Here is a 57,671-nt window from a genome sequence, read left to right on the forward strand (position 1 = left end):
TTGAATTTGAAGGTATGGAAACTTCTGAAGATGCTGAAGACAATCCATTTTTAAATTACAAACTGGATGTTACATTTAAACATACTGCTTCGGGAAAAACCTATACCATTCCCGGATATTATGCAACCGATGGAAATGCAGGCAATACAAGTGCCACTTCGGGTAATATTTGGAAAGTACATTTTGCCCCAGATGAAATTGGACAATGGGAATACAATGTGCGCTTTGTAAAAGGAAAGTGGGCTGCTATTAGGGTGTCCAACAAATTAAAATCAGCAGGTTTTATGGATGGCACACGTAATTTTATTAATGTTGGAAAGTCTGATAAAACTGGACGAGATTTCAGAGGAAAAGGGCGTTTGCAATATGTTGGAGAGCGCTATTTGAAGTTTGCAGATAATGGCGAATATTTCTTAAAATGCGGATCTGATGCACCTGAAAATTTTCTAGCCTATAATGAATTTGATGGCACGTTCCATAATGACGGTAAAGGCGATAAATTGGTTAAAACTTGGGAGGCACATGAAAAAGACTGGAATATTGGCGACCCAACTTGGAAAGATGATAAAGGTAAAGACATTATAGGAGCAGTAAATTATTTAGCTTCCAAAGGAATGAATGCGTTTTCTTTTATCACAATGAATATTGGTGGAGATGATAAAAATGCGTTTCCATATTTAGACTATGCGACTTTCGACAGATTTGACACTTCTAAATTAGACCAATGGGAAATAGTTTTTGAACATGCCGATAAATTAGGGATGTTTCTCCATTTTAAAACTCTAGAAGCCGAAAACCAAGGTATTTTGGATAATGGTGGTACAGGACTTTACACAAAACTATACTATCGAGAATTGGTTGCACGTTTTGGACACCATTTAGCATTAAACTGGAATTTATGTGAAGAAACTGGAGATTGGCAAAACCCACCACGTTCTTTTCCTGTGGATGTACAAGGACGATTAACTTTAGCTAATTATGTGTCTTCTATTGACCCGTATAAACATCATATTGTAATTCATAATGGCAATTGGTATACTGGCATTTATGGCAAGGATAGTAAATTTACAGGAGCGTCTCTTCAAACTAACAAAGCAGATTTTAGAAATGTACACAAAAGTGTTTTACGCATTTTAAAAGAAGCTGATGCTCAAGGTAAAACATGGGCAGTAGCCTGTGATGAACCTGGAGATGCGCAACACTCATTATTACCTGATGCCGAAAACCCTGAACATAACAATGCTAGAAAAAATGGTTTATGGGGTGCTTTTATGGCTGGTGCTTGGGGTACAGAATGGTATTTTGGATATGCTCACCCACATTCAGATTTGACATGTCAAGACTACCGCTCACGGGATTTATTCTGGAATCAAGGAAAAATATGTTTGGATTTCTTTAATGATAATAATATCCCTGTTGCTAAAATGAATTCTAATGATGCTTTAATTTCTAGTAAAGGGGATTTTGTTTTGGCTAATCCTGGAAACACGTATGTTATTTTTCTGAAAGAAGGAGGGGTATCAAAACTTGATTTGGGAGAAGGTAACAAAACCTACCAAGTATCTTGGTACAATCCTCGAAAAGGAGGAAAACTGATGAAAGGAAAAGTGAAAACAATTTCTGGAAATGGGTTTCAATCTTTAGGTTTACCACCTAAGGAAAAGGGTAAGGATTGGGTGGTTTTGGTTAAATAATAAAACTTAACTTTAGCAGTAATGATAATCAATTTATGATATCAAGGCATCTATACCTTAACATAATTTTATTATTTTTTTCTTGTGCTTCAAATCCAAAGCAAGTACCAAAAAAGATAGATAAAGAAAATACAAATAAGCTTATATCTAACCTCTCATGGAATTCAATAGAGATTGCTAACACTTACGGGACATCATTAAAGATTAAAGGAAAAAGTGCTTTAGAATTGTAGAGATTAGGAAAAAAAGTTTCTTTAGATTTATTAGAAGCAATGAAAGATGAAGATATGTCAGAGTAGAGCATTTAATTCTTACTAATATTTGGGAGCCTGAAGTATCTTTTTTAAAAGCAACATTTAATAGTTTAAACAATTCAGATGAAGTTATCATAGAATACAGAGTAAATAATTTTTCATGGTACGAATATCCTAATACCAATATTAGATACTCTATAGATACCGTCGAAAGAGATAAAATTGTTAAATATTGGTATAGGAGAATTACTGAAGGACTAAGCAGAATGAAATAATTAGTATTACTGCCAACTCACTCAAAATCAAAAGTATTTAACCAAAACCAACTAAGAGTTAAATCAACACCCTCTCACCATTAAGGGCAATAGATTTATAAATAGCTTTGAGAACTTTTAAATCCGCTAGCCCTTCATGTCCAGAAACAATTGATGCCGTATTGTCTTTTATGTTTAAAGCAAAGGCATCCATTTGCGCAGCTTGCTGATTGAATTTAGGGAAATCTAAAATCTCTTCCCCAATATTTCCTTTAATACCACTATAACTATAAGAAGGGTTTAAAACAGCCTTAGTTTTTTCTGTACTCACCATTAAATGATTTGTACTAAAAGCATATGTAGTTGTTGAGTTTGAGATTCGTCCATCAGGAAATTCCATTTGCCATGTTACTGTTTCATCCACTTCTTTAAACTTTTCTGAGCCAGATTTAAACTCTTGGGCTCTTAAAGCTACGGGTTCTTGTCCGAAAGTATAACGTGCTGCTTGAATACAATACACACCAACATCCATTAGTGCACCACCTCCTGCTAAACTTTTCTTTAAACGCCATTGTGTTGGGGCTCCAATTTTGAAACCAAATTGAGAGCTCACATAAGTTACTTTCCCATAAGGTTCATTTTGAGACAAATCAATTATTCGTTTATGATAAGGATCAAATTGTAAGCGATATCCAATAGTCAGTTTTACATTATTTTCAGAACATGCTTTAATCATGGCTTCACATTCTGCAACCGAAACAGCCATTGGTTTTTCGCAAATAACATGTTTACCTGCTTTTGCAGCTCTAACGGTAAATTCCGCATGCATCGAATTTGGTAAGACGATGTAAACTATATCTATAGTTTTGTTTGAAATTATAGTATCAAAATTGTTATAATTATAAATATTCTCCTGAGGTATATTGTATTTATCTGCCCACTTTTGTTCTTTCTCCTTAGTACCAGTAACAATTCCTGCTAAATAACAGTATTCTGTTTCTAGAAGTGCTGGCGCCAATTGACCATTAGAATAATTACCCAAACCAACCAGAGCTACTCCTAATTTTTTTGTTCCAGAAGCACAACTTGAAGCTATAAAAGAATTAAGAGGCAGACCAATTCCTAATGCGCCTATTCCTAGAGTAGATTTTTTTATAAAACCTCTGCGCGAAGCATTACCTGTTTTTTTGATTCCATAAAGCCTTTATTTAGAATAATTTATAAAAATAATTTCTTTGGAAGATATCACTTTTAATGCTTTTGAACGGACTTGTGACCTACTATAATATCATTCACATTAATGACAATTCGTCTGTAATCAAATAAAGATGCAATAGGGTTATCATCTTTAACTTCTAAAACAACATGGATTTGGCTATCACCAGCACCAGTAGGTATAACTAATTTAGTCTTTGATGAATTAGAATTGACGATGTGTATTTTGCCTGCATATGTTCCTGCTTCTTGATAAATCCACCAGCGGTATTGCAGATTATCTCCATCAGGATCACTAGAAGCTGAAGCATCTAAAACTATAAGTTCTCCTGGGCTAGCACTTTTTCTAACTATGGTGTTTGTAATATCATCACTAAACGCTGCTATTGGATGATGATTTGCTTCATTATAAGGTTTCTCACACCAATCCATTCTACATATTTGATCGTTGTACATCGCTTCTCGCCATCTCCAGATTGGGACATAATTGTCATTATATACTTTTCCATCTTGAGAATCTACCCAATAATCGCTAACCTCCACATACGTGTAAAATGGTGCATTATTTATTTCATCTACCTTAATATCTGAATGTCTAGACCAAAAATCTGGAGATTTAGTTTTACTAAAACGGCCACCCCAACCTCCCCAAGATGGTTGATTAATATCAAACAAGCCTTTATTTACTAAACCCATCCAAGGTATAGTACCACCACCTTCCATGAAACCAAGTCCGCCATCTTTAAACCCGTGATACCTTCTTTCTGGATATATACTTCCTAAAGCACCATGATTATTCATAATATGCTTTTGCTGCCATTTTAATTGACCTTCAAGATTATACGCATAAGGGTTCCAATAGTTTGGACCCAAGTTAACCGTTAAATCACCATCTTTTCCTCCAGGACCTCCGTAAGCATACGTTTGATAATTACTTCTTATCCAATGTATTTTTGGAAACTGATTACATATCCATGCTCCCGCATTATCTTGTGCGCCATTTTCAAACACTCTTAATTTTGCAACAAATTTTCTTACTTCTTCTTTAGAGTGGTTTTCTTGATAATCCACCAAAGCCTGTGCTAAAGTATTAGACCCAGCGTTTACTACAACCCATATTGGTCTTGGGTCATCTTTTTCTACTGCTTTAATAATCAACTCAGAACCCTTAGTTGCATTACCAGAATAAACATCTTCAATCCCATAGCCGCTTTGACCAGCTGTTATTACTTTTCTTAATTCATTAGGTACAGGGAAACCTTTTGCATGTTGTTTTAAAACCTCAAAATCCTTCTCATAGGCATCAATAATTTGATAAAATAGCTCTGGATGTGTTGTTCTACGATATTCATCGTGAGACTCTGGTCTCAAATATTTTCCAGTAACTGCAATTAAGCCTTCAACATCAAACTCATTTGCACAAGTCATCATATGAATCATTTGCTGCATTTCATCTGGCTCATTCCCCATGTCTGCTAGAATTATTAACCGATATTTTTCATCTTGTGTCGTATTTTGTCCATATCCCTGTATGACTAATATTGAGTTTAATATTAAGATGATTAATTTTGACTTCATAATACCTGTTTTGAAATTATCTAGTTCTTTTTAACAGAAATTTTAAAAGCTCTAACTTTTAGATATCCACTCACCCAACTCAAAAGCATTCAACCAAATACCTTTATTACCTTTTCCATCAAAGTTAATAATTACAGGCGTTTTCCCATCAGAAGTAAATACAAATTCTCCCATTCCTGGCAAATCCCATTGCATTTGTTTGCCTGCTGTTACTTTTACCGTTTCACCTTGTTCCATAGCTTTTGAAGACACTTGTAAAGTAGATTCATATGGCAATTTATGAATGGTTACAGATTTTAATTTTTCCTTATTAGGATCCATAGAGTCAGAATTACTGCTAGGTGCATGATGCCATGTTTTTAATTTATAAGTACCTTTTGGCAAATTACTAAATGTTAAGTTTAGTCCGTTATTATCTATAGCAATTACTCCATCGCCATAGGCAAAACCATATTTTCCAATCACGTTCATTTCTCCTAGCCATCTGTAAATGCCATCACTAGAAGCCGTTGTAAGTTTAGCTTTTGCTCCTTTAAATTTTTTAAAGCTATAAACGTTTTTAGTATCGTCCTTACCATTCCAAAAGTTCCAACCAAATTGTGTCAATTGGTCTGATGCTCCGATGTCTACTCTTTCTTTAGTAAAATCATAAATAGGCTTTGCATTTTTAGTAACATAATTAGTAGTGTTTGCTACAGAAGTTACTTGAGCCCTTCCTGATTTCAACCCTTTAGATTTTGCATATACTGTAATAGTTTCTGTTGAGCTTCCTGCTTTAATTAAAGCTGGCGCAACACCATACTCTGTAAACATTGGGTTTGCATTTATATTTGCATTATCACCTATGACGCTTGCATCTCCTTTAATTGAAAACGTTACTAAATTTTTAGCGTCGGTTACCGTTGTTCCGTTTTTATCTACAATTGTAGCATATGCCATTAAAATATCGTTATTATCAGCTGTAAATTGTCTGCCTTTTGTATCTAATTTTAGTTTAATTGCAAAAGGTTTTCCCGGTGTTCTCTTAACTCTTTCAATTACTTTTCCATATTGAAAAATAGCTTTAGCAACCAATTTCCCTTTTTGATATTTTATATTCTTAAAATGAAATGGTGGATGCTCCAAACCATCATAAATAGTATCTGTACTTGGTTTACTTTTAGCAATTTCTTTTCCGTTAAGTATCAATGACACCTCATCAGCATTACTAAAAACAGTTACTTTATCTGTACCAGACACCCAATCTTCTTCAATATTTATAAAAGGAGCTTCTAACAATTCAGATTTATACCACTCAAACTGAGGTCTTGAATATCTAAAAATGGTCATCATACCACTTCTAGTTCTATCGATATTACTTTTCGCCTTATCGTGAGAAGGATGAAAGGTGTAATATGCATGGGCTGTCCATGATATTAACCCCGTCATCATCGGGTCTTTTTTATAAGGAGCAACAGCCGCAGGGCCTCTACCTCCTTCCATAGCAAAAATTGTTTCGGTTCTGTCCCATAAAAAAGGCCCGTACAACATATTCGCATTAATATCAGTTAAACCTGAAGCTTGCCAGCCCGTCCAACGTGCACCTTGAGAAGCGGTTAAGCGAATAGGGTCTTCTTGTTTAATAGTATTATGAACTCTTGGCACATAACCGCGATGGTTTACGCCAGCGCCCCACATGACTATGGATGCATGGTTTCTATGGTTACGAACCATGGTTCGGGCAGATTTTTCTAAATTATCCCACCACGAATCTTTTTGTGATATTGAAATCCATGTTGGTGCTTCTTCATACACCAAAACACCTAGCTCGTCACAGGCTTCAATTAATGCATCATCTTGTGGATAATGTGCAGTTCGCATAATATTAAAACCGAACTCCTTGAACTGCAACATATCTTTATAATGCAACGCATTTGGTACCGCATCGCCAATGTATGGATATTGTTGATGGCGGTTAAACCCAATCAATTCGATAGGTTTGTTATTCAACATGAAACCTTTTTCTGGATTTAATTCAAACTTTCGAAGTCCGATTTTATTTTCAACAAAATCAATTTCCTTTCCATTAATTAAAACCACACTATTCACTCTGTACAAATAGGGGTTTTCGGTATCCCAAAAATGTACATTATCTTCCAAACTTCCTATTTGATTGAATTGAAATTCTTCCCCTACTTGTATCGTTTTGTTGTCTGTAAGTCTTAAAACAACTATACCTTCGGCATTAATAATTCGGGTTACAAGTTTTATTTCTTCAGGCTTTTCGGCTTCATTCTTAACTGAAGTTTTTATATTAATTGTTGCATTTTTATTTATAGGGTCTATGGTAGGTGTAGTAATATTTACGCCAGAATTTATTGTTTCCCAATTGAATGTTATATGCGTTGGATTCGTTTCAACTAAATACACATCACGATATAAGCCGCTAAATTTTACATAATCAAAAGGTCCCGGATCTGGAGGTACTATTTCATTTCTTCTATTGTCACAAAGCACAGTTACTTGGTTGCTTTTCCCGCGTTCTACAAAATCTGTAATATCAAAATGAAACGGTGTATAACCGCCAGTATCATGTTGTCCTATGTGTTCTCCATTTACCCAAACATCAGTTACTTGATGTGCACCTTCAAACTCTACAAACACTTTTTTATTAGAATCACTCACATCTATATCTCTTCTATACCAACCTACAGTTCTATGAAAAACCAATTGTGTTTTCTCATCATTTAAACCATCGAGTGTTAAAGATGTTAATTTTAAAGTATGCGGAATGGTAACTGTTTCCCAATTTGAATCATCCAAACTTCTTTCAAAATTTTCGGCATCTGGCTCCCCTAATTTAAATTTCCAACCCTGATTGAGAATTTCCTTGGTTCTATCTGTATCTGGGAAACCATATGGTAAATCTTGAGCTAAACTTAAACCGAAAGCGATAAAAATGGTAAAAAATGATGCTATAATTTTCATTTGATTATTATTTTTATTAAAATTATCAACGTCTAGGGTTAAAATATCATCGCGTTCATCTGGTCTAGTTGTAGTGAACTTGTGTTTTCCTAAACTGAGGCTTTCAATATGTCTTGCCATCAATCCATAAGATGGTAGGACTCCAAAAAAACTAAATTCAGGATATCGTGTTTCATCTTCAGCTACAACATTTTCTTTATGCTTGCCTACCCCCACCAGGTAACGTCAAATAGATATTCTTCAAATTAATTGTTCCCACTTTATGATTTGGTGTTCCCGTGATAAAAACAGCTGCAGGTGGCGTTACTCTGGAATTATCCAAATCTGCTGTTGATCCAGTAACATTAGAAATATTAACATTATTTATAGAACCCACATCCTGTTTTGGCGCATCTCTGTACGTACGTAAACGTTCTCCTAACCTTATAAAGATAGGCATATCAACATTTTTCATATCAATACTGTCTATAGTTACATCAGTAATATTAGCACCGTCTACGCTCAATAGTTTTATGCCTCCTCCTTTTGTGTCTTTTACTTTACATCGCCTAATATCAACATTATACATATCTCCCATAGACTCCGTTCCAAACTTTATGGCGCCCCAATCACTCTTAAGGGTACAGTCACTTACTTTAACATTATAAGTTGGTAATGGACTTGTAGTTTTCAAACAAATAGCATCATCGCCAGTATTAATATAACAGTTTGTTATTTCTACATCATGGCTAGAATCTATATCTATACCATCATTGTTTTTATTGGCATGACTGTATATTTCTAATTGATTAATAGTGACATCACTACATTGAAAAAGGTGACAGGTCCAAGCTGCTGGTTGTCTCAAAAGCAAACCTTCAATATTAATATTTTTCGTTCTTACAAAACGGACTAAAAATGGTCTATTTGACACTAGTTTATTGATGGTGTTTTTTTCATAACCTTTCTTTTGTAAACTTTCACGAAGTGTTTTATGTTCAAAAATCTTACCTCTACCGTCTATAATTCCTGAACCAATTAAACCTATGTTTTTAGCATCAACGGCACCTATCAAACATTTGCCTCTTACTTGTCCAGTAGCATCAACAAACGAATCTATATTTCTATAATCTTGAGGGTTTTCGCTTCCTATTAAAGATGCGTTTTCTTCAACCTTTAAAGTCACATTATCTTTTAATAAAATTGTTCCTGTAATATAATCACCACCCTCAACTATTACTTCTCCTCCTCCAGATTCATGGCATGCATCAATGGCGGATTGAATGGCAAGTGTATTATTCGTTTTATAATCGCCTATGGCACCAAATTCGTTTACATTATAAAATGATTGGTTTTTTTTACAAGCAGAAAAGATTAAGCAGAAAGCTACTAGTGCAAAATTAAATATTCTCACAAATTATTGGTTTTAGTTTAGTGTGTTCTCAAAAAGTAAATATTGTAATTTTTGTGGGTTTTATTAATGACATATGAATACAATACTGAAACATATGTTCTCATTTGATTTTTAAAAAAATTATAGATTATAACCATTCGTTGTCTTTTTGTGAACTTACTAACTCATCCTTAGCGGCTTCTTTTTTGTATTTTGCTCATACATTTAAGACTATTATTTTTAATATGAAAAAGTTATTGTTTGTAATATTCACATCAGTTTTATTATATGAAACTATAGCTGCTCAATCTGAAATTGATTTGGACTTTGCTAAAACAAAAATCACAAATGCAATTGATGCTTCTAAAGCTAAAAACTATTCTATTAAATTCAAAAAAGACAAACGACTATCTTCCGAAGCCTATAAAATAAAGGTGTCAGGTGCTACAATTTTTATTTCTGGAAGTGACGAATTAGGATTACTATATGGTGGTTTTGACGTTGCGGAACAAATTGAATTGAACAATAATGTGATTAATAAAGAAGGTAAGCCTTTTTTAAAAAAACGTGGTTTAAAATTGAATATTCCTTTAGATGCACGTACACCAAGTTATGACGATTCTGGAGATGCAGCTCAAAAAAACATTATCGAAATGTGGAATTTCGATTTTTGGACTGAATTTTTGGATGCTATGGCGCTACATAGATACAATACTCTAACACTTTGGAATCCACATCCATTTCCTTCCATGATTAAATTAGAAGATTATCCAGCTATTGCACTAGATGATGTTTACCAGACGACTTTAAAACCATTAGGCAGAGAAAACGAGTGGGGGGATCCTCAATTAGTATCTAGTAATGTTATTAATAATTTGAAAAAAATTAAGTCAATCACAATTGATAAAAAAATTAATTTCTGGAAACGAGTGATGAAATACGCAAAAAAACGAGGTATTGATACCTATTTTATAACTTGGAACATTTGCCCAAATAGCGTAGCACAACCTGTTGAACCTTATCATAAAACTTTTGGCATTAAACTATGGGACGAAAAACCAGCAAAATATGGTATTTCTCATCAAATGAACAACCCAAAAACCATCGCTTACTACAGGGAAGCTGTTAAAACTTTTTTGCTCACGTATCCTGATGTAAAAGGCATTGGTGTTACAGCTGGAGAATATATGCCTCATACCTGGGATGGTTATAATAGAGAACAATGGTTATGGGAAACTTATGGTTTAGGAATTCTTGATGCTAAAAAAATACAACCCGAAAGAACTGTACCTTTTATACACAGAGTTTGGTATTCTGACATGAATCAAATCATGAAATATTGGGGCGATTACCCAGATACTTTTGAAGTTAGTTTTAAATATGCCAAAGCAAGGGTCTATTCATCTCCTACTCCGCCATTTGCTAAAAGTCATTTAAAAGAAATGAAACCTTTCAAATTAAAATCTTGGTGGAATTTAAGAAATGATGACATTTTTGTATACCGTTGGGGAGACCCTGATTATGTGAAAGACTTTTTACGTTTTTTCCAAAAGAAGAAACTGCTGGCTACTATTTTGGATCTGATGGCTATTTTTGGGGAAGGGAATTTATAAGCAAAACTCCAGAGTTGAAAAATCAATTAGAGATAAAAAAGCATTGGTTCAATTTTATGCTCTGGGGAAGATTAGGGTATAATGACAATTTAAATGATGATTTTTTTGAAAAAAATTGAGTTATCATTACAAAGTTACTGACGCAAAAAAACTCCATAACACTTGGAAAACGGCTTCAAAAATCATCCCTAAAATCAATATGTTTCATTGGCGTGATTGGGATCATATGTGGTCTGTAGAATCTTGTATGGCAAGACCTGTTTTGGGAGGTTTTAGAACTGTTATAGATTTTATAGACAACCCAACCATGGCCGAGAGTAATATTATGAATCCTAAAAAATTTGCTGAAGTTTCAACAGGAAATAAATCATTAAATGATGAAATTTCGCCATATGAAATTTCAAAAACACTAAGAAATTATGCTTCTGAAGTGATACAAAACTCAAATCTTTTAAAAAGAGTTAACTACAACTCCATTGAAACCAAAGTACTTCTTGATGATATTCAAGCCATGGCACATTTAGGTAATTATTATGCTGATAAAATTGATGCCGCTATAACCCTAGCTATTTATGATGAAACAAAAATAAAAACTCATAAAGAAGAAGCTGTAAAGCTTTTAGAAAACGCTTTAGAAAATTGGCTGTTTTATACTAAAATTTCTTCAAAAAATTATAAACCACAAATGCTAGCAAGAACAAATATTTTAGATTGGAACGCTATAATAAATCATGTGAAAGAGGATATTACCCTAGCGAAAAGACGCTAGTTTTAATCCACAAACTCCATTAACCCAAACTCTTTAGGCTGATGCACATCTTTAGAAAAATCATCTATCGGAAAAATGGTTGAAGTAATTCTGCGTTCTCCCTCAGCTTCATTTCGCTCTTGACGAATTGCAAGAAAAGTCCATTTCGCACCTGCTTTTACAGGTTCAAAATTGGCTAAAAACCCAAAAGTAGCAATTGGGATTTTTAGTTCCATGGTCCAACCTTTATCAACATCAGAATTATCGTTTATAGTACCTTCATAAATCACTTCTACTTCATAATTTGGATTGAATGTTTTAAAGCCAATATGGTTTCCTTTGTAATAGTCGTTGAAGTAAATTAAATCGTTTGCTGCTTTATAAATATTTATTTCAAAGCAAAAATGGGTGTCTAAAGGTTCAGGAACTGGAATAATAAAAATTTCGGCACAGTCATCAAAAAAAGGTTTACCGTCTCTTTTGGTTTCTCTTGCGTTCAAATATTTATCTTCGAATTCATAGAAAACATATAAATTTTTAGCATCCCATAACATTCTAAACGTTGATTTTTGTTTATCATTGGGTTTTGTAACTTTATAAAAATAGTCGAAGGTCCTACTTTCTGTTTTACCCCAAACCTCTTCATCCATTTTACCGTCAATATTAATTGGTTCGTCGGTTTTTAAAACTTTAAAAACTGGAAGTTCTTTAGCCTCTATTTTTTGCTGAGAATCTGGTTTATTATTACACGATACAAATAGAAAAACCGAGAAAATACAACTACATATTATTTTCATTAGTGTGAAATATTTAATTACCAATATACCCAATTTGAACTATTTTTACTCATTAGCACACTAAAATGTTAGTTATGTTGTATTATTAGAAACATATGTGTTAAAAAAATCGACATATAATTTCAATCTTTGTAAAACACAAACCAACAAACTACTTATCATGAATAAAATATTGAAACCACTTATTGTTTTAACGCTTTTCACCGTTATTTTTTCATGCGAAAAACAGGCAGCTAATGTTGCAGACGCATCCTTTAATAGCAACTGGCTTTTCAACAAAGGAGAAGCAAATAGTGCAGAAAAAAACGAATTTGATGATTCTTCTTGGAGGCAACTTAATTTACCTCATGATTGGGCGATTGAAGGTCCTTTTGACAACAAGTACAATGCTAGAACAGGAGGTCTTCCCGTACACGGCATTGGCTGGTATCGTAAACATTTTACGGTTTCAAATGATATGGAAGGCAAGCAAATTTCTGTAGAATTTGATGGTGCCATGAATAATGCGCAAGTATTTATTAATGGCGAATTGGCAGGAAACAGACCTTATGGCTACATTGGTTTTGAAATAGATTTAACCAAACACATCAAGTTTGGTGCAGATAATGTAATTGCCGTAAAATTAGCTCCCGAAGATTTAGCACAACGTTGGTATTCTGGTGCTGGAATCTACAGAAATGTAAGGATTAAGTATAAAAACCCAATTCATGTTCCGCAATATGGTACATACATTACAACCCCTAAAGTAAGTAGCGAGTTGGCTCAAATAAATATTGAAACTAAAATTGTCAACAAAGGAGCTATCCCTTCAAACTTAAAATTAAATACTTCAATTTATGATGGTGCTGGGGAATTGGTAACCTCAAATGATACTGATATTTCAATTAAGCCAAATGAAGAACTAAAAAAAGACATTAGCTTAGAAATTTCAAATCCTGACATTTGGGATTTAGACACACCTCATTTATACAAAGCAGTAACAGCAATTTCGAAAAACGGAACTATAATAGATACATATAATTCTGAATTTGGAGTAAGAACCATTAAATTCACTCCAAATGATGGCTTTCTTTTGAATGGAAAACGTGTGCAACTTAATGGCGTATGTATGCATCACGATTTAGGTGCTTTAGGTACAGCTGTAAATTACAGGGCTACAGAACGTCAAATGGAAATCATGAAATCTATGGGTGTTAATGCGCTGCGTACTAGCCATAACCCACCTTCTCCCGAAATGTTACAGGTTTGTGATAGGTTGGGGATTCTCGTGCAAGTTGAAGCATTTGATGAATGGAAAATAGGAAAAGTACCCAATGGCTACAACAAATATTTTGATGAATGGCATGAAACCGATTTAAGAGATATGATAAAACGGGATCGAAATCATCCTTCTGTAATTATGTGGAGTATTGGTAATGAAATTTTGGAACAAGCAAAAGCAGATGGTTGGAAATTGGCAAAAATACTTAATGACATTTGCCATGATGAAGACCCAACAAGACCAACAACCGCAGGCTTTAATTATTATCCTGCACCGTTTAAAAATAAATTGGCTTATCAAATTGATGTGGTTGGCATGAACTATTGGCCATTGGAGTATGATGACATTAAAAAGGCGAATCCAGATATGATTATTTATGGTTCTGAAACCTCATCAATGACAAGTAGCCGAGGTGTTTATAATTTACCTATAAGTGGCGATTTTTATAGAGAAACAGGTCATGTATCCAGTTACGATGTTATTGTAGGGCCACCTTGGGCATATGCACCAGATGCCGAATTTGAAGCGCAAGAAGCAAATCCTTTTTCTTTGGGCGAATTTATCTGGACAGGCTTTGATTATTTAGGAGAACCAACACCTTACGCAGGTAGAGATAATCATACGCATGGGTATTGGAATGATGATTGGCCATCACGCTCTGCATATTTTGCTCCTGTAGATTTATGTGGTTTTCCTAAAGATCGTTATTATTTATATCAAAGTCAATGGACAGAAAAACCAATGGTACATGTATTGCCACATTGGAATTGGGAAGGAAAAGAAGGCAAAAAGATACCTGTTTTTGCATATACAAATGCAGAAGAAGTTGAACTATTTGTAAACGGCAAATCTTATGGCAAAAAAGTAAAAGGTAAAGATTTAACACCTGTGCCTGCTGAGTACCATAGTTTTGATAAAGGCACATTTATGTCACCATATAGATTATCTTGGGAGGTCCCTTACCAACCGGGGTCATTAAAAGTAGTTGCATATACAAAAGGAAAAGAAGTTGCTACTGAAGAAATAAAAACTGCAGGTAAACCTGCAAACATATCATTAGTAGCTGATAGACAAACTATTTCTGCCGATGGTAAAGATTTAAGTTATATAACCATTAGAGTTGAAGATAAAGATGGTAACCTTTGTCCGAAAGCAGATAATTTAATCAACTTTAAAATTGAAGGTACTGGTGTATTAGCAGCTGTTGATAATGGTAACCAACGCTCGATGGAATCTTTCCAGAAACCTTTTAGAAAAGCATTTAGCGGTATGTGTTTATTGGTCGTAAAATCTACTGAAAATACTGGAGAAATTAAAATTACCGCAACTTCTGAAGGATTAGAAAACACTACTATTAATTTAAAAACCGAGTAGTTTTGATAAATTCATAGCATAAAAAAGCACTCTAATTAGAGTGCTTTTTTATATATTTTGGTGGAATTGATTTAACTAGCTTTTTGCTGTGCTTCAATTCGTTGTTTCATTTTTTCAACTTTCTTTTGGTCTTTAGTTGCGTTTTTAAGATTAACTTTCTCTAAACGGTTTAACTCAACTCTTATTTCCTCACTACGCTTTTGAAGTTTCGCTAATTTCTCATCTCTAGCTTTTTGTCTTTGTAAACGTTCTTCTTGCTTAATTGCAGCAATACGCGTCAATTCTTGTTCTTTCTTTTTTAGACGCATTTTTTGCAACGCTACTGTTCCATAAGCATAACCATACATGCTTAAAAAGAGTAACGCTATTAATCCTAATATAATTAAGCCATTTTCCATAATCGTGAGTTTTTGAGGTAAAATCTTTTAAATTTATAAAAATCTTTTCAGAAATTCTAAATTTTTTAATAAAAGTAGTATAAAGAGATACTTACATTAAAATAAAAAAGGTGAAGTACTTAAAAAAAGTTGAAAGTTAAATATCATTATGAGAATTAAGATTATCGGTTCTATTATCCCGATATTATTATTCCGAAGTTATTTTTAAACCGCTCTCCTTCCAGTTTAAAATTCCACCTTCCAATTCATAAATAGTATCAAAACCAGCTTCTTTAAAGACAGATATACTCTTAGCACTTCGCTTTCCAGAACGACAGTAAATAAAAACGGGATTATTTATATTTAATAGCTTAACACTATCAGCGAAACTTTCAGAAAAATAATTTAGATTTTTTGCGCCTTTTAGATGACTAGTAGTAAACTCATTCGGTTTTCTTACGTCAATAAGCTGAGCATTATTTTTATTAATTTCAACTTTAAATTCCATAGGTTTCAATTTAATCGAACTAGAATTTGTAAACCATTGACAACTTACTATGATGAAACTCAAAAATAAAAAAAGCACTTTTTTCATTTTATGTAATTAAGATTCTAAATCGACAACATCTCCTGTCCAATCTAGCATACCGCCTTCAAGGTTATAAGCATTTTCAAAACCTAACTGTTCCATAATTTGACATGCTTGTCCGCTTCTATTTCCAGAACGACAATACACATAATAGTTTTTACTTTTATCAAGATCTTCAATGTCATTAATAAATTCTTGACCCTTATATATATCTATATGAATGGCATTAGGTATAATACCGTCTGCAACTTCCGCATCAGTTCTTACATCCAAAACAATCGCATTGTCATCATTAGCCAATTGTTCTGTCCATTCTTCTTGTGTTAAATCTTCCATGTGTGTTTTTAATAAATATTATGTCATACAAAATTAATACATCTAATATGATAGACGAAAAAAATCCGAAGTATTACACCTCGGATTTCATCTTGCAAATTTCTTGCCCTTTTTTAAGAGACTGTTTAAACCTTAATTGAACAACCTATAGCTTTTGTTTTTTTCACCTTAACTTCTTTTCCATCCAATATGGCATCAACTGCATCTTCAAGAAAGGTTTCTTGTACAGCATCAGGATTTCTTGAACTATCATCAATAGCACCGATGTATTGCACAACCATTCCTTTTTTTGTTTTTTCTAGCACATAATTATGTGGCGTTTTAGTGGCTCCAAATTTTGGATATACTTTTTGTCCTTCGTCTACCAAATAAGGAAACGTAAAGCCTTTTTCTTTTGCTCTTTCTTTCATTGCTTTAAAACTATCTCCAGGTTTAGCATAAGGGTTATTTGGGTTTATAGCTATTACTGGATACCCTTTGGCTGAATACTTTTTATCTAATGCTATAATCCTGTCCTCATAAGCTATTGAAAACGGACATGTGTTACAAGTAAATATTAAAATAAAGCCTTTAGCATCTTTATAATCTGCCAATGACACCATTTTCCCATCAATGTTTTTTAATGAAAAATCTTCTACTACATCACCAATATCATAACTATGATCGTGTTCTACTTCGTAATTTGTATAAGCACTAGCTACAACTACTAATGCTACCATTGCACATATTTTTACTAATTTTTTCATATTAAATAGTTTTAAAAGTGTTTAACTTCTTCTAGCAATTCTTCATAAGTGAAAGATTTTTCAAAAAACTTCCGCTCGTTTTTATTATAAATTATAGTTGCTGGTATAGAACCTGACCATGATTTATCAATTTCACTAATCCACTTATTTTCATTAGAATCATTTAAAACAATTACCTTACTTTTTAAATTTTTCTTTTTAATAAATGGTTTTAACTTAGACTCATAAACATGTGGGAAGTCTAAACTAACCAATATAACTTCAACATTCTTGTCCTTATATAATTGGTTTAATTTCTCAAAATATGGTAATTCTTTCACACATGGCCCGCACCAAGTTGCCCAAAAGTTAATAACATATGTTTTATCATCCTTCTTATTCAAAAACTGCTTAAAACCTTCAAAATTGTATATTTCTAAATCAATTTTTGATTCGTTACCATCTGTTACTTCAACCTTAGCATCTGCAACTTTTAATACAACTTTTGATTTTTTGTCTTTTACACAAGAACATACTAAAATCAACAAAAATAAGTAACTAATTATTTTCATAAATTATTAATTCAAATATAAATTTACGTAATACAACGCTATCAAAATACTGTTTAACAAATATTTAATCAAAACTAAGTCTAGATAATATTTTTTCTTACATTTGTATATACAACAGTTATACATGAGGATAGAAGATATTTTAAAAATTGGTGGAAATATCACTCAATCAAAAAGTATAATCGTTAACATTTTATACACTTATGGACTTATAAATGGTGAGTTAAATAAAGTATTAAAACCCTTTGATATTTCGATACAACAATTTAATGTATTGCGTATTTTAAAAGGTCAAAAGGGCAAACCAGCATCGTTAAGTACAGTTCAAGATAGAATGATCAATAAAATGAGTAATACTACCCGATTGGTGGATAAACTCATAAAAAAAATTAGTTAAAAAAACAATAAACAAAGCCAACAAAAGAAAGATTGATATAAACATTACAAGTGAGGGATTAAATTTTTTGAGAGAAATCGACACATTGATTGATAGCACAGAAATAAATTTGGTAAACACTTTAACTGATAAAGAGGCCAAAGAATTGATCAGATTATTAAGTAAAATTAGGTTAATAGCAAACTAACTCTCTCTCATTACTTAGTAATCACTTAAAACTACCATAACCTTATGGTAGTTTTTTTATGCAAAAATATTCGGAAAGAATTGTATAATTATATTTTCATCTTTATATTTGGTGCTTATTAAAAAAACACATGAAATCAATTTTAAATAATACTTGGTGGTGGTGCTTTCGAAACTAATCTTCGTGAAGTAAAACCCTAGTATATTTAAACCTAAAATATTCAAAAGGCTTGTCATTCACGACAAGCCTTTTTTTATATCAAACAAATGGAAAAATTTAGTCTTTATACACATCATAAAAGAATTCTAACAGATACTATTACACCTGTTTCTGTGTATTATAAAATTCGCGACAAATACCCAAACAGTATCTTGTTAGAAAGTGGTGACTACCATAAAAGTCAAAAAAACTTTTCATATATCTGTTTCAATCCTATTGCTACAATAAAGGTTGAAAATGAAGTGATTTCAGAAACATTTCCTGATGGAAGTTCTACATCTATTGAAATAACAGAAGATGTAAATGTAGTAGATGAGATTTATAATTTCACCAAAAAGTTCGACACCAAATCTGAAGAAAATTTCAAGTTTATCAACAACGGTATTTTTGGTTATACCGCTTACGATGCGGTGCGTTATTTTGAAGATGTTGAAATTAGCAAAAAAGATGATTCTGTGGTTATCCCAGATATTTATTATGCGGTTTATCAAAACATCATTGCCATAAACCATTTTAAAAACGAGGCCTATATTTTTGCACATTGTTATGAAGGTGTTGAAAATAATATTGATGACATTGACAAGCTAATTAATGTACAAAATTTCGCATCCTATAAGTTTAATTCTAAAGGCGATATTAAATCCAATTTAACCGATGATGAATTTAGAGAACATGTTGAAATAGCCCGAAAACATTGTCAACGTGGAGATGTATTTCAATTGGTACTATCCAGACGTTTTTCTCAAGAATATACTGGTGATGATTTTAATATTTACCGCGCCCTAAGAAGTATAAACCCATCGCCTTACCTATTCTATTTTGATTATGGCGATTTTAAAATCTTCGGAAGCTCGCCCGAAGCACAATTGATAGTAGAAGATGGTTTAGCTGAAATTCATCCCATTGCCGGAACATATAAAAGAACTGGAGATTACGAAAAAGATGAAATTTTAGCCGAAAATTTAAAAAATGACGATAAAGAAAATGCCGAACATGTGATGCTTGTGGATTTGGCAAGAAACGATTTAAGCCGTCACGGAAGTCAAGTAAAAGTAGAAACCTATCGAGAAGTTCAGTTTTTCTCCCACGTCATTCACTTGGTAAGCAAAGTAACGGGGCAAAAACATGAATCAACCTCAACTATGCAAGTGGTAGCAGATACATTTCCTGCAGGAACCTTAAGCGGTGCACCAAAACACAGAGCCATGCAACTTATTGAAGATTACGAAAAAACAAGTCGTGGTTTTTACGGTGGCGCCATTGGCTTTATGGATTTTGATGGTAACTTTAACCACGCCATAATGATTCGTACGTTTTTAAGTAAAGATTATAAATTAAATTGGCAAGCAGGCGCAGGATTGGTATCAAAATCAAACCAAGAAAACGAGTTGCAGGAGGTTTACAATAAATTAGGCGCATTAACTAAAGCTATTCAATTAGCAGAAGATATTTAAGATGAAAAAAGTATTAGTTATAGATAATTACGACAGTTTCACATACAATCTTGTGCATTATTTAGAAGATTTAAACTGTGACGTTACCGTAGTAAGAAACGATAAATTAACTTTGGAAGATGTAAAACCTTTTGATAAAATAGTCTTATCACCAGGTCCTGGAATTCCTGATGAAGCAGGTTTATTAAAAGCTATTATTAAAAGATATGCACCAACAAAAAGCATCTTAGGTGTTTGTTTAGGACAACAAGCTATAGGCGAAGTTTTTGGAGGCTCTCTAGATAATCTTGATGATGTTTATCATGGTGTTGCAACAAATGTTACCATTAGTGTTGAAGACGAATATATATTTAACGGTTTAAATAAAAACATTGAAGTAGGTCGTTACCATTCATGGGTGGTTAGTCCAGAATTACCAGAACCTTTAGAAGCGACTTCTTTTGATGCAAACGGACAAGTGATGTCATTAAGACATAAAGAATACGATGTTAGAGGTGTACAATACCATCCTGAATCTGTGTTAACACCAGATGGAAAAAAGATTTTAGAAAACTGGGTTAATAATTAGTCAAAAGTAAAAATGAAAGACATTCTTAACAGATTAATAAACCACGAAACCATCTCAACTGAGGAGGCTAAACAGGTTATCGTTAATATATCTAACGATATGTATAACCCTAGCCAAATTGCATGTTTTCTATCGGTTTATATGATGCGAAGTATTACCATTGAGGAATTACAGGGCTTTAGAAACGCACTTTTAGAACTTTGTGTTTCAGTAGATTTAAAAGATTTTAATGCTATAGATATAGTTGGAACAGGAGGCGATGGTAAAAACACCTTCAACATTTCTACATTATCCTCTTTTATAACTGCGGGAGCTGGAGTTCATGTTTCAAAACATGGTAATTATGGCGTATCATCAACATCTGGTTCATCAAATGTTATGGAAAATTTAGGCGTTAAATTTTCCAATGATGAAGATTTTTTAAGACGCTGTTTAGACCAAGCAGGAATCTGTATTTTACACGCACCCCTATTTCATCCAGCCATGAAAAATGTGGCTCCAATAAGAAGAGAACTAGGTGTAAAAACGTTTTTCAATATGTTAGGTCCATTAGTAAACCCTTCATTCCCGAAAAATCATGTGCTAGGTGTTTTTAATTTAGAAGTTTTAAGACTGTATAGTTTTTTACATCAAAACTCAGGGCATAATTATAATATTGTCTACGCCTTAGATGGCTATGATGAAATTTCATTAACCGGAAAAGCTAAAATTGTTTCTAATCATTCTGAAAAATTGTTTGCTCCTGAAGATTTAGGACTAAAAACAATACCTCAAGAAGCTATTTTTGGAGGAAATACCGTTGAAGATGCCGCAAAAATATTTGTAGATATTATAAATGGTAAAGGCACAGAAGCACAAAATAACGTGGTTTGCGCCAATGCAGGATTAGCCATTGCAACTAGCAAGCAAATTTCGCATCAAGAAGGTTTTGAATTAGCAAAAGAATCATTGTTATCAGGTAAAGCAAAAACGAGTTTAAATAAATTGATTGAGTTGAGTAAATAATGAACATTCTAGATAAAATAACATTAGATAAACGCAAAGAAGTAGCTTTAAGAAAAGGCTTAATTCCAGTTTCTCAATTGGAACAATCTATTCTATTTGAAAGACCAACGGTTTCACTAGCCAACAACTTACGCCAAAGTAAATCAGGAATTATTGCTGAACACAAAAGACGATCTCCGTCAAAGTCTGTTATCAATAATGGGTTAAACGTCCAAGATGTAGCAAAAGGCTATGAAGACGCTGGTGTTTGTGGTATGTCTGTTTTAACAGATGGGAAATATTTTGGTGGCTCGTTAGACGATTTACTAACTGCAAGGGCAAGTTGTAATCTGCCTTTATTACGTAAAGAGTTCATCATAGACGAATATCAATTATTAGAAGCCAAAGCTTATGGAGCTGATGTCATTCTTTTAATCGCAGCAATACTATCTAGAGATGAAATCAAACAATTTTCAGAGTTTGCTAAAAGTTTGAATTTGGATGTCCTTTTAGAAGTTCATAACGAAGAAGAATTACACAAATCGGTCATGCCTAGTTTAGATATGCTAGGAGTAAATAATAGAAACTTAAAAACCTTTGAGGTTAGTTTAGACACCAGTAAAAGTTTGAGCAACCTCATTCCAGATGATTTTGTAAAAGTATCAGAAAGTGGTATTAGTAATATTGAAGCTATCAAAGCATTACAGCCTTACGGTTATCAAGGGTTTTTAATTGGTGAAAACTTTATGAAAACTGATAGTCCTGGTGCAAGTGCAACGCAATTCATTAAAACTTTAGAAGGATGAAGTTAAAGGTTTGCGGCATGAAATATCAAGATAATATTGAACAAGTTGCTGCATTGCAACCTGATTATCTTGGGTTTATATTTTATGAAAAATCCGCAAGAAACTTTGATACTGAATATATTCCAGAGTTACCAAACTCAATTAAAAAAACAGGTGTTTTTGTAGATACAGATATAGATGTTGTTATTAAAATAGTTAGCAAACACAATTTACAAGCAGTTCAATTACACGGAAAGGAATCTCCTGAATATTGTGACGATTTAAAAAATCGTCATACTGAACTTGTTTCAGCATCTCATAATTTAGAGATCATCAAAGTTCTTTCTATAAAAGATGAATTCGACTTTAGTATTCTAAAACCCTATGAAAACACATGTGATTACTTCCTTTTCGATACTAAAGGCAAACACCCTGGTGGCAACGGTTATACTTTCAATTGGAATGTATTAAATAATTATCCTTCAACTAAACCTTTCTTTTTGAGTGGTGGATTAGGATTAAATGAAGTTGAAAAAATTAATCAATTTGTAAACAGTAAAGCATCAAAATATTGCTATGCTTTAGATGTAAATAGCAAATTTGAAATTGAACCTGGATTAAAAAATATTGAAGATTTAAAAACATTTAAAAAGAACCTAAATACAGTTCTAGACAATATTAAAGAAATAGTTATGAATTATAACGTAAATGAAAAAGGCTACTACGGAGAATTTGGCGGTGCATTCATCCCAGAAATGCTTTACCCAAATGTAGAAGAGTTACGCCAAAACTATTTAAAAGTAATGGCAGAACCTGAGTTTAAAAAAGAATTCGACCAACTTTTAAAGGATTATGTAGGTCGTCCTTCTCCTCTCTATTTTGCAAAACGCCTTTCGGAAAAATATAATACAAAAATTTACTTAAAACGGGAAGATTTAAATCATACAGGTGCTCATAAAATCAACAATACTATCGGACAGATTTTAATGGCGAAGCGTTTAGGTAAAACTAGAATTATAGCCGAAACTGGTGCGGGACAACATGGTGTGGCTACTGCTACCGTTTGTGCTTTAATGGGATTAGAGTGTATTGTGTATATGGGAGAAATTGATATTGCACGACAAGCACCAAACGTAGCTAGAATGAAAATGTTGGGCGCTACAGTAGTACCTGCATTGTCTGGAAGTCGTACGCTTAAAGACGCAACTAACGAAGCGATTCGTGATTGGATTAACAACCCTGTGAACACACATTATATTATTGGTTCTGCAATTGGCCCACACCCGTATCCAGATATGGTAACGCGTTTTCAAGCTGTGGTGTCAGAAGAAATTAAATGGCAATTAAAAGAGCAAACAGGTAACGAAAATCCTGATTATTTAGTGGCTTGTATTGGAGGCGGTAGTAACGCCGCTGGAACTTATTACCATTATTTACACGAACCAGAAGTTGGCATTATTGCCGTGGAAGCCGCTGGTTTAGGCGTAGATTCTGGCGAGAGTGCAGCCACTTCTGTTTTAGGGAAGGAAGGTATTATTCATGGTTGTAAAACTTTGTTGATGCAAACTAAAGACGGACAAATTACTGAACCCTACTCGATTTCGGCTGGTTTAGATTATCCTGGTGTTGGCCCTATGCATGCGCATTTATGTAAAACGGGGCGTGCAGAATTTATGTCGATTACAGATGACCAAGCTATGAATGCTGGTTTAGAACTTTGCAAACTAGAAGGCATTATTCCGGCTATTGAAAGCTCTCATGCGCTTGCCATTTTTGAACAGAGAACCTTTAAACCTGATGATGTGGTGGTGGTTAGTTTATCTGGTAGAGGCGACAAAGATTTAGAAAATTATATAGATTATTTTAAAATTTAGAATTTGGGCGTTACCACAAGGGTCGGGCTTTCACGAGTCGCTCTCTGCGAGGAGCTCCAACAATCGCTCAATCCCTAACGCGGGTTTAGAACATTGATTAAAATTCATAGAAAAGAAAATGAACAGAATAAATCAAAAATTACAAGAAGACAAAAAATTACTGTCTATATATTTTACAGCAGGTTATCCAGATATTAACGATACCGTTTCTATAATCGAAGATTTAGAGAAAAATGGCGTTGATATGATTGAAATAGGCTTACCTTTTAGCGACCCATTAGCTGATGGTCCAACTATTCAAGATAGCTCGACAAAGGCGCTTAAAAACGGCATGACTACCGAGGTGCTTTTTGACCAATTAAAGGACATCAGAAAAACGGTTAATATTCCTTTGATTATTATGGGTTATTTCAACCCAATGTTTCAATATGGTGTTGAAGCATTTTGTAAAAAATGCCAAGAATTAGGGATTGATGGTTTGATAATTCCGGATTTACCTGTGGATGTTTACCACGAGGAATACCAAGCTATATTTGAGAAGTATGGATTAATAAATGTGTTCTTAATAACACCACAAACAAGTGATGAACGTATAAGATATATCGATTCTATTTCGAATGGGTTTATTTATATGGTTAGCAGCGCAAGTACTACGGGTGCACAATCTGGGTTTGGAAAGGAACAAACGGCATACTTTGAGCGTATTGCAAAAATGAACCTAAAAAACCAACAAATAATAGGATTTGGAATAAGCAATAATGAAACGTTTACACAAGCTACGCAATATGCTAAAGGCGCTATTATTGGAAGTGCTTTTGTGAAACATGTTACTAATGAAGGCATCGGTTCTATTGGTACTTTCGTAAATGAGATACTGCATGATTAATGAAAGACAAGGCATATTCAAATGGTTTTTAACCGTTTTAATAGATAATTATGCGAACTTTTCTGGTAGAGCAAGACGTCAAGAATATTGGATGTATGTCTTATTCTGGATACTTACTGTATTTGCAATTAATTTAGTTTCTATAGCACTCGAAGATTTTATTGATTTTGAATGGAATGCTGCTGTCATTGGTGTTTTTGCTTTAGCAACACTTATTCCTTGGCTTGCAGTTAACGTAAGACGGCTACATGATTCAGGTAAAAGCGGAGGCTACTTTTTTGTAAACTTCATTCCTATTGTTGGACGTATTTGGTACTTAGTATTAATGTGTACTGACGGAGAATATGGTTCAAATCGTTATGGCCCAGACCCAAAAAAACCTGAAATAAACGATGAAATTGATGATATAGGAAAACCTCTTTTAGAAGATTAGTTTTTAATCTAAAAAAATCATCTTTAATTAAACCTTTTAAAAATAAAATAGTCTAAATTATTCATTAATAACTTAAAAAATAAAAATGAAATTAAATACTTTAAAATTAGGTTTACTTACTGTTGGCTTATTTGCATTTTCTTTTGCTGCTTCTGCACAAGAAAAAAAGCACCAAACTTTGAAAAAATGCTTAAAAGATTTGATGCTAATAGTGATGGTTCTATTTCTTTAGAAGAATTTAAATCTGCAAAAAGAAAAAACGAAGTACCAGTTGAGAGACTTGAAAAAAACTACGCAAGATTAGATGCTGATGGAAATGGCGCTTTAACTCTAGCTGAACTAAAAGAAAACTGGGGAAAAGGCAAAGGCAAAAAGAAGAAAAAACAAGAATAGTTTTATATACAAAATTGAAAGGCTCAAGTTTAAACTTGAGCCTTTTTATTTAAAAATTAGTTTACTTTTTATTCTTTAACATTTTTAAGTACATATTTTCAACCTTAGTTCTTGCCCAAGGTGTTCTCCTCAAAAACTTTAAACTAGATTTTACTGATGGATTATCGGTAAAGCATCTTATTTTTATGATATAACCCATATATTCCCAACCATAATGGGCTACCAAATCGTTAATAATTTGTTCAAGCTTTATGCCGTGAAGTGGGTTATTGGGTTGAGATTCCATTTACAAGATTTTTAATTTTAATAGCTTTCTCAAAATGATCCAGTTTATGGGTTTGAATCCACCAAGTAGCAGCTTCCATTAATAATTCTGGATTATCATTTTTATTCTTAAAAAACGCATAAAAAGAAATACCAACATTTTCGCCTTTTGCGGCTATCTTTTTATTACAAACTTCTATGATTTTATCTTTTAAGACCTGTTGCATCTTATTATCTTCTTCTATCGCTGTTTCGATTCGGTCGTCTCGATTTATTACTACTTTTTGAGTTTCTATTAGAATTTCTATTTGAGTTTCGGTTTCTACCTTGACCTTGTTTTATTGGTGCTGTTGAAGCATTAGGATCGGGTTCAAAACCTTCAACAATTTCTACTTCAATTCTCTCTCCTATTAATTTTTCTATATTTCTTAAAAAAGATGTTTCGTCTGCGCTTACTAATGAAATGGCTTGTCCGTTAGCTCCTGCTCTACCTGTTCTTCCAATTCTATGTACATAATCTTCAGAGATATTAGGCAATTCAAAATTAATCACATGTGGTAATAACGGAATATCCAATCCACGTGCAGCAATATCAGTAGCTACTAAAACACGTAGGCGTCCACTTTTAAAACCTGCCAACGCTTTTGTTCTTGCTCCTTGGCTTTTGTTTCCATGAATAGCCGCAGCTGTAATCCCTGATTTCACCATTTTTTCACAAAGTCTGTTGGCGCCATGTTTAGTTCTTGTAAAAACTAAAACTTGTTTCCAATTGCCCTCAGAAATTAGCTTAATAATTAAACCAGTTTTTTTACCTTTTGCAACACGATATACTTTTTGAGTAATGGCTTCAACCGTCGTGTTTTCTGGAGTTGCTTCAACTTGTACTGGATGATTTAAAATACCATGTGCCAGCTTCTTGATCTCTTTTGAAAAGGTTGCCGAAAACATCAGATTCTGACGTTTATCTGGCATCGAATTAATTACCTTTTGAATATCTCTTAAAAAACCCATATCCAGCATACGATCGGCTTCATCTAAAACAAAAATTTCGATACGTTTTAGTGATAATAATCCTTGATTTTGTAAATCTAATAAACGCCCAGGAGTAGCTACTAAAATATCTACGCCTTGACGAATTGTTGCAACCTGTGGTTTTTGATTTACGCCTCCAAAAATAACGGCACTTCGTAAGTTTAAAAACTCGCTATATTCTCTAACATTAGCGTAAACTTGTGCTGCTAATTCTCGTGTTGGTGTTAAAATTAACGCACGTATTGGTCTGAATTTTTGTTTTGGATTTTCAGAAAGTATGTGTAACAATGGTAATGTAAAACCTGCCGTTTTTCCAGTTCCTGTTTGTGCTGATGCTAATACATCTTTACCTTCTAAAACTGCTGGAATTGCTTTTTGCTGAATTGGACTTGGGGTTGTGTATCCTTTTTTGCTAACTGCTTTTAGCAAGGCTTCGGATAAGCCTAAAGATTGAAATGACATATAAATTGTTTAGTAACCCATTATTGGGCATTTTGAGATGACAATTTATTTTGAAAATACCACCTCCTTTATTTAAGCTGCGAATGTACGCCTTATTTTCTGGGAAAATTTCAATATCAACTTTATTATTATTTTGGATTTATACAGAATTCCATAAATCTCTGATGGCATCTAAATCCTTTTTCATAGTTGCGAAAATCTCTTCTTTGGAAATAGAGATTGTCTTCCCGCCATGTTCGGCACCTCCTAGATCATATTCACAATGCAATGATACAGGCACATTTATATTATAGGCCTTTAATAATTTAAAATAGGCTTTAAAATCGACCATCCCTTTACCAATTGGTACATTTTGTAGTACCCATTTCCCTTTTTCTGTACCCATAAAAAATCTTTGAGTACCAGGGTATTTATTTTAGGTTTTATAAGCCTCAACCCTGTTTGCCATGATTGACCACCCTCAACGGTGGCATGTCTAATGTCGTATTGACAGCCTAAATAATTATTATCTACGCCTTTTAGCATTTCGTGAATTTCCCAAATTGCAGCGCCTACATGAGGTCCAGCATGGTTTTGGTATGCCCCTTTAATTCCTAGTTCTTCATTTAAAACAGACAATGCTTTTACTTGATCTGCAATATTTGAAATAGATTCTGTAATTGATGTATCTTTTGAATACCGATAATACCCTAATCTATAAAATTTCACACCTAATACAGCGGCTGTTTCTAAAACATCCCTTGTAAATTCTTCAGTACTTGACAAGATACCTGATGTCATCATTTTTGGCTGAAAACCCGCATTTTTAATCGCTTCAATTGCCTTGGGCAAATCATCTTTAACCCGTTCTGGAAGTACATGTCCTTTTGGTCTTACTGATAAATCTACGCCGTTAAATCCCATTTCTGCAGCAGCATTAGCCATATCAGTATAGTTTAAAAACTGTAAATGTTTTGAAAATATATGTATATCTAAACCTGATAGTTCTGATTGAACTGTTGCACAAGATTGTGAAAACCCATTTAAAGCAAGCATCGTTCCTATACCAGCTAATGACGATTTTTCAATAAAACTTCGTCTTGTAATATTCTTTTTGTCCATATTATTCTTGTCTTAAATAAGCGAATAAATCGCGAATTTCTTGTTCGGTCATGCTATCTGTTAAACGCTCGGGCATTAATGATGTTTTTTGAGCTTCCATAGCAACTATTTCATCTTTACTCAAAGTAACTGCATTACCTCCAAGTTGCTGAACAATAACCTTATCTTCACTTCTATCTTTTAATGTGCCTACTATAACTTGGCCATCTTTCTTTTTTACTACATAATTTACATAACCCTCCCTAATATCTGCATTAGGATCTACAATATTTAAAACCATATAGTTGGTATTACTTCTATCATAACCACTCAAATCTGGACCAATTTCTCCACCTTTACCATTCATTTTATGACATGCTGCACAATAATTAGTATACAAAGCCATACCATTATCAATAGCACCACTTCCATTTGAAAGTGCGTTCTTAATTTTTAAAACTGCGGCTGTTTTCTCTTCTGAAGTTGAGATTTTCACATCTGGCCAAAGTTCATCTACTATTTTATCAATAGTATCGTCTTGAAGTAATTTAAACTGTTGGACGATATCTAATGGTACTTCCGATTTTTTTATTTGTTTTATACTATAGATGATGTTCAAAAAAGATTTTGCCCAATCTGGTCTGCTTGCAAAAAGTCTAAACGCAGCTTCTCTCAAATCTAAATCTGCTCTAATTTTATGATTATAAGCACTAGCCAAACGTTCTCCTATTTCTTTATTTTCATAATGACCAAGTGCGTCAAAACAGGCCATCCTGATAGATACTGAATTGTTATTATCCTCAGCTAATTTTAATAATATCGGAACAGCATTTGGCTGATCAATTTCCCCCATCAATTTAATATATGTAACACGTTCTAAAGGGTTTGCATTTTTATCAGCAATAATTTTAAGTGCAGCTTCTACAGCTTTAGGTTTGTTTTGTTTGATTGCAAAAGATAACTTCCCTTGACCAAACTTGGATTCATAGTTTGTAATAATGTCTTTCAATTTACTAGGAATAGTAGATAAATCACGACCTCTAATACCTTCTTGTAAGCCAATCATCAACTGTTTGGTGTGTACATCTTTTGGCGCTAATTCAAATAATTTAATCGCCGTAGCATAATTGTCTTCACTTGATGGTAAAATGTAACGCTGCATCAAACGTTCTAAAACTACGTCTTTTACCAATGTTGAATTCCAAAGCGCATCATCTTCGAATAGAGCCAATAGTAAATCACGTCCACTTTCTGCTTTAGATTCTACTGCCCACCAAATAAACATTCGGTTGTCTGAATCATTAGCTGTAGTTTCATTTAATAATAGGTTCTTTAGTATTGGTATTGCTTGTTGTGCTGGTAATCGTTTTGCAGAAGATGCTAATTGGCTAATAACTTCTAAATGTATTTCAGAAGCTGCTAAATCTGCCATCTTTTGAACTAATTTATTTGAAGCCTGTTTTTTATCGCCAATAAGTCTTACTGTCCATAATCTTACAAAAGGATCTTGTTGAGTAAGTCCATAAAACGCTAGTGGTTCATCAAAACCGCCACAGTTATTAATTGCCCATAAATATTCTAACGTATACTGACTATCTCCTGAAGCTAAAAGGTATTTTAACTTTGGAATCATCGATACATCTCGCCTATCACCTATTAATCGTTGCGCTTGTTGTCTGAACCACTTATTTTTATGACTAAGCAAGCCTATTAATTCTTCATTAGTGTATGTACTCAGATCAAAAGGCTTTACTATCGTTTTATTTTTATTACGCAATCGGTACACACGACCCGATGATTTATGCCATGTATCTAAAGGATTTACATGCGACAATCTACTATCGCTCCAATCTGCTAAATACACACCACCATCTGGTCCTGCTTTAATATCTACAGGACGAAACCAATAGTCTTCTGTATGTAATATTTTTTCTTCATCTATGCATAAAAAATTTGAACCTTGTTCTTCAACACGAGTCATTCTTACAAAATTGTGTAAAGGGTTTAATGCTAAAATTTTATTATTATAACGTTCTGGAAGCGTGCCACCTTCATATTTTATAAAGGCATGTGTAAAACGAAACCGCTTCCCTTCTAACCCCATACCAGAAAGGTACCCAAAGGCATATGGATTTGTTAAAGGCCCATGTTTTCCCCAATTTTTTTTGTAGTAGCCACCTTGTTTGTAGTAATAACCGCGGTGGTTTTCATTAGTTCCAGAATACATTCGCCCTTTAGCATCAAACTCTGTATCAAATGTGTTACCACCACCCTCAGCAAAGACTTCAAATATTTTGGTTTCGGGATGGTATCTCCAAATTGCTTGTCCTTTAAAATGCACGTTTTTTGAAACAGCAGAATTAATAGTAGCAGTTGTTGTACTTCCTTGTGCTCCATACAGCCAACCATCTGGTCCCCAGCGTAAACTATTAGCAACGGCATGTGTATCTTCCAAACCAAATCCAGATAAATGTACTTCTGGATCACCTTCTGGAATACCGTCATCATTTTTATCATTGTAAGCGACGAGGTATGGAGGTGTTAAAACCCAAATTTTTCCACGCCCCCAAGTTACTGCCGTAGTGATATTTAATCCAGAAATTACATCTACAGATTTATCATAAACACCATTGCCATTGGTATCTTCAAACATGGTAATTTTATCAGCGCCTTTTATGCCTTCAGCAGGCGGTTCTGGAATTTTATCAAAAACAACTCTTGCATGATTATCAATATCTACAACTTTAGAGCCTTCGGGGTAAGGGTATTGATTGTATTGAATTACCCAAAGTCTACCACGATGGTCAAAATTTATTTCTACAGGTTGGTTAATTTGAGGTTCTGACAACACCAAATCAATTTCTAAATCATCATTAAATTTAAAGCTCTTTAAGGTTTCTTCAGGTTTTGGCAAGCCTGAACTATCAGATTGAATACCCATACTTTGAAAAGAAGCCATATACGCTCTAATCTCTTCATTATCTGTGATTTCTTCTAGGGGAATATTTCTATTTAAAGGATACGTTTCTTTTTTGTCTTGGCATCTGTAAATGGTAATAATCACTACAACCATAAAAACAAAATACTTTTTTAATGATGACATCAATCGATTAATTTGTTACAATTTCGCAAATAATTATAAGATTTGAGGCATCAAATCCTCAGAATTATGCAATAAAAGTTTTTACAAGAATTCTCGATACTGCATCACTCGAAAATCAAACGTATTGAATTTTGAGTTTTTTGCTTTCATTTGTTTGTATAACGGCATTCTACTAATTGAAATATTTGCTGCTCCCGAACCTGATGTTAGTGAAACTGTTTTTATAATTCGTTTATCATTCCGAAATGAGTGCAACGATTGAGAAATCTCATCCTGATGTGATGTCTCACTCTTATTCGACATGACAGATAGTTCAAATTGATGTATTCGTGGTACTTCATTGGAAACTAACTCCAATTTCAAATTATATGTTTTTAAATGCTTTCTAAAAAAATATTCTGGTCCGTTTTTACTGTTTCCACCGGTAAATAATAAAGTATCAATATTTGGATATCGTTTCAAATAGCCAACAATATCTCGAAGCTTAATATTTTTCATTCCTAAATCTGAAGCATCAATTCTATCTCTTTCTGCGCTTTGAACAATGTCACAAACACCTATTTTGTGTTTAATAAGAAAAGCTTTTCGCTCTTCAATAGCTTCGTTAGAATTATTATAACGCAAATTCAGATTATGAATCTTATCAATAAATAGCCAAAGTGAATTGTAATAACTCCCATAACAAAAATTAACGTCTTTTTCTAAAAGGTTGCCTGTTGAAAACCTTGGTGGCGGTAATGTTCCAACAATTAATTTTGTTGAATCGTTTTGAATGAATGGTTTATATGGGTGTTTGTGAATAAACATTTATTTTTCTTGACTTTCGTCTTTAAACTTCTTATATTAAATAGAACTTAAATGTAAAGGAAATTATGGGAAAAGGCGATAAAAAAACAAAACGCGGTAAAATAAACCGAGGTACTTTTGGAGCAAGACGACCAAGAATAAAGAAAAAACCAAGTGTGGAACAACAAATAAACGTTGGTAATAAAGCAAAAGTGAAGTAATTACAATTTGTCCAAAAGTTTTTGAGCTTCGGCAATGGTTTTTCTGTATAACCTTTTGTTAGGTTTCGTCATGTGTTGACCTTCTGAAATAAGAGCTTCTAAAATCTCTTTAGCTTCTTCTGATTTATCCATGCTCAACAAGAAATTAGCATAAATTAAACGTTCGTTATAAAATGAAAAACGAATATCTATGGCGCTGAGATTTTCTTCAGCTTCTTCTGCTCTACCAAGTTTTTCTAGAGCTAACCCGTATAGAAATTGTGTTCTCGATTTTTTGAATTCGTTATGGTTTTTAATTTGTTCAGCGTAACTTACTATCCTTTTATGGTCTTCAATGTTATGAAATACTTCAATCATTTTCTGAATGACGTAAAAATCATTTTGCAAACTGCCATCTAATGCTTCTTTATAATTTTCAATTGCATTTTGGTAATCCCCTATTTCTAAATACGCATCGGCAAGATTTACTCTATTTTGGTATGATTCTGAAAATTCTAGTTGTTTTTCTAAGTCTTTAATTTTTTTGGTGGGATTGATAATGTTGGTAATTTCCGAAGTCAATTTTTCAGCATCGCGTTTGTTGTAAACTTGGGTTATTAAGTAAATAATACAGCCAATTAATGGCACGAAAAAGATTAAAATTGCCCAATAATAGGAATTTCTATTTTTATACATGTGGTATATACAATAGATTTGAAACGCAATTATAAAATAATAATACATTTACTTTTGAATTTTAAAAGTGGATTCCTAAGATTACAGAAAAAACAAATCTATCGAATAAAAACCAAATCGTTGTCTTTAGATAAATCTTCACTAAAACCATAATCCATATAATTAAAACCTTTTAAATCGTCTAAGGTTTGTGCGTTAGTATCCACAATATATCTTGCCATAGCACCACGAGCTTCTTTAGCAAAAAATGAAATTACTTTATATTGTCCATTCTTAAAGTCTTTAAAATTTGCAGTTACTACTGGTACTTTTAAAGCTTTTGTATCTACTGCTTTAAAATATTCGTTACTGGCTAGGTTTAAGAATAACTCATCATCTTCAAGTTCTTCGTTTAAAGCTTTTGTAATGTCTTTTTTCCAGAACTCGTATAGATTCTTTTTACACCCACAGGGAATTTAGTCCCCATTTCTAACCGATACGGTTGTATTAAATCAGTTGGTTTTAAAACGCCATATAATCCTGAAAGGATGCGGACAGTATTTTGTAGCGTGTCCAGTTTTTTATTTGGGATAGTGTAGGCATCTAAACCACGATACACATCACCATTAAAAGCATAAACTGCAGGTCTTGCATTATCTGAAGTGAATGGCAATTCCCATGATTGGTTACGCTCGTAATTGAGTTGACCCAAGGCATCAGAAATACTCATAAGTTTAGATAAACTTTTAGCCGATTTCTTTTTCAACAACTTATTTAAACGCTCTGATTGTTTTAAAAACTGAGGTTCGGTATGTTTTACCTTAGGTAATTCGGTTTCGAAGTTTAAAGACTTTGCGGGTGATAATACTAGTTTCATGAATCAAGCTATTTTTTCAACTCAAATTTACGATTACTAATTTACTTTTTAAATTTAAGATTAGAATTATTTATGATGGGGTTATAAACGGAATTTATTTGCTTGACTTTGTAAAAATTTTCAGCTATCTTCGTTTAACGTCGGATATAAGTCATTAAAACGACGCATATCCGCGGAACATTGTGCGTAATTTGAGAAACCACATAACTCAACCAAAAACATAGTTCACTCATTATGACTTTTGTAATAAAAAGAACCGAATTATTTTCGAGAATCTAAATAACTGAAAATGAAATTCTCGACTACTCTACTACTATTAATCTTTTCCATTGCAACATTCGGACAAGAAACCAAATCACCTAAAAATTTAGAAAAAGCAGTTTCTTATCTAAATAAACACGCTTCTGACAGTATTAAAAGTCTTATTAAGAGAAGTGGAAACGATACTATAAAAAAGATAAGTTATCCTTGGGGAGGAGAATACAAAACTATTTTTAATTGGACTGATAGAGATAATTACGGTTCAAGAATCGTAAAGTATTTGGATAATAAAGGTGTGTCACAACATCAAACAGAAATTATTTTAATTGCCTTTAAAGAATATTTAAACAATGGAGAATTTAATGAACAAAAGATAATTGAACCTTTTAAAAAATTAGAGTTCAAATGGAACGAGGAAAATAAAGTCAGATATACAACAGACAGTTTGAGAGGACACTATATTCCAAGAGACCTTGATGATGCAATAAACTCACTAAATAATATTTATTCAGACAGCTTAAAAGCAGAAATTACAAAACTTGCCGAAAAAGACTATGTATATGGAAATTACAGATTCGGAATTGGATTATGGATGAGGAATAACTGGCAACTTTGGGGAGGTTCTCGTCTTTCTAAATTTTTTAGAGACAATAAAATAGGTCATCCAGAATCAATGTCTGTTGTGATTTTAGAAAGCTTTTACCGTTCTTTAAAGAATGAAGATATCAGATTTAAGGAACAAGTAAAAGAATATGTAGAATGGGAAGAAAAAGCAAAAGCGGATGAATTAGAACGAGAGAAAAAAGAATTGGAAGAAAAGAAAGAGACATTCGCTGAATTTAATATTGGCGATGTTTTGGAGTTCAATTATAACTATGAATTTACGAGCCAAAGTCAGGAAGACAAATGGATGGACGACACTTGTATTGTTAAAGGTATTCTAATTGAGAAAGATGCAGAAAATTTAAAAATCAATGTCAAAGTTATTGAAAGTTGCGATAGAAAAGGAATAGTAATTTACAATAATGATAACATTCGAATTTTGAACGAGGAAACAAAAAAATGGACTCGACCAGAGAAAAGAATAGTAAAGTATTTAAAGAAAGGAAAAACTGCGTGGTTTGAAGTTGATGATTGGGATTTGGAATAAAAACTACGCACAACAATGTGTATAATTCATTGCTAGTTATAGCCTACTTACGAAAGTCCTCGCGGACTTTCTATCTGTGATTTATTTGCTAACTTTAGTGCTTAAACCACGCAACGAAATCATACACTAGACCGTTAAACGAATATTCAAAATCAATTCAAATTTTTCAAATCAGTTCCATACTTCGCGTTAAGGATTGAAGCGGCATCCTTTTTTAAAACTTTAGAAGCGATGAATTTTGATTTAGAACAATAATTTAACAGATTGCCACGTCCCTCACTCCTCGCAATGACGCTTAAAAAAGATATAGCGGAAAGCCTGACCCCTTTTTGGGGTAACGCCCAAATAATTTAAAATAGATCTGATGAGATCCTGAATCAAGTTCAGGATGACAAAAAATTACAATTCTTGATACTTAGAATACCCACGCCATTTTTCGATACATTGCACCATATCGTCTGGAATTGGGGTTTCAAAACGCATAAATTCTCCTGTAGTAGGGTGTTTAAACCCTAAGGTTTTGGCATGGAGTGCTTGACGCGGTAATATCTTGAAACAATTGTCTACAAACTGTTTGTATTTGGTAAATGTGGTGCCTTTTAAAATGGCGTCACCTCCGTAGCGAGCATCATTAAACAGGGTATGCCCAACGTGTTTCATGTGTACACGAATTTGGTGAGTACGTCCCGTTTCTAGTTTACAGGACACCAAGGTTACGTAGCCCAAACGCTCTAAAACTTTGTAGTGTGTCACGGCGGGTTTACCTTTTTCAGCTTCATCATCGAGATATACTGTATTTTGTAGTCGGTTTTTGGGGTGTCGCCCAATATTGCCTTCAATAGTACCTTCATCAGCTTCTACATTCCCCCAAACTAGGGCAACATATTCGCGCTCGCTGGTTTTTTTAGCGAATTGCAAAGATAAATGCGACATTGCTTGTTCGGTTTTTGCTACCACTAATAATCCGCTAGTGTCTTTATCAATTCGGTGGACCAAACCTGGGCGTTGACTAGAATTGTTTGGCAAATTATCAAATCTATGGATGAGTCCGTTTATTAAGGTTCCAGAATAGTTACCATGTCCTGGATGTACCACAATGCCCGCTGCTTTGTTTACCACTAATAAATCATCGTCCTCATACACAATATCTAGCGGCATGTCCTCCCCAACCAACAATTCTTCAAATGGTTTGTGAGCAAATAATACTTTAATATTATCTAAAGGTTTTACCTTGTAATTGGATTTTACAGGAACATCGTTTACTTGAATTCCGCCATATTTTGCTGCTGCCTGAATTTTACTACGGGTGGCATTTTCTACAAAATTCATTAAGTATTTATCGATACGTAAAAGTGCTTGTCCTTTATCTACCGTAAAAGCGTAGTGCTCGTGTAGATTATCTTCTTCGGGTAATTGTGGTCCGTGTTCTTCCATGCTGTGGCATTAGTTTCTCTAATACTAAGGACGGTTTCCGTTACCTAATACCAAGTCTATTTTAGAGGTCTTTGGTAATTTATCTCCAGAATTTATGGTTTTGCCTTTATACTTTAATTGCAACACAATATCTTTTCCTAGATTGTCTACATAAGTAATTTTACCAACTTTAAAACCTAAGGCTTCTAAATTTGGTTTTGCCTGTCTGTAAGTACGCTCGCGTAAATCTGGAACTAAAATTTTACGGTAGCCAGATGGATTTAACGTGAGGTATATTTTGCGATTTTCCTTTACTTTTGTACCCTCAATTGGTTCTTGTTCTATCACAGAAAACTTTGGGTAATTTGGATTAAAATTAGCAGAATCTTGAATTTGCATGACCAAATTATTTTCTTTCAACTCAATTTCGGCAACACTTACAGATTTGCCTGTTAAATTTGGCACCGTTTCAAATTCGCCATGATTAGTATGAGATTTTAACCACTTTAATATTAAAAAACAGATTACCACTACTGCAACTATGGCTAATACTAATTGTTTTAAAAATGTTTTACTGAAAATAAATTTAACGATACTCATTCAAATATTTTTCGATTAGGCAAATATACTCAAAAACAAATAGGTTTTTTAGATTTTTAGAGACAGTTGATTTTTTCTTCATCAAGGCTAAATTTTCAATCATAGCCTTAGCTACGGTTTAAAATTTTAACGCAGAGAAAGAGAAAAACAACACATATAAAAGACTAAAAACTGTTTTATTTTTAAGCATAAAACAGAACTGTTTTTTCTTTTGCTATTTATATGATAATTTAGCATAACATATAATAGATACGTTTTATTGTAATATTTAGATGGATATTAAATAACTTAATTAATAAATGAAAAAAAACATAGCCATAATCATGGGCGGTTATTCAAGTGAATATAAAATTTCTTTAACCAGCGGCAATGTGGTTTTTGAAACTTTAGACCGCACAAAATACAATCCGTATCGCATTCATATTTTTAAAGACAAATGGGTGTATGTTGATGAAGAAAACCTAGAATTCCCTATTGACAAGAATGATTTTTCTATAAATGTAGGTAGTTTTAAAACTACTTTTGATTGTATTTTTAATGCTATTCATGGCTCTCCAGGAGAAGATGGTTATATGCAAGGTTACTTTGAATTATTGGAAATTCCGCATACCAGTTGCTCTATGTATCAAGCCGCTACAACGTTTAATAAACGTGATTGTTTGAGCATTTTAAAACCCTATGGCGTAAAAACGGCAGAAGCTTATTATTTAAATTTAGGGGATGCTATTGACGAAACGGCTATTGTTCAAAAAGTTGGTTTGCCTTGTTTTGTTAAGGCTAATAAAGCTGGTAGTAGTTTTGGAGTTTCTAAAGTTCATAAAAAAGAAGACTTACAAAACGCAATTGATGTAGCATTTAAAGAAGATGATGAGATTATTATAGAATCGTTTTTAGACGGTATAGAAGTTTCGGTTGGTGTGATTACCTATAAAGGAGAAACAAAAGTTTTGCCAATTACTGAAATAGTTTCAGAAAATGATTTCTTTGATTACGAAGCGAAATACTTAGGAAAATCTCAAGAAATTACCCCTGCCCGATTAACTACCGAACAAGAAATTAAAGTTACTGTATTAGCAAAAAAAGTATATGAGGTTTTAAAAATGAAAGGGTTTTCTAGAAGTGAGTATATTTTTAAAGATGGAGAACCTCATTTATTGGAAATAAACACAATACCTGGACTTACTAAAGAAAGTATTTTACCGCAACAAGCTGCTGCTGCTGGCATTTCTTTGAGTGATTTATTTGATAGTGCGATTGAAGAGGCGCTAAGGCTCTCTTAATCACTTCCACCATGTCAGGAAAATACTCAACAACAAAAAATTAACCACAAACCAAACTTATGATATTTTACGGCACCAATTCTTCAAGATTAAAAGAGGGACAACTTCGAAATGTTGAATGTCCAAATTGTAATGAACAAACATCTATGAATTATAATGTGTTTGGGAAGTATTTTTACTTGTATTGGATTCCTGTTTTTCCAACAGGGAAAGAAAATATTTTAGAATGCAATAATTGTAAAAAAACTTATAAATTAAAAGAATTACCACAACGTATAAAAGATAAATTTGAGTTAGAAAAACACAAAGGTGTACATCTTTTACATTTTAGTGGTTTAGCTATTATAGTATTAGCTATCAGCTACTTTACCTATTCTAGCTCTAAACATAAAGAATTGGAAGCTGAGTATATAAAAGCACCAGTAATTGGAGATGTGTATTCCTTAAAATCTGAAGCTGCTGGACATTATACTACAATGAAAGTTACAGGTGTAAAAGAAGATAGTGTTTTTGTAGTTTTCAATGATTATGAAATTGATAAACGTACAGCTATTGATAGGATTGATAAAAGTGAAAATTACACTACTGGTCTAGATGGCTACACAAAAGCTGAACTCCAAATGTTATATGCTGATGATGAGATTTTTGCAATTGAAAGAGATTAATCTCCTCTAACCCCTTCAAAGGAGGGAAACTACATCTAAACAAAGATTTGTATATTTACCCCATAACAGTTTCTCCCGTTTTGGGGAGATTAAGACGGGCTTCTATTTTATGAAACGTGCAATATTCCCAGGATCATTTGATCCATTAACTTTAGGACATTTAGACATCATTAAACGTGGTGTTACACTTTTTGATGAAATTATTGTGGCCATTGGCGTAAATGCCGATAAGAAATATATGTTTTCTCTTGAAGAACGCCAACAATTTATTGAAGATGCTTTTAAAGATGAGCCTAAAGTAAAAGTAGTGACTTATGAAGGTTTAACGGTTGATTTCTGTCTAAAAAATGATGTAGAATTTATTCTAAGAGGTTTAAGAAACCCTGCCGATTTTGAATTTGAAAAAGCAATTGCACACACCAACAGAGACCTTGCGCCTATTGAAACTATATTTTTATTAACTTCTGCCGACACCTCTTATATTGCTTCTTCTATTGTGCGAGATGTTATTCGAAATAATGGGGATTACACTAAGTTGGTTCCTGATAGTGTTCGGGTAAAATGAAACTCTCAGAATATCTTAAGAGTATAAAACCAATGGCGGACAAAAAAGCTGACCAAATTGCCTGTTTTTTTAAAAAGAGGTCCATTCTAAACACACACTACTCATACAAGATGGAAAAACAAGTAAAAAATCTTATTTTTTAGAATCTGGAATTATTCGATGTTATATTATTGATTTAGAAGGCAATGAAGTGACTACTAGATTTTATTCATCACCAGATTTTTTAAACGATTATTTATCTTTTTTTGATCAAAAGCCAAGTGAAGAAAATTATGAACTTCTTACAGACTGCAAGCTTTACAGTATTAATTATGACGATATGCAATACTGCTTTCATAATATTCCTGAGTTTAGGGAATGGGGCAGAATGTTACTAACTCTAAATTACGTCTATATCAACCGTAGAATGATTTCTTTTCATAAAGAAACAGCTCAAAAGCGTTATAAAAAACTTTTAAATACTCATCCAGAAATTATTCAAAAAGTGCCTTTAAATATTATTGCTTCATTTTTAGGCATCACTAAATATTCTTTAAGTCGCATTAGAAAAGAAGTATCCTAAAATATATAGAGTTGCCTTATGGCAATTTATAATCCTTTAAGTTAATCCATCTTTGTAAAAAACAATTATGGATTTATCAATAACCTCAGTACCTGCATGGATTTCCATTTTATTTGTAATCTGTTTTGGTACAGTTCCTGTTTTTTTAATTGCTAATACAATAAAAAGTGCTAGTCTAAAAGCAAATATCAAAATTGGATTAGCTATTAGTAAAAGAACCATTATTTTCTTTTGGTCATATTTTGTTATTATAGCCTTAATATCACTTACAGGATTCTTTACCAAGAATGTATTACCGCCTCGAATAATTATACTTACCGCTCTTCCACTTTTCTTATTCTATTTGTTTTACATTCAAAAAACTGAATGGTTTAAGTTAATTTTTAATCATATTAAACTCGAACAATTAGTTTTTATTCATCTTTTTCGTTTTGTTGGTATTTTCTTTTTTTGGCATATGCTCATGATGCTATTCCAAAGGATTTTGCTTTTATTGGAGGTATTGGAGATATTTTAACTGCCATATTAGTCTTTCCTGTTGTTTTTGCACTCAAGGCTAAATTATCATATTCAAAAAAATTAGTTTGGGTTTGGAATAGTATTGGTCTTTTAGATATATGCGCTGTACTATTAACTGCTATAATTATTACTAAAAATGCTATTGGTAACAATCAAACAGGTGTTCAAGAATTTGGAACCTTTCCATTTAGTTGGATTCCAGCTTTTGCACCAGCTACTATCATTTTCTTGCATATTTTAATTTTTAAAAAATAAAAATGATGGAAGCTGTATCTTAAATTGAATTTAACAATAGTCTAAAAGTGTAACATTCTTGTCAAATTATCTACATATAAGTAGTTAATTACCAGAAACTATGTTACACAATATCACTTTTTTATGTTTTAAGTTGAAGGTGCTTCAGCCTTCTGAAAGTGCTATTGCTTACTGGGTAAACACTAAGGCTATTTATAAATTAGAATATGCCTTAAAACATGGCAATTACAATACCAGAAAGTTAGCTGCTGAAGCTTTGGAACATGTTGGCCAATGTTCTTCAGTTCCTGCTTTATTGCATGCTATGAACGATAAAGTACAGAATGTATCTATTGCGGCTTTAAATACTCTAGAAGCTTTAGGCTGTAATGATGATTTGGTTATTTCTATTACCAGAAAACGCTTTAATTGGGTTAAAGAAATTCGTGATAAAGAAGCTAAACTTAAAGCTAATACGGAAGCCAACAAAAACAAAAAACATACTATTTATCGTTGGGAACGTGCTAGTAAACAATCTTTTGACAGGGTTAAGGAGCAGTTGAAGCGGCCTATGCGGTAATTTGTTTCTCGCAAATATGTTCTCGTAAAGACGGCAAAAATGTAAAAGTTTAAGGCTGCTGTGATAAAACTGAGCTTTAAATTTTATAGACAAGATATAGTGACTACAAATTAACACACCTTCTTGACTTTGTCAGAAAAAAGTAAACTTAAGTCGTTTAACAACCGATAAAGTTCATTGAAACGGTACTTTATTTATGCATTAAACGAACCTCTTCTAAAACAAAATTACTTTCAATTTAAAACCGAAACTAATCAAACACAGGCGTTATAGGGGTTAAACGGTATGTTTGAAATCCCCGACGTAGGAGGGATTGAGTAGTGAAAACCCGACCCCTTTTCAGAGTAACGTCCAAATAAAATTTTTACAATTTATACTCAGAAAGTGGTTTTGTAAAGGCTTCTGGGTTTTCGGCTAGATGGTAACGAGGGTCATCTATACCTTGTTCGATAACTTCTCTAAACTTAGGACTTGCTTTGTATAATAACACTTTGCAATCCTCACTAAGGTGTTTCAACTTGATGGATTTCCCTACTGCTTCGTATTTTTCTACTAGATTACTAATTGCTTCAAGAGCAGAATGGTCGCTTACACGAGATTCTACAAAATCTATTTCCACTTTATCTGGATCGTTTTTTACATCAAATTTTTCATTGAACGCAATTATTGACCCGAAGAATAAAGGCCCCCAAATTTCGTAAACTTTAGTACCATCTTCCCTCATGCGCTTGCGTGCTCTAATACGTTTTGCATTTTCCCAAGAGAAAACCAAAGCACTAATAATTACACCTGCAATAACTGCGATAGCCAAATCGAAAAACACGGTTATAACCGATACTGCCACCAAAACAATAACATCACTAATTGGTATTTTATTTAAAATTCTGAAACTACTCCAAGCAAACGTACCAATTACCACCATAAACATAACGCCAACTAGTGCTGCAATGGGTACTTGTTCAATTAAGTTGGATGCAAATAATATGAAAATTAAAAGTGCAACCGCAGCAACAAGACCTGAAAGCCTACCACGACCACCACCTTTTATGTTTATTAACGATTGCCCTATCATAGCACAACCACCCATACCACCAAAGAAACCGGTTACAATATTTGCACCTCCTTGCGCCATACATTCCCTGTTGGCGTTTCCTCTGGTTTCGGTTAATTCGTCTACTAAATTTAGCGTCATTAAAGATTCTATTAAACCTATTGCAGCTAAAATAAAAGCATAAGGTGCTATGAATTTTAAGGTTTGCCAATTAAAAGGCACTTTGCTAAAAATATCTGTTTGAAAAACTGGTAGTCCGCCTTTTAGGCCTTCTCCACCTCCATCGCGAATAAAACTACCTACTGTTGCAACATCTAGATTTCCGAAAATTACAATGGCTGATACTGCTAAAATTGCGATTAAGGCTTCGGGTAATTTTTTAGTTAGTTTAGGTAATCCAAACATAATCCCCATTGTTAATGCTACAAGACCAACCATAATTAACATGGTATTTCCTGTAAACCAATCTCCATTAGCATCTTTAAACATGTTTAATTGCGACAAGAAAATAACAATAGCCAAACCATTAACAAATCCCATCATTACTGGATGCGGAATCAATCTTACAAACTTACCAAGCTTTAAAACACCAGCTAGCATTTGTATAATTCCCATTAAAATAACGGTTGCGAATAAATAATACAAACCTAACTGCTCACTAGCTTCGCCCATGGCATTTCCTTCGGCTACTAAACTTACCATTACTACAGCCAATGCTCCTGTTGCCCCGCTTATCATACCTGGACGACCTCCAAAAATAGACGTGATAAATCCAATCATAAATGCTGCGTATAATCCAACTAGTGGATCTACTCCAGCAACAAAAGCGAATGCAACTGCTTCTGGCACTAATGCCAATGCAACTGTTAGTCCACTTAAAATATCGTTTTTTGCGTTTTTGGTGCGCTTTCTAAAAATTCGGTCATGACTTGGTTTTTTCAAGCTGCAAATTTACAGTTTAAAAAAGGATGCACAAGTATTGCGCCTATAATTTGAAGTTTAAAGAATTTAAAATCTTTAAGTTACCTTAACAAAATGGCTTTCAATCCATTCTATAGCTTCTCCTCTTTTATTGAAAAGCTTAATATTCCAATCTTGTTCTTCGTTCATTTGAATCAAAGTTTCAGTAGACATTAATGCTCCAGCAGAGCCTACCACAACAGCCATAAGATGAATTTCTTTTAAATTGGCTATCATCTTTTGTGCCTCAAACGTATAAGAATAGGAGTTTTTTTATTGATAATTAACGAAAAGGGAGCTTTTAAATAGCTTAGTAAAAAATCGTGGTAAAGGTCTACCATAATTTCGTTCATTACAACACCTTCATTAATAATAACTTCTGCTAAATCTTCTTCCAGTATAACAATAGTGCCAAACGAGAGTTTATACTCTTTCATATTTCTTTTTCTTTGAGAGAAAATTTGTATTCGTTAATAGCAACTAACTAAACTAAGTTATGAATTTTTTTAAACCAAAGACCTAATATTTGCATAAGAATTTTTGAGTGCTTTTTTCTTTTCTTCTTGCCTAACCATTTTACTTTGGTAATCCCTTCATTTTCTTGAGGATAGAGTTTACCATCAAAGGAGGTTTTCATTTCAAACCAATAGGTTATTTTTATTTTATAACGCCCTCTTCTTTTAAAATATGGTATGTTGTTTCTAATGGTTTTACAATTTTGAGTCCTTTTACACCTGTTTCTTCTTCAACTTCTCTAATGGCCGTTTCTTCAATTGTTTCTTTTCTTTCAGCTTTCCCTTTTGGTAAATCCCATTTTCCATTTCTAAAAATAAATAACACTTTTCCATCATCATTATAAACCTTTCCACCACCCGCAATAACATTTGGCAGTTTTTTTAAAAACTTTTTAAGCAGCTTGTCTTCATTTTTATGAATTAAATGAACTTCTTTAAGTGACGAGGTATTGAGCTTTCTTATAACATTTCTAAGAAGCACTCTTTTCAGTTTGTAGTTTTTAACCCCTTTACTATAAGAAGTTTTAGTAGTTAAAACCATAGGTTTATCGCCAACAAATATTTTATACATAACTACTTTTATATCTATTTAGGTTTCGTAAAAATATCATTTTTAACTTCAAACTAACAATTGTTGAAAAAAATAATTTATTCGTAAAAAACTGGCGATAAAAAACTAAATTATATGTTTAATTTTGTGTTATGATTTTTAACAAAGACACCGCCAAAAAAACAGCTGAAGTTTTATTGCAGGTAAATGCTATAAAACTGAGTCCAAAAACACCTTTTACTTGGGCTTCTGGCTGGAAATCGCCTATTTATTGTGATAATCGTATCATACTATCTTTTCCTCCTATTCGTAATTACGTTAGAGAAACCATGGCAAAACATATTGAACGCCAATATGGGAAACCAGATGTTATTGCTGGAGTTGCTACTGGTGCAATTGGTATAGGTATGCTAGTTGCTGAATACTTAGGATTACCTTTTATTTATGTAAGACCTGATGCCAAAGGACATGGTAGAAAAAATCAAATTGAAGGCTATATTGAAAGCGGACAAAATGTTGTGGTTGTAGAAGATTTAATTAGTACAGGAAAAAGCAGTTTAAATGCCGTTAAAGCTTTACGAGAAGCCGACATTAATGTGAAAGGCATGGTAGCTATTTTCACCTATGGTTTTGAAGTTTCTAGGACCAATTTTGAAAAAGAAAATGTAACATTACACACTTTAGGTAACTATGAAAGTTTACTAGAACAGGCACTACAAACAAAATACATTACAAAAAAAGAATTGAACACATTAACCGAATGGAATTCCAATCCTAGTGAATGGAATGCTATTTGATAAATAAAAAAGTGAAGTCGTAAAAGATGATAAGTCGAAAATAGATTTGAGTCAACTTTACAGCTTAACAACAAACAAATAATAATAAAATGAATTTAGAATCTCCAAAAGTTAGTGTCTCAAAATCTCAAGAAGATGTATTTAACTTTATATCAGATATAAAAAACTTTGAATCACTAATGCCCGAAAACATTAGTAAATTTGAAGTTTTAGATGATGATAAATTTTTGTTTGCCTTAAAAGGCATGCCCGAAATTGTATTAAAAAAGAAAGAAGTTATACCTCCAAATAAAATAGAATTTGGTGCCGCTGGTGGTAAAATAGATTTTTCTTTAGTAGCACATATATTAGAAGGTTCTGACTCTAATAGTGATGTTAAATTAGAATTTAGTGGCGACTTCAACCCTATGATGAGTATGATGATTAAAGGACCAATTAGCAAGTTTATTGAAACACTTGTTACTAATTTACCAAAATCTGTTTAATACAGTAATGTAATTTCTTTTAAATCAAAAGATTTAATAATATCATCTTCTAACAGCACTTGTAAGTTTCCTGTTTCTAAAACAGATTTTATATATCCAGTAAATAAATTACCCTGAGCATCCTTAAATGTTGAGGGTTTATTTTTTCTAAATAAATAAGACTCGTAGTCTTCTTTTAATACTCTTAAATTTCCATCTTCAAGAATTGAAAAATAGTGTTTCAAGTTAGAAATTGCAGATGCTAATAATTCATCTAAATTAAAAAAATCACCCGTTATAATTTTAAGAGAAGATGCGTTTGGTAATTCTTTAAATTCGGTTTGATTTACATTCAAGCCAACCCCGATTATTGAGCCATTAACTACACCTTGTTTCATGACATTTTCAATTAAAACACCACAAATCTTTTTGTTTAGTGACAAAATGTCGTTAGGCCATTTTATAAACAATTGCGGAATTAAAAACTGATTTAAGCAACGCCGCAAAGCTAATGAAGTAACCATACTCAAATAAAATGGATGTTCTAATTCAAACTTCGAAGTATCTACAAACACACTAAACATCAAGTTTTTAGAAGCTTCTGATAACCAATTAGCTCCCATTTGTCCACGTCCATTGGTCTGATGTTTTGCCGTAACAACCGTAAAATTTTCTACAAACTGATTGTTAATTAGCTCCTTTAAAAAACTATTAGTAGAGTCAATGGCATCAAGTTTGATTATAGGCATTTACAGGTTATTTTTAGTATTTGAAATCTTGTGATAATTTAAAGTATAAAGAACTAAAAAAATAATAACTTTGCATAAATTAAATAAAATTAATGGCGAAAGAAAAAATAAGCGCAGATCAGTTAATATCAGTTATCATTAGTGGGATTGAGGATGTTAAAGGTAAAGAAATAAGCATTTTAGATTTAAGAGAGATTGAAAATACTGTTTGTGATTATTTCATAATTTGTGAGGGTACTTCAAACACTCAAGTTAACGCCATTGTTAATTCCATCCAGAAAAAGTAAGCAAAGAACTTAAGGATAATCCATGGCACGTAGAAGGTGTTGATAATGCAGAATGGGTTTTATTAGACTATGTTAATATTGCTGTACATGTGTTTCAAAAGCACATTAGAGAATACTACGACATTGAAAGCCTTTGGGGAGATGCAAAAACAACAGTAATAGAAACAAGTTACTAAAAAGAAGAAATGGCAAACGACAAAAAGAACATAAAAGAAAAGAAGCCTAAGTTTAGTCCGTATTGGATTTATGGAATTATACTGACACTATTTTTGGTGTTTACAGTTTTTAACAATAGTGGAATTGAAAGTGGAAATAAAACAAACCCAACTCAATTTTTCAAATTTGTTGAAGATGGCGATGTAGCCAAGGTTGAAATAGTTAATAGAAGATTAGCTAAGGTTTATTTAACTAAAGAAGCTGCTCAAAAAGAAGTTCATAAAAAAACGAAATCTACTAGCTTAATTCCTTCCTCTGCTGCTACCGCAAACTATAGATTTGAATTTGGAGAGCTTGAAATATTTCAAAATAAACTAAACGAAGTTATTACTGAAAACAACTTAGATTTAGAGCCGGTATATTTAACCGAAGAAAATCATTTAGCAGATTTTTTATTAGGCATTTTACCGTTTGTACTGCTTATTGGTGTATGGATTTTTATCATGCGAAGAATGTCGGGTGGAGCTGGCGGAGGTGCTGGCGGACAGATTTTTAATATCGGAAAATCTAAAGCAAAACTATTTGATCAAAATACAGAAGTAAAAACAACCTTTAAAGATGTTGCAGGTTTAGAAGGTGCAAAAGAAGAAGTTCAAGAGATTGTAGATTTCTTAAAATTCCCTGAAAAATACACAACTCTAGGTGGCAAAATACCAAAAGGAGCATTGCTTGTAGGACCACCAGGAACTGGAAAAACCTTATTAGCAAGAGCGGTTGCAGGCGAAGCTAAAGTACCTTTTTTCTCTTTATCAGGTTCTGATTTTGTGGAAATGTTTGTGGGGGTTGGTGCTTCTAGAGTTCGAGATTTATTTAAACAAGCTAAAGAGAAATCACCTTCAATTATTTTTATAGATGAAATTGATGCTATTGGTCGTGCTCGTGGAAAAAACGCTATGTCTGGAAGTAATGATGAGCGAGAAAACACCTTGAATCAGTTGTTAACAGAAATGGACGGTTTTGGCACAAACACCAATGTTATTGTTATGGCTGCAACTAATAGAGCTGATATCCTAGACAAAGCCTTAATGCGAGCTGGACGATTTGATAGACAGATTTTTGTAGATTTACCTGATGTTCGAGAACGCAAAGAAATTTTTGAAGTACACCTTAGACCATTAAAAAAGACTAAGGATTTAGATATGGATTTCCTTTCTAAACAAACACCTGGTTTTTCTGGAGCTGATATTGCAAATGTTTGTAATGAAGCTGCGCTTATTGCTGCCAGAAATGGCAAAAAGGCGGTAGATAAACAAGATTTTTTAGATGCCGTTGATAGAATTATTGGTGGTTTAGAAAAGAAAAACAAAATTATAACACCTAGTGAAAAACGTGCTGTTGCTTTTCATGAAGCAGGACATGCCGTTACAAGTTGGATGCTTGAGCATGCTGCTCCATTAGTAAAAGTTACTATTGTGCCTCGTGGACGCTCTCTGGGAGCTGCTTGGTATTTACCTGAGGAACGCCTTATTGTTCGTCCAGAACAAATGCTTGATGAAATGTGTGCTGCACTTGGTGGTCGTGCTGCAGAGAAAGTGATTTTTGATAAAATATCTACTGGTGCTTTAAGTGACTTAGAAAAAGTAACAAAACAAGCGCGAGCGATGGTAACCATTTACGGTTTGAGTGATAAAGTTGGAAACTTGACCTATTATGATTCTGGACAAAGCGAATATGGGTTTACTAAACCTTATAGCGAGAAAACAGCGGAATTAATTGACAAGGAAATTTCAGACATTATTGAAGAACAATATCAAAGAGCTATAAAACTATTAGAAGCTAATAAAGATAAATTGACTGAATTAGCAGAAGTGCTTTTAGATAAAGAAGTGATATTTAAAGATAATTTAGAGCTTATTTTCGGTAAGCGCCCTTTTGAAAAAGAAGAACGTGAAACTCTAGATAAATAATCAATAGCGTTAAGCTTTTGGTAAAAATCTTAAATTAATCATATGATTAATTTAAGATTTTCTATATTTGAAAAACTCTCAACAATTAAGGTTAATAGCAAGTACCTGAATGAATCTTTTTAAGAAAATTTTTGGATCAAAATCAGAAAAATCTGAAAAGGAAATAAAATCAGATGACAGGGGTAGATACATGCCCGAACTAAAATTACCGATAGATGAAAAGTTTACCATTAACTTTAAAGCTAATGGTGGTAAGTTCTTGTATTGCGATAACTTAAACGAAGTATTTGAGAATTTCAATTATATTAGTCAGGAAAATGGATGGAATGAAAAATCAGTATTAATAATTGATGATAAACTATCTGACAAGTTTAAATCTTGCAATATATTACCTACAAAAAAAATAAGTGAAGCAGAATATTTTTTAACCACTTGCGAAAATTTAATTGCTACTGATGGTTCTTTATTAATAAGTTCAAATCAAATTGTTGGTAAAAAATTACCTGAATTACCGTTTAACTTTATCGTTTTTGCAACAACCAGTCAAATAGTAGATAATATTGGCGAAGGTTTACGTGGGATTAAATCTAAAAATAGGCAGAAAATCCCAACAAACATTACAACCATAAAACATTTTAAATCCTCAGACGAAAAGGATTTTTTAAGCTACGGAAGTAGTGCAAAAAATTTATATTTGCTACTTCTAGAAGATTTATAATTTAAGGAACTACATAAATGAAGGACATGTTATTGCGATCACTATCAGGTTTGCTTTATGTAATCTTATTGGTTTTCGTTCTAAGCATTGATTCTCCACATGCATTTATCATTTTGTTTTTTGTTTTTGGTATTATCTCGTTAATTGAATTTAAAAAGTTAATTCAGTTAAAAAGTATTATTCCCTACTTTATATTCGTTATTATTTATATTGTATTTGGATATTGGAGGTTGGTTATAGATTCTGATACTGGACTCAATGAAGCAACACAAATATTGATGGTTCTAACCATTTTTGTAGATCTATTTTTAATTAAAGATTTATTTTCAAGTAAAACTATTCCTTTATTCGAATCTAAACGATTTATTATTACAACCTTTTATTTGTCTAGTGGATTTGTTTTTTTAGTACTTATCGCAAGTCTTTTTAGTCCAAAAATATTATTAGGGGCTTTTATTTTGGTTTGGGTTAATGATTCTTTTGCTTATTTAGTTGGAAAGAATTTTGGAAGACAAAAACTATTTGAAAAAATATCTCCAAAAAAAACAGTAGAAGGTTTTTTAGGAGGTTTGTTTTTTGCATGTGTTGCTAGTTATTTTATATCTAGCCTAACAGCAACATTGAATTTTACAAACTGGCTGATATTGAGTATCATTATAAGTGTTTTTGGAACACTAGGAGACTTAATAGAGTCTAAATTTAAACGACAAGCAAATGTAAAAGATAGCGGCAATATTATGCCAGGACATGGTGGTTTATTGGATCGTTTAGACAGTATAATTTTTGCTTCACCTTTTATTTACTTATTTTTAAGAATTTTACACTATGTTTCATAAAGAAGGCCATAAAATAATATTCATAACTTTAGTAGTTGTGGTTGCTTGTTTTTTATTAACCGACAGCTTTATCTCTATTTTTTGGTTAAGAACTTTAATTCTCATTGCACTTTTAATATTCTTAATACTGATTCTACAATTTTTTAGAAATCCCAAACGACATACTAAAAAAGATGATAATTATGTGCTATCCCCTGTTGATGGCAAAGTAGTCGTTATAGAAGAAGTATTTGAAAAAGAATACTTTAATGAAAAAAGGATACAAGTAAGTGTATTTATGTCTCCATTAAATGTGCATGTTACGAGGTACCCAATTAGTGGCAAAGTGTTATTTAGTAAATACCACCCAGGTAAATATTTAGTGGCTTGGCATCCTAAAGCAAGTGAAGAAAACGAGAGAACTACAGTTGTTGTGGAAAACTCTAAATACGGGAAAGTATTGTACCGCCAAATTGCTGGCGCTCTTGCTAAACGTATCGTTAACTATGCGAAAGCAGATGATAATGCAATACAGGGAACTGATTCAGGATTCATAAAATTTGGATCTAGAGTTGATTTATTCTTGCCCTTAGATACTAAAATAAAAGTTGACTTAAACCAAAAAGTACGAGGTGGCGAAAGCATTATAGCTGAAATTAATGAGTAATACATCTTTAGATACCATTTTTGATGATGCAGTAAACCGTGTTAATACGCATACTGAACCATTTCCTGCAGATGTACTTCTAAAACTCTACGCATACTATAAAAAGGCCACCAATAATTACAGTAAGCCAAAAGGGAAAAAGCCAATTATAAACGCTTTTAAGACCAACGCCCTTTTTCAGATTGAAAACGTAAGTGAAGATGAAGCTAAACAAGCCTATATTGATTTGGTAAACAATTACTTTTTATATCGCAAATAGTATTCGTTGTAATTCATGATAAAACATCCATTAATATTCATTTTTATAGTATGTTTTTTTGGATGTCAGCCTACATCTGATCATAGTTATCAAAACCTTATAGAAGAACTAAATTCTCAAACTGAGATCATTGAATTAACCACTAACAATGAAAAAGCAAGACTTTTAGTTTCGCCATTCTATCAAGGGAAAATTTTAGCAAGTACTTATGATGGTTTAGACGCTAGTTATAATGGTTGGATTAATAGAGTTGCTTTAGCAGATACGTTATCTGAAAATAAAAATATTGGTGGAGAAGAGCGTTTGTGGCTGGGTCCGCTAGGAAGTCAATTTTCATTTTACTATCAACAAATTAAGCCTATTAGTGATGATAATTGGAAAGTACCTGAAACTATGGATGCTGAACCTTATCAATTAACTGTAAGTAAAAAAGACCATGTATCTCTTACCAAAAAAATGACCTTAACCAATTTTGTTGGTACCACCTTCAATTTAAAAATAGATAGAACTATAAAACTTTTAAATAAAGAAGCCATAAAACAAAATCTGAATATTGATTTTGATGGCAACTTAAATTTTGTTGCTTTTGAAACAAAAAACACATTAACCAATACTGATACCATCGCTTGGACAAAAAACAAAGGATTAATAGGCTTATGGAGTGCAGGTATGTATCAAGGAACCGATGATGCTGTAGTTATTATTCCATTACAACATCAAGGAAATTTGGACAGTATTTATACTTATTTTGGTGCTTTAGACAAAACTCGCCTACAACTAAAAGAAAAAACCATTTTATTTAAAGGTGATGGTAAATACAAAACCAAAATTGGAATTCCTCCTCGATTTGCGCCAAATATTTATGGTTGTTACACTAAAAGTAAAAAGCGATTAACCATAATTGAATACAAAAAAGAAAAAGACACTTTATACTCAAATTCAAGGATTAGCATTCAAGAAGCACCTTATAAAGGGGAAGCAATTCCGATATATAACAACAATAAGGATTTTTTGAATTAGAATCTAATGCCGCTTTAAAAGAAATGCAACCCAATGAGACTGATACGCATTGGCATCGAGTGTATCATTTTTCAGGAACAGAGACTAAATTGAGTAAGATTTCGAAAAAGCATCTTGGAATTGATTTGAAAGATAGTAACATAGTTGAGTAACACAATTAGCTTAATTATTTCTTTTTTTGACTACTTTTAAAGCACTATTGATCCTCTAAAAATGAAATCAAGATTTGATACTATTATCCTGTTATTATCAGTACTTATTGTTTGTTACTGTTGTAAACCAAAGGTAAAATACCGTATTCAAACCACTAAAGGTATAGAATTTATAGATACAACTCAAACATGGTTATCACATGAACATATATTAGTTGACTTTATTGGAGCTGATAAAATTTATCCAAAACGTTGGAATCATGATACTGTAGTAAAAGAAATACTCCCAATTTTAAATAAATTATCAAAACATAATGTAGATTTTTTTGTAGATGCTACACCAAATTATATTGGTAGAGATGTATTACTTCTAGATACGATTTCTAAATTAACAGGACTAAAAATAATTACCAACACAGGTATTTATGGAGCTGGAAACAGCAAATTTATCCCAAAATTTGTAAAAGAAATCTCAGTTGAAGAGCTTGCAAATATTTGGATTAAGGAGTTTAATGAAGGGATAGACAACACCAACTTTAAACCAGGTTTCATTAAGATTGGTGTAGATAATACTAACCCTCTAAAATTAATACATCAAAAATTAGTAAAAACCGCTGCTTATACCCATTTAAAAACTGGTTTAACCATTGCCTCTCATACAGGAGAAGCCAAAGGCATGTGGCCACAAATACAAATATTAAAAAAACAGGGGTTTCACCTGAAGCATTTATTTGGGTTCATGCTCAAAATGAAAAGGATAACTCGCAGTATTTAAAAGCTGCTAAAACTGGATGTTGGATAAGTCTTGATGGCTTAGGATGGGAATTAAATAATCATGTTGAAAAAATTGTTATTCGCAAAGAAGAACAACATATTACATCGTATTTTGATATCTCATGATGCGGGTTGGTATGATCCTCAAAAACACCCACAATCTATTAAACCATATAATGATATTTTTGACAAACTTATTCCAAAATTAAAAGCGAACGGTTTCACCAATAATGACATCAATTTATTAATAAAAGTTAACCCTGTTAAAGCATTTTCATTAGGAATAAAACCTTATGAGAATAGAGGAACTAATCTAAACTCCCCAAACTAGCCTTTATCGTCTCAATCTTAGCCAAAGCATCAGCTTCTTTTTTCTTTTCGCTGGCTACTACTTGTTCGGGAGCATTATTTACAAAACGCTCGTTTGATAGTTTTTTCTGTACAGATTTTAAGAAACCTTCAGTATAATTTAATTCCTCTGTTAGTTTTACAATTTCTGCCTCAACATCAATTGCTCCAGACATTGGTATGAAATACTCGTTAGATTTTACACGATAAGTTAACGCTCCTTCAACAGCTTCATTTACATAAGCAATGGCTTCTAAATTACCAAGTTTAGCAATAACAGCATCAAACGTTGTATGAACTTTTTCATTATTAATTACTGAAAAACTGATGGTATCTTTAAAAGGAATATTCTTTTCTTTTCTGATGTTTCTAATTCCTGAAATTACTTCTGAAGCAAATTCAAATTCAGAAATTAAAGTTTCATTTACAGATTTTGATTCAGGCCATTTAGCCACAATTAAAGCATCTTGTGGGTTTCTTTCCGAAATAAACTGCCATATTTCTTCTGTTAAAAAAGGCATAAACGGATGCAATATTTTTAAATTATCTTCAAAAGCAGTAATAACAGCCTTATAAGTTGTTGCATCAATTGGTTGTTGGTAGGCAGGTTTTACAATTTCTAATAACCAAGATGAAAAATCATCCATGATGAGTTTGTAAATACTCATTAAAGCATCAGATAATCTATATTTACTAAAGTGATCTTCAATTTCGGCAAGTGTTTTTTGAAACTTAGCAGCATACCACTCCAAACCTACTTTTGCAGTTTCTGGTTGTGCTAAATTTTCGTCGATTTCCCAACCTTCAACTAAACGAAAGGCATTCCATATTTTATTTCCAAAGCCTTTCCCTTGTTGACATAAAGCTTCATCGAACATCAAATCGTTTCCAGCTGCAGAACTTAATAAAAGTCCGACACGAACACCATCTGCGCCATAAGCTTCTATTAATTTTAAAGCATCAGGAGAATTACCTAATGACTTACTCATTTTTCGACGTTGCTTATCGCGTACTAATCCTGTGAGATAAACATTTTCAAAAGGTTTTTCATCTTTATACTCATAACCAGCAATAATCATACGTGCTACCCAAAAAAATAAAATATCTGGTCCTGTAACTAAATCGTTTGTTGGATAATAATACTTGATTTCTTCATTTTCTGGATTTCTTATACCGTCAAAAACTGACATTGGCCATAACCATGAAGAAAACCAGGTATCTAAAGCGTCTGTATCTTGTTTTAAGTCCGAAGCCTGAAGTTCGGAGTTTGAAGTTTTCACTCTTGCGAGATTCACAGCTTCTTCCAAAGTTTCGGCAACCACAAAATCTTCTTTTCCATCGCCATAGAAATATGCCGGAATTTGTTGCCCCCAAAGTAACTGACGGGAAATATTCCAATCGCGGATATTCTCCATCCAATGACGATAAGTGTTTTCAAACTTTTTAGGGAATAATTTAATTTCAGAGTCTTCGCCTAAAACAGCTTTTATAGCTGGCTTTACCAAATCTTCCATTTTTAAAAACCATTGATCACTTAATCGTGGTTCTATAACAGCTTTTGTTCTTTCGGAAGTACCAACTTTATTAATGTGCGTTTCTGTTTTTACTAAAAGACCTAAAGTCTCTAATTCTTTTGTAACAGCTTTTCTTGCTACAAATCTATCTAGACCTTCAAACTGTAATCCGTAACTATTTAATGCTGCATCTTCAGTAAAAATATCGATTACTTCCAGTTTGTGTTTATCGCCTAAAACTTTATCGTTTTCATCATGAGCAGGTGTTACTTTTAAACATCCTGTTCCAAATTCTAAATCAACATATTCATCTTCAATAATTGGCACAACTCTGTTACAAATTGGTACTATGGCTTTTTTTCCTTTTAAATGCGTAAAACGCTCATCATTTGGGTTGATACAAATTGCTGAATCCCCAAAAATGGTTTCAGGTCTAGTGGTAGCAATTGTTAAAGTATCATCACTTCCTTCAATTTTATAATTTATATAATATAAGTTTCCTTGGCGTTCTTCATGAATTACTTCTTCATCAGATAATGTAGTTTTTGCCTCTGGGTCCCAATTTACCATACGATAACCACGATAAATCAGACCTTTATTATGTAAATCCACAAAAACTTTAATTACTGCTTCTGACATATCGTCATCCATAGTAAACTTTGTACGATCCCAATCACAAGAGCATCCTAATTTCTTTAATTGCTCTAGTATAACTCCACCATATTCTTCAGTCCAATCCCAAGCGTGCTTTAAAAACTCATCACGAGATAAATCATTTTTATCAATTCCCTGTTCCTTTAACTTAGCAACAACTTTTGCCTCTGTAGCAATAGAGGCATGATCTGTACCTGGCACCCAACATGCATTTTTGCCTTGTAAACGCGCACGACGAATTAATACATCTTGAATAGTATTATTCAACATATGGCCCATGTGCAAAACACCGGTTACGTTTGGTGGCGGAATTACTATGGTATAAGGCTCTCTTTCATCTGGTGTTGAATGAAAATAATTGTGTTTCATCCAGTAGTTATACCACTTGCTTTCTACCTTGCTAGCATCATATTTTGATGGAATTTGCATACTTTGGAACAGTTTTTGTCTTTTAATGTGCAAAAGTACTTATATTTCTTTTTCTGTGAAAGCTGATATGATGTTATGACGAATTAGATATGTTAAGATTAGTGTAATTCGTCTATTATTTTTGCACGTTGCAGAAAAAGTACATATGTTTACAACAAAATAATAACCATTAAAAAGAAACAGATGAAACATTTAATTACAATTTTATTTGTAGGGTTAATTAGTTTTTCTCTAAATGCTCAAGACAAAGTAGCAAAAATTGAATTTAAGGAAACCACAATAGATTATGGTACCATTGAAAAAGGTGCTGACGGTGTAAGAATTTTTGAATTTACTAATACTGGAGATGCTCCACTTATTATATCTGATGTAAAATCGTCTTGCGGATGTACTATTCCGTCTAAACCTAAAGATCCTATTCTGCCAGGTAAAGTTGGGGAGATTAAAGTGAAGTATGATACTAACAGAGTTAATCCTATTAGAAAAACTATTACTGTAATTTCCAATGCTGACACACCAACAGTAGCTCTTAAAATTAAAGGCTTAGTTGTTGATCCAAGTAAAACGAATGTTCTTGAGAAACAAACTAAAAGTGTGATTGAGCAGTAAAA

The 57,671-nt window shown here is 32.9% G+C and carries 58 protein-coding genes and 5 pseudogenes (1 of these 63 cut by a window edge); 35 read left to right on the forward strand and 28 right to left on the reverse strand.

All coding sequences use genetic code 11. The annotated features are described in order from the left end of the window. On the forward strand, positions 1 to 1,694 hold the 3' portion of the coding sequence (locus tag AC0L5U_RS09315) for a DUF5060 domain-containing protein (RefSeq protein WP_473415967.1). 124 nt of this gene lie to the left of the window's left edge; the window shows 1,694 of its 1,818 coding nt (coding positions 125–1,818); the start codon falls outside the window, past its left edge; its stop codon occupies positions 1,692 to 1,694. Between the two features lie 587 nt (positions 1,695 to 2,281). On the opposite strand, the gene AC0L5U_RS09320 is transcribed toward AC0L5U_RS09315, so the two are convergent. The 4 genes from AC0L5U_RS09320 to AC0L5U_RS09335 are packed head-to-tail and all read right to left on the reverse strand — an operon-like array spanning position 2,282 to position 9,355. Further along, a complete protein-coding gene (locus AC0L5U_RS09320) occupies positions 2,282 to 3,394 on the reverse strand; it encodes a Gfo/Idh/MocA family oxidoreductase (protein ID WP_473416237.1) in 1,113 nt (370 codons plus the stop codon). A 59-nt stretch (positions 3,395 to 3,453) separates the two neighbouring features. After that, on the reverse strand, positions 3,454 to 4,995 hold the full coding sequence (locus AC0L5U_RS09325; protein ID WP_473415968.1) for a DUF1593 domain-containing protein: 1,542 nt from the start codon (positions 4,993 to 4,995) through the stop codon (positions 3,454 to 3,456). A gap of 51 nt (positions 4,996 to 5,046) precedes the next feature. Further along, the gene (locus AC0L5U_RS09330) at positions 5,047 to 8,178 is read right to left on the reverse strand and encodes a glycoside hydrolase family 2 protein (RefSeq protein WP_473415969.1); all 3,132 of its coding nucleotides are present in this window, start codon (positions 8,176 to 8,178) and stop codon (positions 5,047 to 5,049) included. After that, complete coding sequence (locus AC0L5U_RS09335; protein ID WP_473415970.1) at positions 8,159 to 9,355, reverse strand: glycoside hydrolase family 28 protein; 1,197 nt, start codon at positions 9,353 to 9,355, stop codon at positions 8,159 to 8,161. Before AC0L5U_RS09335 ends, AC0L5U_RS09330 begins: the two co-directional genes overlap by 20 nt. A 224-nt stretch (positions 9,356 to 9,579) precedes the next feature. Here AC0L5U_RS09335 and AC0L5U_RS09340 point away from each other — a divergent pair, with 224 nt between their 5' ends. Then, on the forward strand, positions 9,580 to 10,947 hold the full coding sequence (locus AC0L5U_RS09340; protein ID WP_473415973.1) for a hypothetical protein: 1,368 nt from the start codon (positions 9,580 to 9,582) through the stop codon (positions 10,945 to 10,947). 115 nt (positions 10,948 to 11,062) lie between these two features. Then, the gene (locus AC0L5U_RS09345; RefSeq protein ID WP_473415975.1) at positions 11,063 to 11,716 is read left to right on the forward strand and encodes a hypothetical protein; all 654 of its coding nucleotides are present in this window, start codon (positions 11,063 to 11,065) and stop codon (positions 11,714 to 11,716) included. Positions 11,717 to 11,718: 2 nt separating this feature from the next. Here the strand turns inward: AC0L5U_RS09345 and AC0L5U_RS09350 are convergent, their stop codons facing one another. Continuing rightward, on the reverse strand, positions 11,719 to 12,492 hold the full coding sequence (locus tag AC0L5U_RS09350) for a carbohydrate-binding family 9-like protein (RefSeq protein WP_473415976.1): 774 nt from the start codon (positions 12,490 to 12,492) through the stop codon (positions 11,719 to 11,721). Positions 12,493 to 12,652: 160 nt separating this feature from the next. On the opposite strand from AC0L5U_RS09350, the gene galB reads away from it, so the two are divergent. After that, positions 12,653 to 15,127 carry a beta-galactosidase GalB gene (gene galB, locus AC0L5U_RS09355; protein WP_473415977.1) on the forward strand — a complete coding sequence of 825 codons (2,475 nt, stop codon included), beginning with the start codon at positions 12,653 to 12,655 and terminating at the stop codon, positions 15,125 to 15,127. A 71-nt stretch (positions 15,128 to 15,198) separates the two neighbouring features. Here the strand turns inward: galB and AC0L5U_RS09360 are convergent, their stop codons facing one another. The 5 genes from AC0L5U_RS09360 to AC0L5U_RS09380 form a co-directional block, all read right to left on the reverse strand. Continuing rightward, positions 15,199 to 15,525 (reverse strand): hypothetical protein, encoded by a 327-nt coding sequence (locus tag AC0L5U_RS09360; RefSeq protein WP_473415978.1) that lies wholly within the window; start codon positions 15,523 to 15,525, stop codon positions 15,199 to 15,201. A gap of 187 nt (positions 15,526 to 15,712) precedes the next feature. After that, positions 15,713 to 16,012: a rhodanese-like domain-containing protein gene (locus AC0L5U_RS09365; protein WP_473415979.1), complete on the reverse strand. Its 300-nt coding sequence runs from the start codon at positions 16,010 to 16,012 to the stop codon at positions 15,713 to 15,715. 96 nt (positions 16,013 to 16,108) lie between these two features. Then, complete coding sequence (locus AC0L5U_RS09370) at positions 16,109 to 16,429, reverse strand: rhodanese-like domain-containing protein (protein WP_473415981.1); 321 nt, start codon at positions 16,427 to 16,429, stop codon at positions 16,109 to 16,111. Between the two features lie 125 nt (positions 16,430 to 16,554). Continuing rightward, a complete protein-coding gene (locus AC0L5U_RS09375; protein WP_473415982.1) occupies positions 16,555 to 17,175 on the reverse strand; it encodes a thioredoxin family protein in 621 nt (206 codons plus the stop codon). 11 nt (positions 17,176 to 17,186) lie between these two features. Further along, the gene (locus AC0L5U_RS09380) at positions 17,187 to 17,726 is read right to left on the reverse strand and encodes a TlpA family protein disulfide reductase (RefSeq protein ID WP_473415983.1); all 540 of its coding nucleotides are present in this window, start codon (positions 17,724 to 17,726) and stop codon (positions 17,187 to 17,189) included. Between the two features lie 124 nt (positions 17,727 to 17,850). On the opposite strand from AC0L5U_RS09380, the gene AC0L5U_RS09385 reads away from it, so the two are divergent. The 10 genes and pseudogenes from AC0L5U_RS09385 to AC0L5U_RS09430 all read left to right on the forward strand — a co-directional run bounded on the left by AC0L5U_RS09385 (position 17,851) and on the right by AC0L5U_RS09430 (position 25,906). Continuing rightward, positions 17,851 to 18,123, forward strand: a complete 273-nt coding sequence (locus tag AC0L5U_RS09385; protein WP_473415984.1) for a hypothetical protein — start codon at positions 17,851 to 17,853, stop codon at positions 18,121 to 18,123. Positions 18,124 to 18,576: 453 nt separating this feature from the next. Further along, a complete protein-coding gene (locus AC0L5U_RS09390) occupies positions 18,577 to 19,983 on the forward strand; it encodes an anthranilate synthase component I family protein (protein ID WP_473415986.1) in 1,407 nt (468 codons plus the stop codon). 1 nt (position 19,984) lies between these two features. Continuing rightward, positions 19,985 to 20,551 (forward strand): anthranilate synthase component II, encoded by a 567-nt coding sequence (locus tag AC0L5U_RS09395; protein WP_473415987.1) that lies wholly within the window; start codon positions 19,985 to 19,987, stop codon positions 20,549 to 20,551. Positions 20,552 to 20,563: 12 nt separating this feature from the next. Beyond that, on the forward strand, positions 20,564 to 21,556 hold the full coding sequence (gene trpD / locus AC0L5U_RS09400; protein WP_473415988.1) for an anthranilate phosphoribosyltransferase: 993 nt from the start codon (positions 20,564 to 20,566) through the stop codon (positions 21,554 to 21,556). Next, positions 21,556 to 22,341, forward strand: coding sequence for an indole-3-glycerol phosphate synthase TrpC (trpC, locus tag AC0L5U_RS09405; protein WP_473415989.1), 786 nt, complete (start codon positions 21,556 to 21,558; stop codon positions 22,339 to 22,341). Before trpD ends, trpC begins: the two co-directional genes overlap by 1 nt. A gap of 17 nt (positions 22,342 to 22,358) precedes the next feature. Next, positions 22,359 to 22,961, forward strand: a pseudogene (locus AC0L5U_RS09410) (phosphoribosylanthranilate isomerase); the annotation flags it as partial. Positions 22,962 to 23,012: 51 nt separating this feature from the next. Next, positions 23,013 to 24,194: a tryptophan synthase subunit beta gene (trpB, locus tag AC0L5U_RS09415; protein WP_473416239.1), complete on the forward strand. Its 1,182-nt coding sequence runs from the start codon at positions 23,013 to 23,015 to the stop codon at positions 24,192 to 24,194. 118 nt (positions 24,195 to 24,312) lie between these two features. After that, positions 24,313 to 25,080: a tryptophan synthase subunit alpha gene (gene trpA / locus AC0L5U_RS09420; RefSeq protein WP_473415991.1), complete on the forward strand. Its 768-nt coding sequence runs from the start codon at positions 24,313 to 24,315 to the stop codon at positions 25,078 to 25,080. Next, a complete protein-coding gene (locus AC0L5U_RS09425; protein ID WP_473415992.1) occupies positions 25,073 to 25,513 on the forward strand; it encodes a DUF805 domain-containing protein in 441 nt (146 codons plus the stop codon). The genes trpA and AC0L5U_RS09425 overlap by 8 nt, the downstream gene beginning before the upstream one ends. A gap of 135 nt (positions 25,514 to 25,648) precedes the next feature. Then, positions 25,649 to 25,906 carry an EF-hand domain-containing protein gene (locus AC0L5U_RS09430; RefSeq protein WP_473416240.1) on the forward strand — a complete coding sequence of 86 codons (258 nt, stop codon included), beginning with the start codon at positions 25,649 to 25,651 and terminating at the stop codon, positions 25,904 to 25,906. Between the two features lie 61 nt (positions 25,907 to 25,967). On the opposite strand, the gene AC0L5U_RS09435 is transcribed toward AC0L5U_RS09430, so the two are convergent. From AC0L5U_RS09435 to AC0L5U_RS09465, 7 genes are all read right to left on the reverse strand, one after another. Next, entirely contained in the window at positions 25,968 to 26,192 is a 225-nt protein-coding gene (locus tag AC0L5U_RS09435) for a VF530 family protein (protein ID WP_473415993.1), read from the reverse strand. Then, positions 26,173 to 26,397, reverse strand: a complete 225-nt coding sequence (locus AC0L5U_RS09440; RefSeq protein ID WP_473415994.1) for a DUF6500 family protein — start codon at positions 26,395 to 26,397, stop codon at positions 26,173 to 26,175. Before AC0L5U_RS09440 ends, AC0L5U_RS09435 begins: the two co-directional genes overlap by 20 nt. Positions 26,398 to 26,401: 4 nt before the next feature. Further along, the gene (locus tag AC0L5U_RS09445; protein WP_473415995.1) at positions 26,402 to 27,664 is read right to left on the reverse strand and encodes a DEAD/DEAH box helicase; all 1,263 of its coding nucleotides are present in this window, start codon (positions 27,662 to 27,664) and stop codon (positions 26,402 to 26,404) included. 139 nt (positions 27,665 to 27,803) lie between these two features. Beyond that, positions 27,804 to 27,995, reverse strand: coding sequence for a hypothetical protein (locus tag AC0L5U_RS09450; protein WP_473415996.1), 192 nt, complete (start codon positions 27,993 to 27,995; stop codon positions 27,804 to 27,806). Continuing rightward, positions 27,962 to 28,765, reverse strand: coding sequence for a sugar phosphate isomerase/epimerase family protein (locus AC0L5U_RS09455; protein ID WP_473415997.1), 804 nt, complete (start codon positions 28,763 to 28,765; stop codon positions 27,962 to 27,964). The genes AC0L5U_RS09450 and AC0L5U_RS09455 overlap by 34 nt, the downstream gene beginning before the upstream one ends. 1 nt (position 28,766) lies before the next feature. Next, positions 28,767 to 31,847, reverse strand: a complete 3,081-nt coding sequence (locus AC0L5U_RS09460; RefSeq protein WP_473415999.1) for a PVC-type heme-binding CxxCH protein — start codon at positions 31,845 to 31,847, stop codon at positions 28,767 to 28,769. 81 nt (positions 31,848 to 31,928) lie between these two features. Next, positions 31,929 to 32,654, reverse strand: a complete 726-nt coding sequence (locus tag AC0L5U_RS09465; RefSeq protein WP_473416000.1) for a uracil-DNA glycosylase family protein — start codon at positions 32,652 to 32,654, stop codon at positions 31,929 to 31,931. A gap of 65 nt (positions 32,655 to 32,719) precedes the next feature. Between AC0L5U_RS09465 and AC0L5U_RS09470 the strand changes: the two genes are divergently transcribed. Beyond that, a complete protein-coding gene (locus AC0L5U_RS09470) occupies positions 32,720 to 32,854 on the forward strand; it encodes a 30S ribosomal protein THX (RefSeq protein ID WP_473416002.1) in 135 nt (44 codons plus the stop codon). On the opposite strand, the gene AC0L5U_RS09475 is transcribed toward AC0L5U_RS09470, so the two are convergent. Together AC0L5U_RS09475 and yaaA are read right to left on the reverse strand one after the other, a co-directional pair. Further along, on the reverse strand, positions 32,855 to 33,529 hold the full coding sequence (locus AC0L5U_RS09475) for a hypothetical protein (protein WP_473416003.1): 675 nt from the start codon (positions 33,527 to 33,529) through the stop codon (positions 32,855 to 32,857). It lies immediately after the preceding gene. Positions 33,530 to 33,627: 98 nt separating this feature from the next. Further along, positions 33,628 to 34,385, reverse strand: a pseudogene (gene yaaA, locus AC0L5U_RS09480) (peroxide stress protein YaaA). A 289-nt stretch (positions 34,386 to 34,674) separates the two neighbouring features. On the opposite strand from yaaA, the gene AC0L5U_RS09485 reads away from it, so the two are divergent. Further along, entirely contained in the window at positions 34,675 to 35,796 is a 1,122-nt protein-coding gene (locus tag AC0L5U_RS09485; protein ID WP_473416006.1) for a DUF6794 domain-containing protein, read from the forward strand. A 399-nt stretch (positions 35,797 to 36,195) separates the two neighbouring features. On the opposite strand, the gene AC0L5U_RS09490 is transcribed toward AC0L5U_RS09485, so the two are convergent. Together AC0L5U_RS09490 and AC0L5U_RS09495 are read right to left on the reverse strand one after the other, a co-directional pair. After that, entirely contained in the window at positions 36,196 to 37,230 is a 1,035-nt protein-coding gene (locus AC0L5U_RS09490; protein WP_473416007.1) for an RluA family pseudouridine synthase, read from the reverse strand. 24 nt (positions 37,231 to 37,254) lie between these two features. After that, positions 37,255 to 37,809 carry a PASTA domain-containing protein gene (locus AC0L5U_RS09495; RefSeq protein ID WP_473416008.1) on the reverse strand — a complete coding sequence of 185 codons (555 nt, stop codon included), beginning with the start codon at positions 37,807 to 37,809 and terminating at the stop codon, positions 37,255 to 37,257. 299 nt (positions 37,810 to 38,108) lie between these two features. Between AC0L5U_RS09495 and AC0L5U_RS09500 the strand changes: the two genes are divergently transcribed. The 4 genes and pseudogenes from AC0L5U_RS09500 to AC0L5U_RS09515 form a co-directional block, all read left to right on the forward strand. Continuing rightward, a complete protein-coding gene (locus tag AC0L5U_RS09500; RefSeq protein ID WP_473416010.1) occupies positions 38,109 to 39,089 on the forward strand; it encodes a D-alanine--D-alanine ligase in 981 nt (326 codons plus the stop codon). 59 nt (positions 39,090 to 39,148) lie between these two features. Next, the gene (locus AC0L5U_RS09505) at positions 39,149 to 39,754 is read left to right on the forward strand and encodes a zinc-ribbon domain-containing protein (protein ID WP_473416011.1); all 606 of its coding nucleotides are present in this window, start codon (positions 39,149 to 39,151) and stop codon (positions 39,752 to 39,754) included. Between the two features lie 109 nt (positions 39,755 to 39,863). Beyond that, positions 39,864 to 40,319, forward strand: coding sequence for a pantetheine-phosphate adenylyltransferase (gene coaD, locus AC0L5U_RS09510; RefSeq protein ID WP_473416012.1), 456 nt, complete (start codon positions 39,864 to 39,866; stop codon positions 40,317 to 40,319). Between the two features lie 97 nt (positions 40,320 to 40,416). Continuing rightward, positions 40,417 to 40,881 (forward strand): annotated as a pseudogene (locus AC0L5U_RS09515) (Crp/Fnr family transcriptional regulator); the annotation flags it as partial. A gap of 36 nt (positions 40,882 to 40,917) precedes the next feature. Here AC0L5U_RS09515 and AC0L5U_RS09520 read toward each other — a convergent pair. Then, positions 40,918 to 41,103, reverse strand: coding sequence for a hypothetical protein (locus tag AC0L5U_RS09520; protein ID WP_473416013.1), 186 nt, complete (start codon positions 41,101 to 41,103; stop codon positions 40,918 to 40,920). A 228-nt stretch (positions 41,104 to 41,331) separates the two neighbouring features. Here AC0L5U_RS09520 and AC0L5U_RS09525 point away from each other — a divergent pair, with 228 nt between their 5' ends. Together AC0L5U_RS09525 and AC0L5U_RS09530 are read left to right on the forward strand one after the other, a co-directional pair. Beyond that, entirely contained in the window at positions 41,332 to 41,655 is a 324-nt protein-coding gene (locus tag AC0L5U_RS09525; protein ID WP_473416014.1) for a hypothetical protein, read from the forward strand. A gap of 100 nt (positions 41,656 to 41,755) precedes the next feature. Continuing rightward, on the forward strand, positions 41,756 to 42,214 hold the full coding sequence (locus AC0L5U_RS09530; protein ID WP_473416015.1) for a HEAT repeat domain-containing protein: 459 nt from the start codon (positions 41,756 to 41,758) through the stop codon (positions 42,212 to 42,214). A 364-nt stretch (positions 42,215 to 42,578) separates the two neighbouring features. On the opposite strand, the gene AC0L5U_RS09535 is transcribed toward AC0L5U_RS09530, so the two are convergent. The 4 genes and pseudogenes from AC0L5U_RS09535 to AC0L5U_RS09550 form a co-directional block, all read right to left on the reverse strand. Then, positions 42,579 to 44,207: a SulP family inorganic anion transporter gene (locus AC0L5U_RS09535; protein WP_473416016.1), complete on the reverse strand. Its 1,629-nt coding sequence runs from the start codon at positions 44,205 to 44,207 to the stop codon at positions 42,579 to 42,581. Positions 44,208 to 44,282: 75 nt separating this feature from the next. After that, entirely contained in the window at positions 44,283 to 44,462 is a 180-nt protein-coding gene (locus AC0L5U_RS09540; protein WP_473416018.1) for a hypothetical protein, read from the reverse strand. Then, positions 44,459 to 44,662 carry a hypothetical protein gene (locus AC0L5U_RS09545; RefSeq protein ID WP_473416019.1) on the reverse strand — a complete coding sequence of 68 codons (204 nt, stop codon included), beginning with the start codon at positions 44,660 to 44,662 and terminating at the stop codon, positions 44,459 to 44,461. The genes AC0L5U_RS09540 and AC0L5U_RS09545 overlap by 4 nt, the downstream gene beginning before the upstream one ends. A 69-nt stretch (positions 44,663 to 44,731) precedes the next feature. Next, a pseudogene (locus tag AC0L5U_RS09550) lies at positions 44,732 to 45,311 on the reverse strand (NUDIX hydrolase). Positions 45,312 to 45,442: 131 nt separating this feature from the next. On the opposite strand from AC0L5U_RS09550, the gene pyrE reads away from it, so the two are divergent. Beyond that, positions 45,443 to 46,087, forward strand: a complete 645-nt coding sequence (gene pyrE, locus AC0L5U_RS09555; protein ID WP_473416020.1) for an orotate phosphoribosyltransferase — start codon at positions 45,443 to 45,445, stop codon at positions 46,085 to 46,087. 89 nt (positions 46,088 to 46,176) lie between these two features. Further along, positions 46,177 to 46,572, forward strand: a complete 396-nt coding sequence (locus AC0L5U_RS09560) for an SRPBCC family protein (protein ID WP_473416021.1) — start codon at positions 46,177 to 46,179, stop codon at positions 46,570 to 46,572. Here AC0L5U_RS09560 and AC0L5U_RS09565 read toward each other — a convergent pair. Next, entirely contained in the window at positions 46,569 to 47,300 is a 732-nt protein-coding gene (locus AC0L5U_RS09565; protein ID WP_473416022.1) for a biotin--[acetyl-CoA-carboxylase] ligase, read from the reverse strand. The two genes, AC0L5U_RS09560 and AC0L5U_RS09565, sit on opposite strands and share 4 nt — an antisense overlap. A gap of 92 nt (positions 47,301 to 47,392) precedes the next feature. Between AC0L5U_RS09565 and rsfS the strand changes: the two are divergent. The 10 genes and pseudogenes from rsfS (at position 47,393) to AC0L5U_RS09615 (ending at position 54,446) form a co-directional block, all read left to right on the forward strand. After that, a pseudogene (gene rsfS / locus AC0L5U_RS09570) lies at positions 47,393 to 47,763 on the forward strand (ribosome silencing factor). 9 nt (positions 47,764 to 47,772) lie between these two features. After that, a complete protein-coding gene (ftsH, locus tag AC0L5U_RS09575; RefSeq protein WP_473416023.1) occupies positions 47,773 to 49,710 on the forward strand; it encodes an ATP-dependent zinc metalloprotease FtsH in 1,938 nt (645 codons plus the stop codon). 109 nt (positions 49,711 to 49,819) lie between these two features. Then, positions 49,820 to 50,428: an LUD domain-containing protein gene (locus AC0L5U_RS09580; protein WP_473416025.1), complete on the forward strand. Its 609-nt coding sequence runs from the start codon at positions 49,820 to 49,822 to the stop codon at positions 50,426 to 50,428. A 17-nt stretch (positions 50,429 to 50,445) separates the two neighbouring features. Next, positions 50,446 to 51,264: a phosphatidate cytidylyltransferase gene (locus AC0L5U_RS09585; RefSeq protein WP_473416027.1), complete on the forward strand. Its 819-nt coding sequence runs from the start codon at positions 50,446 to 50,448 to the stop codon at positions 51,262 to 51,264. Next, positions 51,254 to 51,910, forward strand: coding sequence for a phosphatidylserine decarboxylase family protein (locus AC0L5U_RS09590; protein ID WP_473416028.1), 657 nt, complete (start codon positions 51,254 to 51,256; stop codon positions 51,908 to 51,910). Before AC0L5U_RS09585 ends, AC0L5U_RS09590 begins: the two co-directional genes overlap by 11 nt. After that, the gene (locus AC0L5U_RS09595) at positions 51,903 to 52,169 is read left to right on the forward strand and encodes an acyl-CoA-binding protein (RefSeq protein ID WP_473416029.1); all 267 of its coding nucleotides are present in this window, start codon (positions 51,903 to 51,905) and stop codon (positions 52,167 to 52,169) included. The genes AC0L5U_RS09590 and AC0L5U_RS09595 overlap by 8 nt, the downstream gene beginning before the upstream one ends. Positions 52,170 to 52,184: 15 nt before the next feature. Further along, positions 52,185 to 53,189 carry a DUF6786 family protein gene (locus tag AC0L5U_RS09600; RefSeq protein WP_473416030.1) on the forward strand — a complete coding sequence of 335 codons (1,005 nt, stop codon included), beginning with the start codon at positions 52,185 to 52,187 and terminating at the stop codon, positions 53,187 to 53,189. Between the two features lie 23 nt (positions 53,190 to 53,212). Next, a complete protein-coding gene (locus AC0L5U_RS09605; RefSeq protein WP_473416032.1) occupies positions 53,213 to 53,341 on the forward strand; it encodes a DUF6786 family protein in 129 nt (42 codons plus the stop codon). 61 nt (positions 53,342 to 53,402) lie between these two features. Further along, positions 53,403 to 54,116: a phosphotriesterase family protein gene (locus AC0L5U_RS09610; RefSeq protein ID WP_473416034.1), complete on the forward strand. Its 714-nt coding sequence runs from the start codon at positions 53,403 to 53,405 to the stop codon at positions 54,114 to 54,116. A gap of 60 nt (positions 54,117 to 54,176) precedes the next feature. Continuing rightward, on the forward strand, positions 54,177 to 54,446 hold the full coding sequence (locus AC0L5U_RS09615) for a phosphotriesterase family protein (RefSeq protein ID WP_473416035.1): 270 nt from the start codon (positions 54,177 to 54,179) through the stop codon (positions 54,444 to 54,446). On the opposite strand, the gene AC0L5U_RS09620 is transcribed toward AC0L5U_RS09615, so the two are convergent. Continuing rightward, the gene (locus tag AC0L5U_RS09620) at positions 54,424 to 57,060 is read right to left on the reverse strand and encodes a valine--tRNA ligase (RefSeq protein WP_473416036.1); all 2,637 of its coding nucleotides are present in this window, start codon (positions 57,058 to 57,060) and stop codon (positions 54,424 to 54,426) included. The genes AC0L5U_RS09615 and AC0L5U_RS09620 overlap by 23 nt on opposite strands. A gap of 183 nt (positions 57,061 to 57,243) precedes the next feature. Between AC0L5U_RS09620 and AC0L5U_RS09625 the strand changes: the two genes are divergently transcribed. Beyond that, the gene (locus AC0L5U_RS09625; protein ID WP_473416038.1) at positions 57,244 to 57,669 is read left to right on the forward strand and encodes a DUF1573 domain-containing protein; all 426 of its coding nucleotides are present in this window, start codon (positions 57,244 to 57,246) and stop codon (positions 57,667 to 57,669) included. Positions 57,670 to 57,671: the final 2 nt, after the last annotated feature.

It is taken from the genome of Jejuia sp. G7-7, assembly GCF_055808955.1.

Excerpts from the sequence above, each read along its gene's own strand:
- AC0L5U_RS09325 (WP_473415968.1), bottom strand. The coding sequence starts at position 4,995 with ATGAAGTCAAAATTAATCATCTTAATATTAAACTCAATATTAGTCATA.
- AC0L5U_RS09340 (WP_473415973.1), top strand. The coding sequence starts at position 9,580 with ATGAAAAAGTTATTGTTTGTAATATTCACATCAGTTTTATTATATGAA.
- AC0L5U_RS09350 (WP_473415976.1), bottom strand. The coding sequence starts at position 12,492 with ATGAAAATAATATGTAGTTGTATTTTCTCGGTTTTTCTATTTGTATCG.
- galB (WP_473415977.1), top strand. The coding sequence starts at position 12,653 with ATGAATAAAATATTGAAACCACTTATTGTTTTAACGCTTTTCACCGTT.
- AC0L5U_RS09360 (WP_473415978.1), bottom strand. The coding sequence starts at position 15,525 with ATGGAAAATGGCTTAATTATATTAGGATTAATAGCGTTACTCTTTTTA.
- AC0L5U_RS09365 (WP_473415979.1), bottom strand. The coding sequence starts at position 16,012 with ATGGAATTTAAAGTTGAAATTAATAAAAATAATGCTCAGCTTATTGAC.
- AC0L5U_RS09370 (WP_473415981.1), bottom strand. The coding sequence starts at position 16,429 with ATGGAAGATTTAACACAAGAAGAATGGACAGAACAATTGGCTAATGAT.
- AC0L5U_RS09375 (WP_473415982.1), bottom strand. The coding sequence starts at position 17,175 with ATGAAAAAATTAGTAAAAATATGTGCAATGGTAGCATTAGTAGTTGTA.
- AC0L5U_RS09380 (WP_473415983.1), bottom strand. The coding sequence starts at position 17,726 with ATGAAAATAATTAGTTACTTATTTTTGTTGATTTTAGTATGTTCTTGT.
- AC0L5U_RS09385 (WP_473415984.1), top strand. The coding sequence starts at position 17,851 with ATGAGGATAGAAGATATTTTAAAAATTGGTGGAAATATCACTCAATCA.
- AC0L5U_RS09390 (WP_473415986.1), top strand. The coding sequence starts at position 18,577 with ATGGAAAAATTTAGTCTTTATACACATCATAAAAGAATTCTAACAGAT.
- AC0L5U_RS09395 (WP_473415987.1), top strand. The coding sequence starts at position 19,985 with ATGAAAAAAGTATTAGTTATAGATAATTACGACAGTTTCACATACAAT.
- trpD (WP_473415988.1), top strand. The coding sequence starts at position 20,564 with ATGAAAGACATTCTTAACAGATTAATAAACCACGAAACCATCTCAACT.
- trpC (WP_473415989.1), top strand. The coding sequence starts at position 21,556 with ATGAACATTCTAGATAAAATAACATTAGATAAACGCAAAGAAGTAGCT.
- trpB (WP_473416239.1), top strand. The coding sequence starts at position 23,013 with ATGAATTATAACGTAAATGAAAAAGGCTACTACGGAGAATTTGGCGGT.
- trpA (WP_473415991.1), top strand. The coding sequence starts at position 24,313 with ATGAACAGAATAAATCAAAAATTACAAGAAGACAAAAAATTACTGTCT.
- AC0L5U_RS09425 (WP_473415992.1), top strand. The coding sequence starts at position 25,073 with ATGATTAATGAAAGACAAGGCATATTCAAATGGTTTTTAACCGTTTTA.
- AC0L5U_RS09435 (WP_473415993.1), bottom strand. The coding sequence starts at position 26,192 with ATGGAATCTCAACCCAATAACCCACTTCACGGCATAAAGCTTGAACAA.
- AC0L5U_RS09440 (WP_473415994.1), bottom strand. The coding sequence starts at position 26,397 with ATGCAACAGGTCTTAAAAGATAAAATCATAGAAGTTTGTAATAAAAAG.
- AC0L5U_RS09445 (WP_473415995.1), bottom strand. The coding sequence starts at position 27,664 with ATGTCATTTCAATCTTTAGGCTTATCCGAAGCCTTGCTAAAAGCAGTT.
- AC0L5U_RS09450 (WP_473415996.1), bottom strand. The coding sequence starts at position 27,995 with ATGGTCGATTTTAAAGCCTATTTTAAATTATTAAAGGCCTATAATATA.
- AC0L5U_RS09455 (WP_473415997.1), bottom strand. The coding sequence starts at position 28,765 with ATGGACAAAAAGAATATTACAAGACGAAGTTTTATTGAAAAATCGTCA.
- AC0L5U_RS09460 (WP_473415999.1), bottom strand. The coding sequence starts at position 31,847 with ATGTCATCATTAAAAAAGTATTTTGTTTTTATGGTTGTAGTGATTATT.
- AC0L5U_RS09465 (WP_473416000.1), bottom strand. The coding sequence starts at position 32,654 with ATGTTTATTCACAAACACCCATATAAACCATTCATTCAAAACGATTCA.
- AC0L5U_RS09470 (WP_473416002.1), top strand. The coding sequence starts at position 32,720 with ATGGGAAAAGGCGATAAAAAAACAAAACGCGGTAAAATAAACCGAGGT.
- AC0L5U_RS09475 (WP_473416003.1), bottom strand. The coding sequence starts at position 33,529 with ATGTATAAAAATAGAAATTCCTATTATTGGGCAATTTTAATCTTTTTC.
- AC0L5U_RS09485 (WP_473416006.1), top strand. The coding sequence starts at position 34,675 with ATGAAATTCTCGACTACTCTACTACTATTAATCTTTTCCATTGCAACA.
- AC0L5U_RS09490 (WP_473416007.1), bottom strand. The coding sequence starts at position 37,230 with ATGGAAGAACACGGACCACAATTACCCGAAGAAGATAATCTACACGAG.
- AC0L5U_RS09495 (WP_473416008.1), bottom strand. The coding sequence starts at position 37,809 with ATGAGTATCGTTAAATTTATTTTCAGTAAAACATTTTTAAAACAATTA.
- AC0L5U_RS09500 (WP_473416010.1), top strand. The coding sequence starts at position 38,109 with ATGAAAAAAAACATAGCCATAATCATGGGCGGTTATTCAAGTGAATAT.
- AC0L5U_RS09505 (WP_473416011.1), top strand. The coding sequence starts at position 39,149 with ATGATATTTTACGGCACCAATTCTTCAAGATTAAAAGAGGGACAACTT.
- coaD (WP_473416012.1), top strand. The coding sequence starts at position 39,864 with ATGAAACGTGCAATATTCCCAGGATCATTTGATCCATTAACTTTAGGA.
- AC0L5U_RS09520 (WP_473416013.1), bottom strand. The coding sequence starts at position 41,103 with ATGGTTCTTTTACTAATAGCTAATCCAATTTTGATATTTGCTTTTAGA.
- AC0L5U_RS09530 (WP_473416015.1), top strand. The coding sequence starts at position 41,756 with ATGTTACACAATATCACTTTTTTATGTTTTAAGTTGAAGGTGCTTCAG.
- AC0L5U_RS09540 (WP_473416018.1), bottom strand. The coding sequence starts at position 44,462 with ATGATAGCCAATTTAAAAGAAATTCATCTTATGGCTGTTGTGGTAGGC.
- AC0L5U_RS09545 (WP_473416019.1), bottom strand. The coding sequence starts at position 44,662 with ATGAAAGAGTATAAACTCTCGTTTGGCACTATTGTTATACTGGAAGAA.
- pyrE (WP_473416020.1), top strand. The coding sequence starts at position 45,443 with ATGATTTTTAACAAAGACACCGCCAAAAAAACAGCTGAAGTTTTATTG.
- AC0L5U_RS09560 (WP_473416021.1), top strand. The coding sequence starts at position 46,177 with ATGAATTTAGAATCTCCAAAAGTTAGTGTCTCAAAATCTCAAGAAGAT.
- AC0L5U_RS09565 (WP_473416022.1), bottom strand. The coding sequence starts at position 47,300 with ATGCCTATAATCAAACTTGATGCCATTGACTCTACTAATAGTTTTTTA.
- ftsH (WP_473416023.1), top strand. The coding sequence starts at position 47,773 with ATGGCAAACGACAAAAAGAACATAAAAGAAAAGAAGCCTAAGTTTAGT.
- AC0L5U_RS09580 (WP_473416025.1), top strand. The coding sequence starts at position 49,820 with ATGAATCTTTTTAAGAAAATTTTTGGATCAAAATCAGAAAAATCTGAA.
- AC0L5U_RS09585 (WP_473416027.1), top strand. The coding sequence starts at position 50,446 with ATGAAGGACATGTTATTGCGATCACTATCAGGTTTGCTTTATGTAATC.
- AC0L5U_RS09590 (WP_473416028.1), top strand. The coding sequence starts at position 51,254 with ATGTTTCATAAAGAAGGCCATAAAATAATATTCATAACTTTAGTAGTT.
- AC0L5U_RS09595 (WP_473416029.1), top strand. The coding sequence starts at position 51,903 with ATGAGTAATACATCTTTAGATACCATTTTTGATGATGCAGTAAACCGT.
- AC0L5U_RS09600 (WP_473416030.1), top strand. The coding sequence starts at position 52,185 with ATGATAAAACATCCATTAATATTCATTTTTATAGTATGTTTTTTTGGA.
- AC0L5U_RS09605 (WP_473416032.1), top strand. The coding sequence starts at position 53,213 with ATGCAACCCAATGAGACTGATACGCATTGGCATCGAGTGTATCATTTT.
- AC0L5U_RS09610 (WP_473416034.1), top strand. The coding sequence starts at position 53,403 with ATGAAATCAAGATTTGATACTATTATCCTGTTATTATCAGTACTTATT.
- AC0L5U_RS09615 (WP_473416035.1), top strand. The coding sequence starts at position 54,177 with ATGTTGAAAAAATTGTTATTCGCAAAGAAGAACAACATATTACATCGT.
- AC0L5U_RS09620 (WP_473416036.1), bottom strand. The coding sequence starts at position 57,060 with ATGCAAATTCCATCAAAATATGATGCTAGCAAGGTAGAAAGCAAGTGG.
- AC0L5U_RS09625 (WP_473416038.1), top strand. The coding sequence starts at position 57,244 with ATGAAACATTTAATTACAATTTTATTTGTAGGGTTAATTAGTTTTTCT.